The organism is Salinigranum salinum, assembly GCF_009176545.1.
Taxonomy (GTDB): domain Archaea; phylum Halobacteriota; class Halobacteria; order Halobacteriales; family Haloferacaceae; genus Salinigranum; species Salinigranum salinum.
Map to the genome: position 1 here is coordinate 1,018,202 of NZ_VTOJ01000001.1, position 57,045 is coordinate 1,075,246.

A 57,045-nucleotide genomic window follows, 5' to 3' on the forward strand; every position below is an offset into this window, starting at 1 on the left:
TCTGAACGTGAATCGATGCCTGACAATTTAGCCGAGTTACTCGACTCAGTCGACAGCACCGTCGAGATGCTCCGGAACACGGACCTCTCGTTCAACCAGTACGTCTTCCCGGCGGAGTACACCAACTGGATCGAAGAACAGCGGGCCGTCCGTGAGACGTGCGCCGTCGTCGACCAGTCGTTCCACATGGAGCCGTGTTTCGTCCGTGGTCCCGACGCGGTCGCGTTCCTCGAGCGGATCGCGGTCAACAGTTTCGAGAAAATCCGCACCGAGGAGCCACCACGGGCGATCAATCTCCTTTTGTGTAATCCGGACGGCTACATAATCGGTGACCAGATCCTGTTCCACCTGGGCGAGAACGACTTCTCCTCCGTCGGGTCGGTCTGGGCGAACAACTGGATCCGCTACACCGCCGAGACGATGGACTACGACGTCGAGACGGAGACGCCGTACGGGCCGTACATGGAGGGCGCCACACCACCCAGGTACCGCTTTCAGGTCCAGGGGCCGGACGCTCTCGACGTGATGGCCGAGGTGGTCGACGGCCCTCTCCCGGACATCCCGTTCTTCGGGATGGATGTCGTCGAGATCGACGGCCACGAGGCCTACGCACTGGCCCACGGCATGGCGGCGATGCCGGGGTTGGAGATCTTCGGCCCGTACGAGCACCACGACGCGGTGCTGGACGACATCCTCGCGGCTGGCGAGGTGTACGACATCCGACAACTGGGGTCGAAAGCGTACAAGACCGGCAAGATCGGCTCCGGATGGCTCGTCGGTCCCGTCCCGGCGATCTACCACAGCGAGGAGATGAGGGGGTACCGGGAGTGGCTGGACGCCGACGGCACCGAGGCGCGGTTCTCCATCGGCGGGAGTTTCGTCTCCGACGACATCCGCGACTACTACATGACGCCGATGGAGCGCGGCCAGGGTCACCTCGTGCGGTTCGATCACGAGTTCGTCGGCAGGGCGGCGCTCGAGGCAATGATGGACGACCCACACAGGGAGCGTGTCACCTTCGTCTGGAACGAGGCGGACGTGATCGACGTCTACGCCTCGCTCTTCCACGACGGCGAGACGAAGAAGCTCATCGACCTCCCCGACACGGCGAACACGTGGTCGAAAACCCACTACGACAGGGTGGAGAAGGACGGTGAGACCGTTGGGGTGTCGAAGTATCCCGGCTACCTCTACTATGAGCGCGAGATGCTATCGCTCGGGACCATCGACCCCGAGTACAGCGACCCGGGAACGGAGGTGACGTTCGTCTGGGGGGACGACTCGAACAAACGACGCGTCGAACGACACGAACCCACCGAGATCAGGGCGACGGTCGGGCCGGCTCCCTACGTCACAGGCGGTCGGGAGTCGATGTAGCGGAGTCCACGTCCCCGGCTCCGGACCGGGCCCCGGACGCCCGACTGCGGAGTCTCGACCCCCAGCACCAGACACACGAGAGCTGACTCTCGGTAGCGAGTGCCTCACTGACTCCCGGCCCGGCACAAACTGTTAACACGACCCCGTGACAACCGAGTTCCGTGACGTTCGCATCGGCCCCACACACTGACCGCTGTCCGCTGACCCGTACTGGCTCCGGCGCGGTGCGGCGCACGGAGGCCTAACCGTGCGTCTCTCCGACCTCGAACAACCGTTCATCGTCACCAGTCTCGCCGAGACGACCATCGAGGAGACGGTCGCGACGATCAAACAGGCGGAGTACGACGGCGCCCGGGCGTTCGAGGTACACCTGCCACTGGTCTCGTTTCCCGACCGCGAGGACGTCGAGCGGCTCACCACGTCGACGGCCGCTCCGATGTACGCGACGTGTCGCCGCGAGCACTTCTACGACCTGCTCGGTGCCGACGTGCCGGTCGAGTTGACCGACGACCAGCGCACCGAGGCGCTCGTCGACGCGGTCGAGGCCGGCTTCGACGGGGCCGACTTCGAGCTCGACACGTTCGACCCCACGGGCGGGCCCGAGGCGTTCACCGAGGCGGCCATCACCGCCCACGCCGCCGACCCCGACGCCGAACCCGCCCAGATCACGGACGACGCGGACGCGGTCGCCCGACAACGAGAGGTCGTCGACCGCGTCCACGACGCTGGCGGTGACGTGATGCTCTCGGCGCACACGTACACACACCTCACTCCCGAGGACGCGCTGGGCATCGCCGAACGGGCGACGGACCGCGGCGCCGACTTCGCGAAGATTGTGGGTGTCGACCGCGACATGGACGAGGCACTGGAGACGCTCCGGGCGCACCTCCGCCTGAACGAGGCCGACGTCGTCCCGTACGGCCTGATGGCCATCGGCGACCCCTCGCGCATCGTCCGGCCGATCGCTCCCATGTTCGGGTCGGCCTGGGTGTTCGCCCAGCCGGAGTTGACTCCCGGTGGGTTCCACTCGTGGCCGCTCGTGGAGAACGCCCGCGAGGTCCTCAGACGGGTCGACTGGCGGACCGCCTACACCCCCCACGAATCGGGGACCCGTCGCCCGTGACCGATCGCTCCCGGCAGTAGTCCGTCGCGTCGTCGTCCGTGGCACACCGTGGGTGCCGGCGGTTTCAGAGGCCCACAGACGCCCGGCCTCGTAGGGCGGGCCGAGGCGGACTCGTCTCGTTCGCCGGCCACGCGTATACGATCGTTCGCCGACCGGTCCGAGGACCACTGAGACCGACCTGTGCGTCTCAGAGACCGACCAGATCCCTGAACGCGTCCCCGGTGAGGTACCGCCGGTCGCGGTCCGAGAGAAACGGAACCTCGTCGAGCCACGACAGCGTCTCCTCGTAGGTCATCCCGCCGAACTCGGGGTGGCTGACGTTGGGGAAGTCGGACCCCCAGACGACGCGCTCGGCGCCGAACGTCTCGAGGAGCCACTGCAGGTGGTCGAACGTGTCCGCGTAGGGGTACTCCTCGTTGGAAGTGTGGGCCACCTCCGAGATCTTGACCGCGACGCGGTCGTGTTCGGCGAGCGGCTCGAACCCTGGGTAGCTGTCGGCGGGGTCGTCCGCGGCGTCGGCGTGGGCGTAGTGGTCGAACGCGTAGGCCAGGTCGGGGTACGCCTCGACGAGTTCCAGCGCCTGGTCGAGCTGGCTCGTGTGAGCCATGATCTGGACGAGGGCGTCGGTCTCGCGTGCGGCGTCCCAGAAATCGGTCTCGTCGATCGCGTCCCGCAGCCACGTCTGCTCGTAGTCGAACCGCTCCCACATCTCGTCGTAGGGACAGACCGCCCCCAGCCGGAAGCCCAGCATCCGGTCGTGGGACATGAGCTCGCGGAGCGTCTCGTCGGCGTCGTCGACGAACTGGTCGAGCATCGAGACGGCGTAGAGCCGCTCGTTCTCCTCGGCCGCCTTCACCGTGTACCAGTTGTCCGTCCAGTCGGTGATGGGGTAGCCGACGACGACACCTTCGTCGATGCCCGCCTCGTCCATGTCGGCCAGCAGTTTGTCGGCCGTGTAGACGATGTCAGTCGAAAAGTGACTGGCGAAGTTCTCGACGAGGGGGCCGTTCGTCCACGGGTGGTCGGGCGTCGGCGGTCCCCAGGCGTGGGTGTGCGTATCGAGTACCATCGGTGACACTCTCGACTGGCTGGCTCTTCAATCTTTGTTCGGTGACGGCGTTCGGCTGTCGGACAGCTACGACGAGACGCGCGTGCCCGCGGACGGAGACTGGGACGGGTCGTCGCGAGCGCACATCGGGATGTACCCCGGCGAGTACCACGACCCCCTGTTCACTGCGCACGTCTAGGCCCTGGCGGACGGCACCGGCCGCTCCACTCGTCAGTCCACGACGCGGGTACCATTTATGCACTCGGTGGTCGAACCACTACCACCGCTCTGTCACGGCATCGTGACGGGCAGGGAATCTGGAGCACATCATGAAAATCGAAGAAGTAGAGATCCACGAGTTCACGTACGAGATCGAAGACGTCAGCCCGCGACCCGACGGAGAGATCGTCTACGTCCCGGGTGGGCGAATCGAGCCGCCGGGCTACGTGTTGACCGTCCGGTCTGACACCGGCCTCGAGGGCCACTACCGCGCACACATGTGGACCGCTGTCGGCGTCGCGCAGATCAAAGCGGTCGCCGCACACTTCCTCGTCGGCCGCGACCCACTCCAGCGGCAGGCAATCTGGAACGACCTCCGCCGGCAGTTGCGTCACACCGACCACAACGCGCTCGGCGCGATCGACAACGCGTTGTGGGACCTGGCCGGCAAGCACTACGACGAAAGCGTCTCGACGCTCCTCGGCGGACGGGTCCGCGACCGCGTCCCTGCGTACGCGTCGACGCTCTCCGGCAACCCCGAGCGTGACACGCCCGCGCGATACGCCGACTTCGCCGAGGAGTGTCTCGACCGGGGGTATCCGGCATTCAAGATCCACCCCCATGGGGAGCCGGCGGCGGACATCGAGATCTGCCGGGCCGTTGCCGACCGCGTCGGCGACGAGATGGAGCTCATGCTCGACCCCTCGAGCTGTTACGGCAGTTTCCACGATGCCGTTCGCGTCGGGAAAGTCCTCGACGAACTGGGGTTCCTCTGGTACGAGGACCCGCTGCGGGACACCGGAGACAGCATCTACGCGATGCGCCGACTCGCTGACGAGATCGAGACGCCCATCCTCGGCATCGAGCAGTCACGCACAGAACCGTTCGGTGCGTTCAACCACCTCGTGAACGACGCGCTCGAGATGGTCCGCGTCGACGCCCACCTCGGCGGCGGCCTGACGAGCGCACAGAAGATCTGTCACACGGTCGAGACCGCGGGGATGGACGTCGAACCGCACGTCGGTGGACCGGAGCACCTCCAGTTGGCCTCGACACTGCGGAACGCCCACTACTTCGAGCACGGACTCCTCCATCCGGAGGTCGGCTTCGAGTGGTACAACGACCAGGGGTACGTCGGCTCGGTCGAATCCGTCGGCTCCGACGGCTGCGTTCCGGTGCCCGACGGCCCGGGGATGGGCGTGGAAATCGACTGGGACTTCGTCGAAGAACGCGGAACGGGCCACACGCTGATCGACGGGTCGAGCACGACCGACAGCTTCCCCTGAGCGGGAGACAGAGATAGCCGGTCTCTCCGGCCTCACCGTCCTCACGTCCTCTGTCGCCCTCCTCACGTCTTTGTTCTTCGGCCGTCACATCTTCGTGTAGCCCCCGTCGACGTTGATCGCCTCGCCGGTGATCCACTCGCCCTCGTCGGAGAGCAACAGCGTCGCGACGTGTCCGATCTCGCGTGGCTGGCCCATGCGGTCGAGCACGTGCAGGTCGAGCGCGTCTTCGAGGAGGTCCTCCTCTGCGACCCCGGCGCGTTCGGCGTTCTCCTCGAGCCACTGCTGGACCATCGGTGTGTCGACGGTGCCGGGGTTGATGCAGTTCGCTGTAATCCCGTGTTCGCCCAGTTCCTTCGCGAGCACGATGGTGAAGCCGACGACGCCGGCCTTCGTCGTCGCGTAGACCCCCTGTCCCGGGAACGGCCGTGTCGCCCCCGTGGAGGCGATGTTGACGATACTCCCCTCGATCCCCGCCTCGACCATGTGAGAGCCCACCTCACGACAGCAGAAGAACACGCCCTTTGCGTTGACCGCCATGTGGGCGTCCCACTCCTCCTCGGAGAGTTCGAGGATCGGGATCGACCGCTGGATCCCGGCGTTGTTGACGAGTCCGTGGATCGGCCCGAGCCCGTCGATCGCGCGCTCGACGCCCGCGGCGACATCGTCGCCGTCGCTCACGTCAACCTCGACTACCTGCGCGGTGCTGCCGTGGTCCTCGACGAGCGCGGCCGTCTCGGCTGCGGTCTCCGTGTCGACATCGAAGACTGTGACGTCGGCACCCGCCTCCGCGACTCGTGTTGCGATCCCGCGACCGATTCCCTGTGCTCCGCCGGTCACGACGACGTGCCGGTCCTGGAGTCTGTCGTCTCGCATGAGAGGTCGCTGAACCGTTCTGCAGCGACGTGCATAATTGTTGCTGTGGTTTCACTGAGCCTGGCCGGGGTGTCGACGGTTTCCATCGCGGACTCGGCTCTCGCCCCCGCCCTCGACGACAACCGTTCGGTCAGGCCTCGTCCAGCGGAACGACGGTGACGCGGTCCAGTTCGACGCCGAAGCCAGGGTCGTCGTTTAAGTGGATGACGCCGTCCTCGGGGAGGGGTTCACCGTCGATGACGGGGATGTTCGGTTCGACACCGGTGTGGTAGCCGCCCATGTACTCGCCGAACGGCGACTCCGCACAGGAGGCGATGAAGTGGCAGGTGTACGGCGTCGTGTAGTGCGGGATCACCGGCAGGCCGTTCGGTTTCGCCATCGCGGCGATCCGCTTCGTCTCCGTCAGCCCGCCGGTCCAGGAGACGTCCGGCTGGATGACGTCGCCGGCGTCGTTCTCGATGAGGTCGTGGAAGGCCTTGTGGCCCCATTCAAGGTTGCCGACGGCGAGCTGGATCGGCTTAATCGACCGACGGATGTCGCGGTACTGGTCGGTCGTGTGTCCGGGCAGGAGCGGGTCCTCGATCCACTTCACGCCGTACCCCGCCAGGCGATCGGCCACGCGAACGGTGAACTCGCGATCCCAGGCCATGTACGCCTCGATCATCACCTCCGCCTCCTCGCCGAAGACCTCTCGGGCGTCGCGGACCATCTCTTCGACGGCGTCGATCCCGGCGCGGCCGTCCGACGGTCCGTGATGGACGGGCAGTTTCACGCCGAGGAAGCCCTCGTCACCGAAGTGCTCCATCACCTCTGGGTACGCCGTGACGTAGCACTCGATCTCGTCGCGGACCTGCCCTCCGAGCAGGTTGTACACCGGCTGGCCAGTGATGTTTCCGAGCAGGTCCCACATCGCGAGTTCCACGCCGGCCATCGCGTTGTGAGTGAGAAACCCCTGCCCCGTCGGCAACTGGGCGCGGTACATCTGCTCCCAGACCCTGTTGATCTCCCACGGGTCGGCACCCTCGACGAACCGCCGGTAGTGGCGGTCGACGAGCCGTGCTGCGTGTTCGCCGCCGCTCTCGTTGACCGCGAACCCGGTCGCGCCGTCCGCGGTCTCGAGCTCGACGACGAACCGCTCGTAGCCGCCGCCACCGCTCATCCAGTCCCCGTCGCGGTACTCGGGGAACATCGTCATCTGGTCCTGCTGTGGCGGGTATTTCGAGGACGACCGGGAGACGTTCGACGACTCGATCTGGCCCTCGTCGGAGTCCTGCAAGTACAGACGGACCTCGCTGATTGTCATGCGCTAGTCATTTATCGGTTCGGCGCATCAACGCGCGCGAACCGGAGAATGTTGCCCTGATCCGTCGGGACAGCGAGTCCCCGACCGTCGCGTCCGGCTGGACGCCGCCGAGCGGTCAGATCATCCGGTAGACCTCGTCCATCCAGATGTCGTCGGCGTCCTCGAGAATCGGAGCCATCACCTCGGCCCATTCGGCCTGTGCCTCGCTGTTTGCCATCACGTGCTCGATGACGGCAGGGTCCTCGACCTCCATGTAGCCGAAGACGTGGCCGTCCTTCTCGAAGACGCTGTAGGTCTCGAGGCCGGCCTCGGAGTCGAGGTACGCCGACTCCAGCGCCTCGGGGACGGTCTCGTGTTTCTCGCGGTACTCCTCGCGCTTGCCCTCCCTAATCCGGAGGTGGAATGCAATTCGTTCCATGGGTTTGGTGTCGTGGTCTGTGGGTCGGTCGTGTGTGGATTGGTCGGCCGTCGGGCGGTCACCGGAACTCGCTCATCACCTCGTCGGCGAACAGCTCCATCATTTCCAGCTCCGGGAAGTCGAGGAACCAGAACTGGAACTTCGTGACGCCCGTCTCGATACGCGCTTCGATCGCCGCGGCACACTCCGCTGGTTCGCCCATGATGAAGTAGTCATCGGCGTTCTCGCGGGTGATGTCCGGCTGGTCCGTGTACTCCTCCTCGAACTGGATGGGCGTCATCAGGTCGACGAGTCGCTCGTACTCCGCCTCGTCGCGCGTACAGATGACGTGGCCGTCCCAGGAGTACTCGATCTCCTCGGGGTCGCGTCCGACCGTCTCGCAGTGGTCCTCGATGACGCCGATCAGGTGCCGCAGCGTCTCCACGTCGCCGTTGAACACGTCGGTGTTCCAGCAGTCGGCGAGCTTCGCGACGAGTTTCAGCGTCACTTGCTCGCCCGTCCCGCCGACGAGGATCGGCGGGTGGGGGTCCTGGATGGGTTTCGGCGCGCAGTACGCGTCCGTGACCGTGTAGTGGTCGCCGTCGAAGCTCGGCGCCTCTTCGGTCCACATCTGCTTGATGATGCGGATGCCCTCGTCGAGACGCATCAACCGCTCGAAGCCGTCGCGGAACTCCCAGCCGTACGCCTCGTACTCCGGCTCGTGCCAGCCCGCACCCATCCCGAGTTCGAGTCGACCACCCGAGAGCACGTCGAGCGTCGCCCCCATCTGAGCGACCAGCGCCGGGTTGCGGTAGTCGTTACACAGGACGAGCGAGCCGATGTTGACGTCCTCGGTGATGCCGGCGATGTAGCTCAACAGCGTCCACGCCTCGTACTCGGCGTGGTCGCGGCCCAGCAGGTGGTGGTCGGGCGCCCAGACGGCGTCGAACCCCAGCTCTTCGGCTTTCGCGACGCCGCGTCTGGTCTGCTCCCACTCGAGCGCGTCGTAGCTCGGCGTGTCCCTGTGGACCGGCTCGCTACTGCCCTCGTCGGGCGCTCCGGCGAACACCGGGACGTTGTACTCGAAGCTGATCTCACGGCTCATCGTCCTTCACCTCCACTCACGGCCTCGTACTCGAAGTAGGCGGGCATCTCCTCGTTTCGCTCCGTGCCCGCACCTAGACGATCTGCGAGCGGGAACTCGACGAACTCCCCCCACGACTCCGTACTCACGCTCGTGACGGCGATGTCGGTGACCTCCATAGTGACCTCTCGATGACCTCGTACGGACCTATCCCCGATTGTATCATAAATCTTTGCAGCAGTCGAACACCTTCACCGTCGTCGGGAACCACCCAAGGGCCCGGTTCCCCACCCTACCTGGTGCACTGCCTGGGTCTCCTCCATCGCGTCGTGTCGCACTCCCTGAGCCTCCTGCGCGCGTGTAGCGCGGGAACCTGCGGCCCCGTACGTCGTCGACCCAATAGTTAACATACCGTGCGTCGACTGTCGCCCATGTCATCCATCACTGGCGTCTACCCCGTTGTGGCGACGCCGTTCACCGCCGCCGGCGCCGTCGACTACGACGCGATTCGCGCCATCGTCGAGACGCAGGTCGAGCGGGGTATCGACGGCGTCATCTGCTTCGGCATCGCCGCGGAGTTCTACAAACTCACGGACGACGAACGGCGGCGGGTCGTCGAGGTGGCCGCCGACGCCACGGCGGGGACAGCCACGGACCTGTTCGTCTCGGTCACGGACCACGCGACGCGGCTCGCGGTCGAGTTCGCGGAGTTCGCCGAGGCGAGTGGTGCCGACGGACTCATGCTCCTGCCACCGTTCTTCCTCGGGCCATCGGAGTCGGCCGTCCTCGCACATACCCGTCGCGTCGGTGAGGCCGTCGACATCCCGGTCATGCTCCAGTACGCACCCGTCCAGACGGGCGTGTCCATCTCGCCGGCGACGCTTTCGGATCTCGCCGCGTCGGTCGAGACGATCCGGGCGTTCAAGATCGAGAGCCGACCGCCAGGACCGTACATCTCCTCGTTGCTCGAGACTGCCGCCGACATCGACGTCGACATCGACGTCCACGTCGGTTACGCCGGCGTCGCGATGCTCGAGGCGTTCGACCGCGGCGCGGTCGGGGTCGTCCCCGGCGCCTCGATCTCGGATCTGTACCGTGACGTCGTCGACCACCTCCGGGCCGGCCGACGGTCGGAAGCCGTGGCGGTCCACACGGCGATGCTGCCCCTGCTCTCGTTCATGATCCAGGATATCGAGGGGTTCATTCACTACGAGAAGCGCCTCCTTGAGGCCGAGGGCCTCGTCGACGCCGTCCACGCCCGCGAGCCGGCGTTCCACCCCGATTCGCACACGGACGCGCGGTTCGAGGAGTGTCTGGCGGCTCTTGCGCCTCACCGCGTCTGACGGCTGGCCCGGCGAACAGGGGTACGTCGCCACTGTTTATACTTCCACCGCGAGAACGTGATCGTCATGACCGTCCTCGACTGTCACACCCATGCCTGGGCCCCGCCGAGTCCCGACCACCCCTGGGTGAACGAGTCGCTCATCCAGCTCGTCGACGGCTACGCCGTCGACCCGGTGTACACGACGGAGAAGCTGCTTGACGACATGGACGCCGTCGGCATCGACGAGGCAGTCCTCGTGCCGTTCCCGCTCGTCGACTGGCAGGACAACACGTACATCATCGAGTCGGTCGGTGCACACGACCGTTTCGCTGGCATCGTCATGCTCGACCCCTTTGCCGACGACGCGGCCGACCGGCTCCACGAACTGATGAGCGAACCGGACGTCATCGGGTTCAGGATCGGTTGCATCTACCCGCGGGATCACATGTGGATGGACCACTACTTCGACCCCGGGCAGGAGTGGCTGCTTGACGCGATCGACGAGACCGACTTCTGGGACGCCGCACGCGAGACGGACGCCCTCGTCCAGCTGTTCGCCCACCGCGAGCAGCTCCCACAGGTGACGCGGCTCGTCGACGCACATCCCGACCTGACCTACGCCGTCGACCACCTCGCCCACGTCGACACGAGCGTCCCGCCCGACGAGGGCGCGTTCGCCGAGTTCGCCCGACTCGCCGAGTACGAGACCGTCGTGGCCAAGCTGTCGGAGGTGCCGCACCTCTCGACGGAGTCGTTCCCCTACGCTGACGTCCACGATCACGTGCGGTGGCTGCTCGACCGCTTCGGTCGGGAACGGCTGGCCTGGGGGTCGGACTACCCCAACATCAGCGCCGTCACCGATTACGAGCGTGGGCTCCGCTGGCTCGACCACGTCGAGGGGCTCTCCGACGCCGACCGCGAGTGGCTGACTGGGCGGTCGTTCCGGCGACACGTCAGCCTGTAACGCGGCAGACACCGTCGCGTATCCGAGCCGATTTCACCGCCCCGGTCGTCCGGTCTCCGCGGTCGATGGCCGTCGTCGACTGCCGCCCGTCGTCCACCGTCGTCACGTCCGCAGCTCGGAGATGTCGAAGCGGATCTTGCACGCCGCCGCGTCGTACGCCGCCTCGAACGCCTCGACACCGTCGCGGAGGGAGTACCCCGTCTCGACGAGTACCTCGCTCTCGACGGCACCCGACTCGAGCACGTACAGCGCTCGCTCGAAGTCCTCCCAGTCGGAGGCGTAAGAGCACTGGACGTCGAGTTCGGCGCGGAGGAGCGCGGCGTAGTCGAGTTCGGCCAGCCCGCCGAGTCCGACCACGACGATCTGTCCACCCTTCCGCGTGACGTCGGCGGCGGTCTCCAGTCCCGAGGGGTGTCCCGTCGAGTCGAGGACGACGTCGAACCCGAGCCCGTCCGTCCGTTCGTCGGCGACTGTCCCGATGTCGGTCTCGCTGACGTCGACCGCCTCGAAGCCGAGCTCGCGCGCGATGGGCAGTCGGACCGCGGCGTCCTTGCCGACCCCCGAGACGATGACCTCGCCGCCCTGTGCCCGGGCGATCTGGGCGGTCAGGAGACCGATGGGACCGGGTCCCTCGACCAAGACGCGGTCACCCGCGCCGACCCGCGAGCGGCGTTTGACCGCCCGGATGGCCACACTCGTCGGCTCGACGATCGACGCGGTCGCCAACGAGAGGTCGTCGGGTACGTGGTGCAGATGCGCCTCGGGAACGGCGACGTACTCGGTGAACGCGCCGTCGTGGTGGATGCCGGTGATGTGGGCATCGATGCAGAGGTTCGGCGCCCCCGACAAGCAGTGATAGCAGTCCCCGCACGACCGGATCGGCATCTCGACCACGCGGTCGCCGACGTCGAAGCGGGTGACACGCTCGCCCGTCTCGACGACGGTCCCGGCGTACTCGTGGCCCACGATCCGGGGGAACTCCATGAAGCTGAACGCGTCCTTGAACGTGTAGATGCCGAGGTCGCTTCCACAGAGCCCGGCGTACGCCACCTCGACGAGTGCCTCGTCCGGTCCCGGAGCGGGCTTCGGCCGCTCGAGCAACTCGATGTTCCCGTGACTCCCCGCAGTTTTGGCTAGCCCGTCCATACGGTCGGATTCGTGGCTGTCAGTATTGAACCTACTGTCGGTCGGGTTCGTGGGCGTGGGTGGTTCTCCGCGCTACGTCTCGGTGAGGAAGGGGTTCGTCACTGCGCCGTGCTCGGCGGAGCCGAACAGCGCGCCGTACTTCGCCAGCACGGCGCCGGAAGGGGTAGGCGTCGACGGTTCGTACCGCTCGAGCCGCGCCTCGAGTTCGGCGTTGCTCACGTCGAGGGTGATCGTCCGCGCCGGCAGGTCGATCTCGACGACGTCGCCCTCCTCGACGACGCCGATCGGGCCACCCAGCGCCGCCTCCGGTGCGACGTGGCCGAACATGGGGCCCCGCGATCCCCCCGAGAAACGACCGTCCGTGACGAGCGCCACGTCGTCCTCGTGGCCCTGGCCGACGACGGCGGCGGTGACTCCGAGGCTCTCGCGCATCCCCGGTCCGCCACGCGGTCCCTCGTTACGGATGACGAGCACGTCGCCGGACTCGAGTTCGCCCGCCTGGACGTAGTCCATCGCGTCCTCCTCGCGCTCGAAGACGCGGGCCGGCCCCCGGTGGTGGAACGCGTCGCTCCCGGTGATCTTGTGGACGGCGCCGCCGGGCGCGAGGTTGCCCGAGAGGATAGCCAGCGCCCCCTGCTCGTGGATGGGATCGTCGAGCGGCCGGACGACCGCCGGGTCGACCGCATCGTCCGGTGGCAGGTCGAGGGCCGCGAGGTTCTCCGCCATCGTCTTCCCGGTGACGGTCATCGCGTCGGCGTGGATGAGGTCCGCCTCGAGTAGCCGCCGGAGGACGACCGGGACGCCCCCGTTGTCGTCGAGGTCTTTCATCAGGTAGGTGCCGCCTGGACTGAGATTGCAGATGTGGGGCGTCCGTCGCGAGATCTCGTCGAAGTCGTGGACGTCGAGTTCCACACCGGCCTCGGCGGCGATGGCGAGCAGGTGGAGGACGGCGTTGGTCGACCCGCCGAGCGCGACGAGCAGGGTGATGGCGTTCTCGAACGCGTGTCTGGAGAGGACATCGCTCGGGCGCAGGTCCGCCTCGACGCAGCGCATGACGGCCTCCCCTGCCTGCCGGGCGATGTCCTGTCGCGCATCCGAGACCGCCGGCGCGGCGGCCGTCCCGGGCGGAGCCATCCCGAGCGCCTCGGCAATCGAGGCCATCGTGTTGGCGGTGTACATCCCGGCACAGGAGCCCTCGCCGGGGCAGGCGACGCACTCGAGTTCGTACAGGTCCTCGTCCGTCATCTCGCCGACCGCGTGAGTCCCCACCGCCTCGAAGACGTCGAGCAGGGTGACGTCCTCGCCCCGGTACTGACCAGGGAGGATAGCGCCGCCGTAGAGGAACACCGAGGGGAGGTCGGTCCGGGCCGCCGCCATCAGCATCCCGGGGAGGTTCTTGTCGCAACCGGCGACCGTCACGAGCGCGTCGAGTTTCTCCCCGATTGCGACGAGTTCGACGCTGTCGGCGATGAGTTCCCGCGAGATGAGCGACGTCTTCATCCCCTCGTGTCCCTGCGTGATGCCGTCGCTGATCGTGACGGTACCGAACTCCATGGCCATCCCGCCGGTTGCGTCGACGCCCTCGCCGGCCGCCTCGGCTACCCGATCGAGGTGGACGTTACACGGCGTCAGGTCGGCTGCGGGGTTCGCTACCCCCACCATCGGCGAGGCGAGGTCCTCGTCGTCGAACCCCATCGCGCGGAACATCGCCCGGTGCGGCGCGTGCTCCGGCCCGTCGGTGATCTCGTGGCTCGGCAGACGCTCGGACTTGGAGACGCTTGGCTTCCCGTCGTGCATGATCTGTGACGCCGCGCTGCGAGCCTAAGTGTTTCGTCGGTCGCGACAATCCGGCGTGCCTGGACCCGGCTCTCGCTCCGTCGACCCTCGCTGTCCCGGTTCGATCGTCCACGACTTCCTGTCACTCTTCCAGCAGCCCGCGTTTCGCTGCCTCTTCGCGGAGGATCGGGACGCCCGCCAGCATCGTGTCGTACCCCTGTAAACTCGCCAGCTCCAGGACACAGACCAGCTCCGCCTGCGTCGCGCCGTGACCGATGGCGTTCTCGACGTGTGCCTCCAGTCCCGGACCGTACAGGTGGGTCGTCGAGGCGTCGATAGCGACGTAGACGAGTTCGCGGAGCTTCGGGTCGAGGGTGCCTCGTTCCCACGGTGACGCCGACAGGTCGGTGTACTTCTCGAGGAACGCGTGGTCGCTCTCCAGCACTGACTCCCAGAACGCCGACCAGTAGCCACGGCGCTCCTCGAACGCCTCGCGGACGCGCGTGCGGTCGGCCGCGTCCCCGGCCGGTGGGCCGTCGAACGCGTCGGCGACGAGCGGCAGCCCCTCGATGAGCGAGTGCATGCCCACCCCACAGGTCAGCTCGAACACCTCCCTGATCTCCGCCGGTGTCGCGCCTGCGTCGAGCGCGTGGCCGACGCTGGCGCGCAGTCCGTCGGCGTAGAGGTGCGTCACGGTGGCGTCGAGCGCAACGGCGATGAGCGCCGTTTCGCGTTCGTCGAGAGCGTCCTGCGTCCACACGTGTGCGGCCAGCCGCTCGTACCGACGGAAGGACTCCTCGTCCAGCCGCAGCCACTCCCCATGTGCCGCCCGCCACAGCCCCACCGCCTCGAGGAATGACGTCTTCAGGGCTCGCTGTGTGTCGGAGAGTTCGTGATCGGTCATCGACCCGCCAGACGGCCGATCGGGACAAAGGTGTTGTGTCGGCACGTCGGGTGGCTGCCGAGCGAGCTGGTTCGACCCTCCGAGACGCCGGACTGCTCCGTGTGTGGCCGTCCCACAAAGGCTTAATAGTCGCCTCTCGAACGACTCGTTCAACGGAGACGACTACCTCCGTAGCGAGCCATCTATGAAAGCGATAGTCCAGACTGGACCCGAGACAGTCGAACTCCAGGAGCACGAGGAGCCGTCGCCGGGCGACGGGGAGGTACTCGTTCGCGTCCACACGGCCGGCATCTGTGGCAGCGACGCCCACGCGTACCGGTACGAGGGCGGCTACGAGTGGATCAAACTCCCCCGGATCATGGGCCACGAGTACTCGGGGACGGTCGCCGCCGTCGGTGACGACGTCGACACCCTCGACGTGGGCGACCGCGTCATCGAGGAACCGATCCACGACTGTGGCCACTGCTTCCAGTGCAAGAACGGCCAGTCGAACGTGTGTCAGAACTTCTCGATCACCGGCCTCCACCGCGACGGGGCCTACGCCGAGTACACGGTCGTCGAGCCCCGACATCTCCACGCCATCCCCGACGGCGTCCCGCTCGGGCACGCGGCCATCACGGAACCCACGAGCATCGCCACCCGTGCCGTCTTCGACCAGTCTCGGACGACGCCCGGCGACGACGTCCTCGTCGAGGGGCCTGGTCCCATCGGGGTGCTCGTCGCCACGGTTGCCGACTCGATCGGTGCGAACGTCCTCGTCTCCGGCCTCTCGCAGGACGAGACGGCGCGGCTTCCCATCGTCGAGGAACTCGGTATCCAGACGCTCAACTCCGACACCGACGATATCGAAGCCCATCGTGAGACGTTCACCGACGGCCGCGGGTTCGACATCGTCTTCGACACGACCGGTCACAGGAGCGGTGTCGAGATGGCGACCGACCAGGTCCGGAAGGGGGGACAGATCGTCGTCGTCGGGCTCCCGGGCGAACCCAGCGAACTGTTCATGACGCCGCTCGTCCGCGGCGAGGTCGACCTCAACACCTCCTACGGCTCGATGTGGTCCAACTTCGAGCAGGCGCTCCGGCTGATGGAGAACGGGACCATCGACACCGAGACGATCGTCGACGACTCCTACACCGTCTCCGATCCGACCAGCGCCTTCGAGTCGTTCCTCAACGCCGAGGCGGTCAAGCCGGTGTTCCGGTTCGAGGAGGGGACCTGAGCGGACACCCCTCGGACGGTCGACTCTCCTCTGTCGCGTCGCTCCGCCCGCTCTCGAGATTCGTGCCACCGCAGACCACGATCCGGACAATCGAAGCGTGGTCCGTCCGGCTCCCCCCGCGACGACTGGCCTATCTCTCGACCTCGCTCCTACACCTCGACCTCGCCCGTGACCTCGCTTTCGGCCCGCTCGGTCATCAGACGACCCTTGAGGAGCCGTTCCGTGGTCGCCTCGAACGCGTAGATGTGTTCGGGAGCGATGGTCAGCGTCACCTCGTCGCCCTTCCCGAGGTCGTGGAACTGGCTGACCAGCGCCGTGATGTCGGTTTCACTAGTGTCAGCGTAGAGCACTGCCTCCGTGCCCAGCGGTTCGACGACCCGGACGGTCGCCTCGATCTCGGGGCCGTCGGTTCGACGCATCGACCGCTGGTAGAGGTCCTGCGGTCGGAATCCGATGCGGGCGTCGACCTGCTCGGCGTCGGTGTCGACGAGTGCCGCGGGCAGGTCGAACGAAAGCGTCCCGGTGTCGACCCGGTAGCTGTCACCCTGTCGGATCAGCGTCGCGTCGAAGAGGTTCATGTCCGGGCTGCCGACGAACTGCGCGACGAACAGGTTCGTCGGTTCGTTGAACACCTCGCTCGGTGTCCCGAGCTGCTGGAGCTCGCCCCCGTTCATGACGGCGATCTTGTCGGCGATCGACATCGCCTCCTCCTGGTTGTGGGTGACGTAGACCGAGGTGATGCCCACCTTCGACTGGAGTTCGTCGATCTCGGTCCGCATCGTCTTCCGGAGTTTCGCGTCGAGATTCGCCAGCGGCTCGTCGAAGAGGAACAGCCGGGGTTCGCGGATGATGGCACGGCCCAGCGCGACGCGTTGTTTCTGCCCGCCGGACAACGCGGACGGCTTGTTGTTGAGGAGGGCTTCGATCTCCAGCATCTCGGCGACAGCCTCGATCTCGCTGTTGATCTCCTCGTCGGAGAGGTTCTTCTTCTCCCGCCGGAGTCCAAACCCGAGGTTCCGGCGGACGTCCATGTGGGGGTAGAGTGCGAAGTCCTGAAACACCATCGCGACGTCGCGGTTGCGGGCCTTCACGTCGTTGACGACGACTCCGTCGAAGGAGATCGTCCCAGACGTCGGCATCTCGAGGCCGCCGATCATCCGGAGCGTCGTCGTCTTGCCGCAGCCGCTCGGGCCGAGAAGCACCAGGAACTCCCCGTCGTCGACGGTGAGTGAGACGTCGTCGACGGCAACGACCCCCTCGCCGTCGGGGTCGCCGAAGACTTTCGTGACACTGTCGAGTTCCAACTCGGTCATGGCTGAGAGCATGCAATCGGCCTTATTAAAAGTACTGTCGATGAACGACCAGGGACGGTCGTCCGTCGGACGGAGGCGGACTACGAGGTGTCTGTCTCACGTCGGATCGGTAGCAGCGACCGCGACCGAGTGCAGGAGGGAAACTGGAGCCGCCGGTCGTCAGCCTTTGATGGCGCCGCCGGTCAGCCCCTGGACGAAGTACCGCTGGATGTAGGCCAGCCCGACCAACACCGGGAGCGACACCAGGATGGACGCGGCCGCGACGACGTTCCACTGCGTGTTGAACCCCTGGACGAAGGTGAGAAGTCCCGGTGGGACAGTGAACTTCTCCTGGTTGAGGAGCGTCAGCGCGAACACCAGCTCGTTCCAGGCCAGGAGGAACGCGAAGATGAACGACGCGATGAGCGAGTTCCGCGCCATCGGGACGAGCACGTGCCAGAACGTCTCGAAGGGCGTACACTGATCCATCCGCGCGGCATCGAGGATGGAGTCCGGGAAGTCGTCGAAGAAGCCTTTCATCAGCCAGACGACGAACGGTGCGGTCATCGCCCCGTAGATGAGCACCAGTGCGAGGTGGCTGTTGAACAGGTTGAGCGTCGAGATGAGTTCCCACTCGGGGACCATGATTGCCGTCCCCGGGAACATCAGCGATGCCAAGAGGAGGCTCATGATGGCGTTCTTTCCGAAGAACTCCTGCCGAGAGAGCACGTAGGACGCCACGGTCCCGAAGACGACGGCGATGAGACCAGCGCCGATGGAGACCTTCAGGCTGTTGGCAATGAGCAACAGGACGTCGATATCGATAGCGGAGGAGATCTCCCATCCGAACGTGTTCCGGAGGAACGCTGTGTGGCCGCCCGCCTGCAACGACGACTCGACGACGAGGCGGAACCCCTCGAGCGACGGCGTGGCGGGGAACACGGTCGGCGGGATCTGCTGGATTTCGGCAGTCGTCTTGAACGCCGTCACCACCATCCAGTACAACGGGAAGAGGACGAAGAGTGCGAGCAGTGCCGTCGTGAGGCCGATCACCACCTTCCGGAGATACGTGCCCGCGGTCGAGTCGTACAGCCACGACTGGTTGGTACGGAACTCTTCGACCGTCTCGGGGCGCTTGATCGCCATCTCAGAACCCTCCCTGGACCTTGTCGTAGGCCTTGATGTAGTAGTACGAGAACACCAACAGGATGCCGAACAACAGCATCGAGAGCGCCGATGCGAAGCCCACCTGGAAGTCGACGAACGCGGCCCGGTAGATCATCACCGGGAGCGTGCTGCTGGAGACACCGGGACCGCCTTTCGTCATCACCCACACCATCGAGAAGTTCCTGATATTGTATATGAGCATCAGGAGGAAGCCGATGGCGAGGTTGTACCGCATCATGGGAAGCGTGATGTGCCTGAACTGTTCCCACGGCGTCGCACCGTCCATCCGTGCGGCCTCGTAGAGGTGCTCGTCGATCCCCTGCAATGAGGTAAGCGTCAGCAGCGCGAACAGCGGTGCGAGCCGCCAGACCATCCCGACGATGGGTGGCCACAGTGCCAGGTCGGTCGACCCGAGCATGACGATGTACTCGTCGATGAGGCCAATCTGGACGAGGAGTTCGTTGATGATGCCCTGCGAACCGCCGAACATGAACTGCCAGATCGACGCCCCGACTACGCGCGGGAGTACCCACGGGATGAGGACGATCGCGCTCGCGACACTCGTGTACGGCAGCTTCTCTTGCAGGAGCCACCCCAGCACGAATCCGATGACGATCGCCGCGAGCGTTCCGACCGTGACCCAGACGAACGTGTTCCAGAGGACCTGGTGTATCTCCGAATTCGTCCAGATCTCCGCGTAGTTCTCGAGGCCGACGAACTCCGCCTCCTCCGGGTTGAGGAGGCGCTTGTCGGTGAAGCTACTCCTGATAGCCTGTGCGATGGGGTAGAGGATGAACACCCCCACCAGCACCATGACCGGGAGGATGGGAAGATACACCCTGAATCCCTCCGGCACCCGACCGAGTGCCCTCTCGTACGACGCCTGCGCTTGGTCTCCGTAACTCATGTTAAGTCGGTGTTCAACGGATTTATCCGACGACCGCAAAAGTATTTCCCCACCCGTGTGAGCCGCTGTGGCGGTGATGGGAGAGGGTGATCCCAGTGGTCGATGGAACCGGGGTCGTGGCCGTCGACGATGCGGGTGCAGCCGGAACCACCGAAGCAGGAGCAGCGACGGAGTCGGGCGTGGCGATGGTGAGCGATACGACGGGCCGGCCAACGACTCGACGACAGCGCCTCAGAGGTTGTCGTCGAGGATCTCCTGGATGTCCGAGTTGACGTCGCTGCAGGCCTGTTCGGCGGTTTTCTCGCCCAACATGACTGGCTGGAGTACCTTGGTGTTGATCTCGCTTTGGACCGACGCGATGCCCGAGAACGAGGGGAAGCTGGAGGTCTGGTTGAACAGGTTGCCGTCCTGATACAGCGTCACCAGATCGCCGAACTGGCTCATGAACAGGTCTGACGGGTCCTCGAACGCGCTCTTGAGGGTCGGAACCCGTCCCCTGATCCCGACGTCGGCCTCCTCCGTGTAGGTCCAAGGGGCGAGCTGCTCGGGCTGGCTCCACCACTCGATGAAGTCGAACGCGGCCTGCCGCTCGGCATCGTTGGCGCTACCGGACGCAAGCATATGTCCCTGGGCGTTCTGCAGGAGCAGGTTCTTCGGCTCGAACTGACCCGTGACGCTATCGGGCAGTGGTGCGCGGGTGACCACGTGGCCCTCGCCGTCGAGGAACGGCTGGGGGGCACCGAGCGTCTGGTACACTGCGTTCGCGTGTGAGTATGTGATGAAGATGCCCGACTCACCCTCGCGGAGGAGTCGTCCGGCATCGATGTGGTTGTTCTCGACGACCGAGTCGGGGAACAGCCCTGCCTCGGCGATGTCCTGGTACAGTTTGACGCCATCGACGAAGCCAGGCTGGTCGACCGTCGCTGTCCCCGTCTCGGGGTCGAAGTACCGGCCGCCGTTCGCGTAAACGAAGCCGATGAAGTAGCCGGTCGTTAGCCCGAAGTCGGTCCCAGAAGCGGTGATGGCCGCCGACACCTCGTCGAGTTCCTGCATCTCCTGACCGACCTGGATGAGTTCTTCCCAGGTCCGGGGCGGCGCGTCGAAGCTCGTCTGCTCGAGGTAGTCGGTCCGGATGTCGATGAACGGTCCGAGGTCGGCGTAGCCGCCGGGAAGCCCCCAGAGGTGTTCACCCTCCGTGTCACCGAGGTCCGCGTAGGTGTTGACCTGGTGGTTGGCGTCGACGAACGGTTCCATAATATCCTCGAGCCGGTCTTGGAATGGTTCCTGGTCGAGTGGCTCGAGCGCTCCTGCCGCCACGTAGTCGGGGACTTGCTGGAGCTGGCCCGCCATCACATGTGGGAGGTTATTATTGGCCGCCGCGGAGGCGATAATCTGGTACTTCTGTCCCCACTCCTGGTGCTGGTAGTTGACGTTGTGTGTCTGGAAGTTCTCGTAGTGGGTGCTGACATACTCCCGTTCCGCGGGGATCCCACCGAACACCCAGAAGTCAAGGTTCTGTGCGCTGCTTCCGCCGCCACCACCACCGTCGCCGCCACCGCCGTCACCACTCCCGCCGCTTCCACCATTGCCGTTACCGCCGTTGCCACCGTTACCGCCACCGCCACTGCAACCCGCGAGTGCTGCGGCCATGCCGGTTCCGACTCCTGCCATGTACCTGCGCCTGCTGAGACGGGTCTTTTGCTTACCCATGTGTACGTTTATCATATCTGTCGTCATCATTAAATAAGTGTGTCGGTGAGTGCTAGAGTGGGTGTCACCGCCGGCGCACCCACGCCTGGCGGGTTTCACCTTCACCCTGTCTCAACGCTCGTCACGCCGGACGTCCGGTGATGGCGAACGACCTGACTCACGTATCATGTCATTCGACGGATTGATCCTGTGAGTGATACCATGTCACAATCTCTCACGATCTGGAGCCGTCGGCCGTTTTGCACCGGTCAGGCGGGCGAAAGTGAGAGGCGTTCGACGGGGTGGATCAGTAGCGATGTGCCGTTCGGCCATGCCGTCTGACCGTTTGGTTGTCAGCCATCGTTCGACCCGTGAATCTACCGGATAAAGTCCACAGACAACGGTTCTAAGGGGACCAACGCGAATAGACGATTGTTTGGTATGACCAAACATTTATGCCTCTCGCTCTAAATGATCGATCATGAACCATCTGGAACAGACGGACGGCATCCGGGTCGGGGCGACGAAGACGACGTTCGAGATCATACATGCACTCAAAAACCTCGATGGAGCCGGCGTCTCGGAGGTCGCACGGCACCTCGACAAACCCAAGACGACGGTATTCGACCATCTTAAAACGCTCGAGGAGCTCAACTACGTCACCGCCGACGAGGACGAGTACCGCATCGGTGCCCGGTTCCTTGATCTCGGGGGATACGCCCGCGACCGCATGAAGATCTTCCAGGTCGCTCAGCCACAGGTGGACGAACTCGCCGCGAAAACCGACGAACACGCCAACCTGATGATCGAAGAACACGGACTCGGTATCTTCCTCTACACCGCTGAAGGTGAGAACACGGTCAAACTCGACACCTACTCCGGCCGTCACGTCCACCTCCAGACGACAGCGCTCGGAAAGGCTATCCTCGCACACACTCCGCGCGAACGCGTTGAGGAAATCCTCGACAAACACGGGATGCCGCAGATCACCGAGTGGACCATCACCGATCGAGATTCGCTGTTCCAGGAACTCGCCGAGATCCGTGAGCAGGGCTACGCGACCGACACGGAAGAGCGCGTCAAAGGGATGTGGTGCGTCGCCGCACCGATCACGGATTCGGAAGGCGCGCCGGTCGGCGCCGTGAGTGTCTCGGCGCCGAAGAACCAGGTCCAGGGCGAGCGCTTCCGGGACGAACTCCCGAGTGTCGTTCAGGGAACGGCCAACATCATCGAAGTCAACTTCACCTACATCTAGGCCTGATCCGATGGGCCGGATTCACGTTCGGCAGATCTCTTCTCTCGACCATATCTTACATCTATAGTACTGTAATTGAGTGTCTCCTTAGTTGATCGGTCCTCCGCTCTGTGTGGACGATCCGTTGAACTGCCGGGACGGTTCTGGAACCCGCTTCCATCTCCACTCGGGCGGAGCCCATCGGTGTTTGGTCATACCAAACGACCGTTTCCGGTGGCTACGTTTCTCGTGTGCCGTGTAAATTCCGGTCAGGGTCCATCGAACGACATCGTGGTCCCGAAGTGATCTCGGTAACGGCCGTTCACGATTTGGCGACCGGTCTCGGCACCGACTACTCTCGGTACCGACTGCACAGCCACATCGAGGGGACGCAACAAGATTCATACCCCTTCCACAAGGTCGTCCCCCATGGAGCAGCCCACGGAGACGAACTCGCTTGAGGTGCGCTGGTTCGACTCGGGGTCACCACCGCAGGAGCTGGTCGAGTGGATCACCGACCTGGGACCAGTCGACACCACGACGCGGATGGACCTGTACTGTGCGCCGGTCGATCCCGCCTCGAACCTCAAACTGCGGGGCGGGGACGGCGAGTACGTCGAGTTGAAGCGCCGCCTGGGCGGCCCCGACCGATACGAGTTCGGCCCCGATGTCACAGGCAGCGTCGAGCAGTGGTACAAGTGGAGTTTCCCCCTCGATCACACGCCGAGCCTCTGGACGGACGATCCGACCGGGCTGTGGCTCCCCGTGGAGAAGACGCGCACGCTCGCCGTCCTCGACAGCACCGACCACCCGTCGGTCGACGACGGCGTCTCGGACCTTTCGGTGACGACCCACGTCGAGGTGACAGAAGTGAGGGCGCTGTCGGAGACGGCCTGGACCTGCGGTCTCGAGGCAGCCGGACCCCCCGAACACCTCGAAGACGCGCTCAGTGCTGTCGGGTCGGCAGTGTTCGGTGATGCGTTCCCGATCGGACTCTCGGCGAAGCAGTCGGTCGGATACGCCGGGTGGATCCAGGGACTCACGGCGGACAGCGGTCCGTCCGAGGCGGTCCTCGTGCCATCGAACCGGTGAGTGCTGGCGCTCCGGGAACGTGGCTCGTATATCAAATTCGAATATATCCGAGAAATATGTCACTTGTGGCGTCGATCGTCACTCGAGTGTCGAGAGACGACGTCCCCACGGCTCTGCGCGCCGTGGCTTCTCCCTGCCGCGCTCGCTTCGGCGAGATCGTCGGTCGACTCCAGCGACAACGGCCGAGACAGCACGACGGACCAGAGTCGCCCCGGTCGCGCATCCACGACGTCTTTCAGAGCGGTCCTGATACGGTTCACGCGGTCGACCGGGCCGAAAGAGAGCTCACGAATTGCGGTTCACCAGGGTCGTCCGAGGGAGATTCACTTCCCATCGACGTCGAGAGTTCGTCGGCAGGGATATGTCGCTCTCCCGGCCGATTCGCGATCGAAGATCGGTCATGTCTATAGCCGGACTTAAACGAACAAATATCAAGTATCAGTAAAGAAAAATGATAGAGTACACTACTACTCCGGGCTCGCCGAGTGGCTCGACACTCCCGGTGGCCTGTGTCTTTTATACTGGTGGGAGTCGTACGCTCCTTCCACTGGTCCGGTCGCGCCAGCGAGAGGTGCCATCCACCGTGAAACTCTCAGTGAAAGCCAACGATCTGCTCGGATCGGACGTCGAAGACACCGACATGGTCCGTCGCGCCGCGGACGCGGGAGCCGACGCGATCGGGTACTGGCCCTGGTCCGCCGAACGTCCGGGTGACGTGGTCGACACCGCCGCGAGCGAGGGGGGTCGACGTCGCGTCCCTCTCGGGCGGGAGTCCACGACTCACGGGGCCGGAGTTCCCCCTGACCGACCCCACGGCTCGTGACGACACGGTTACGGAACTCGCTCGTGCGATCGACGGATCGGCCGGCGGACGGTCGGGCAACGCGGCTGGCGTGTCTCTCCGACACTCGACCGCTGGCTCGGGTTCGTGAATCCCTCTGCTCTCGTTCAGCCCAGGTCCCTGTCCACCCCGGCCAGCCTGTCTCCGAGGACCGCACGGACCGACGAGACGTCCCCGCCGATTCGGACGATCTGATAGCCTGCGTCGACGGCCGCGCGTGCCTCCTCGACGCTGTTCCGGATGCGTCCGATGGGAACCCCCGCGTCGAGACAGGCCTCGAGCGTGCGGTCGACCGCGGTTTGGACGCGTTCGGGATGTTTCGCGAGCGGGTCGCCTCCCGACATCGACATCGCCAGATCTGCGGGGCCGACGAAGGCGAAGCCCAGCTGTGGGACGGCGAGGATCTCCTCGATGTTCTCCACGGCGCGTTCGTTCTCGATCATCGTCCCGACGAGGATCTCCTCGTCCTCGCCGCCGATGAAGCTGTCCACGTAGCCGGCCCACCGCCCCGACCGGCCGACGCCGACTCCTCGATCCCCGACGTCGTCGTCGTAGGCGAAGTACGCGGCCTCGACCGCCGGACGCAGTTCGTCGGCGGTCTCGATTCGCGGCAGGAGGATCGTCCGGACGCCGGCGTCGAGCACCTTTCGGATCAGCGGCGGATCGGGCGCAGGAAGTCGAATCAGCAGGTCGATGTCGGCCGCCTCGGCGGCCCGGGTCAGCTCTTCGAGGGCGGTGCTGTCGTACGGGCTCGGTCCCCCGTGTTCGAGGTCCAGCCAGACGTAGTCCAGTCCGAGCTCTCCCATGACCTCAATCACGGTCGGCGAGAACGTCGCACAGCTGGCACCGAACACCGTCTCACCGCGCTCGAGCGCCCGACGGAGGCCGTTCTCGGTCCTCATTCCGCTCCCTCCTCGTCTTCGTTCTCGAGGGCGTCGCGGTTCACCGTCGACTTCGGAAGCCCTCCTTCGTAGACGGTTCGGACGTTCGCGGCCGCCCGCTGGCTCATCCGGGCGAGCGCCTCGCCGGTCACGCCGGCGACGTGGGGCGTCAGGAGGACGTCGTCGCGGTCGTAGAGCGGATTGTCCACCCCCGGCGGCTCCGTCTCGAACGTGTCGAGACCGGCGCCACCCAGCGCACCACGTTCGAGCGCCGCGAGGAGCGCCGCCTCGTCCACGACGGGTCCCCGCGAGGTGTTGACGAGGACGCCGTGTTCGCCGAGCGCCGCCAGTTCGTCGGTCGAGACCGCGTGTCGCGTCTCTGGCGTGAGCGGCGCGTGAACACTCACGGCGTCCGACCGTGCGAAGAGGGCCGGCAGCTCCCGCACCCGCTCGACACGCGCAGGAACGTCGTCGTCGGGGACGTACGGATCGTACGTGAGGACCGTCTGTCCCATGCCGTGTGCGAGGTCCGACACCTCGCGTGCGATGGCACCGAACCCGAACAGCCCGAGCGTATCCCCCGTGAGTTCGCGGCCGACGAACGCCGACCGGTTCCACTCCCCCGCCCGCACGTGTCGGTCGGCCGTGCGGAGGTTCCGACGGACAGCGAACAGTAGCGCGATCGCGTGCTCCGCGACGGATCGTGCGTTGGCCCCGGGCGTGTTGCAGACGACGATTCCCCGGCGGGACGCCGCGTCGACGTCGACGTTGTCGAGGCCGGCGCCGTGTTTGGCGATCACCTTCAGCTTCGACGCCCGCGCGATGACGTCCGCGTCGAGTTCGGCGACTCTGACGACGACGGCGTCGTAGCGGCCGACGTCTTCGAGTGCGTCCTCGACGCTGTCGTACTCGTCCATGCCGGTGCACCGGGCGATGTCCGCGAGCGACTCCGGGCCGGATGGGTCGATCTGCGGCGGGAGCAGCACGTTCCAACTGTCGGTCATACAGTGCCCCTTCAGTGGTGAGAGACAAAAGTGTGTAGCCCGGGGACGGGACCGGACGGACCCAGGGTAACCACTTATGACGCTGCCAGTTCCATCACGCCTCTATGGAACGATACGATCGGCTGTACGAACTGTACACCAACCACGATACGGAGACCTTGCGGGCGCTCCAGAACCTCGCCGACCTGTTCCCGCTGGTGGAGTCGTCTGTCGCCCTCGACCGCTGGAAAGAGATCAACGAGGAACTCGCGGCGGGCAAACGAGAGATCCAGCACGCCTTCGTCGATGGCGGAGCGGTGCTCGCCGATCTCGCGACCCGGGCACGACAGGAACAGGCGTTCGCCGGCCTCGACCTGTACAACAAGTACGGTCGCGCGGTGAACGTGTTCGTCCTCGACGTCGACGAGACGTTGCGCTCGACGGGGAGCACCGACAACGAGATCCCGAACGACACGCTCAACCTGCTTACCAAGTTCCACGACGAGGGGATCCCCATCGTCATCTGTACGGGACAGACCCTCGAGAACGTCAAGGGGTTCGCGATCCAGGGGCTGGGCAGTGAGATCGTCCACTCGGGAAACTTCGGCATCGTCTACGAGACCGGGACCGGGGTCTTCGCCCCGGGTCACGGGGCTCGGACGAAGCAACTGCTCTACGAGGACCTCGACGACGAGATCAGGGCTGTCTTCGACGACGTCCGGACGCGGGTGCTCTCGGCGGCACCGGAGAAGCTCCGCACGGGCTGTCACCTCCAGGGAAACGAGTTCAACATCACGATGAAGCCCAACTTCGACACGGGGTCCGACGCAGCCGTCGAGATCATCGACGAGGCGCTGGTCTACGAGATCGAACTTCTGGCCGATGCCGTCTCCTCGCTCGACCGGATCGACGAACGCCACGGGGCGTCCGTCTCGGCGTGGACGCGCGCGTACTACGCCGAGCAGGACCCCGAGATCCACGCGGTGCTCGAAGAGGAGGGGGCACTCCCGGACGTCCCCGTCGACGACGTTCCCGAGAACCTGGCGAACGTGCTCGAACGGATCGACATCGGCTACTACGAGGGTGACGCCGCCGAAGTCGGCAGTCTCGAACTGACGAAGGTGGTCGGGGTCGAGGCGGCGTTCGACGTGCTCGACATCGAGAACCCCTTCGCGGTCGTCATGGGCGACTCCAAGAGCGACCTCCGCGTCATGCGTTGGGTCCAGGAGCACGACGCCGGGATCGGCGCCGCTCCGGAGCACGCCTCGCAGGCAGTCCTCGACCACGTCGAGTCGACCGACGACCTCGTCTTCGACGAGGGGCGCGCTGGCGACGTCCTCCGGACGGTGTACGCGCTGAATCGGTTCGCCGAAGAGAGGTAGGCGAGCGACGGACCGCACCCGGCGGGTCAGCGGCCGGTGTCATCGCCACCGCCGTAGGGGGCGAGGGTGCCGAGGTCGGCACCACGGACGGCGTACGCCACCCAAACCGTCATGTACCGTGGTCGAGAAGTTTTCTCAGTGACCTGACAATGCACCACGCACACACCGACGCACAGAGCCTCTCGGCGTACGAAGCGCATCTCACTGCCGACCAGCGTCGAGCGATCGAAGAGACGGCGGCGGATCTCACGGGCCTCCACGTGGCACACGTCAACACGACCGCGGGCGGTGGCGGCGTCGCCGAGATGCTCCATGGAGTGGTCCCGATCGCCAACGATCTGGGCGTAGACACCGACTGGCTGGTCATGGAGGCACCCGACGAGTTCTTCGACGTGACGAAGGCGATCCACAACGGTCTCCAGGGCGGCGACCGCGAGTTCACGACGGAGATGCGTGAGCTGTACCGCTCGGTTACCCGCCGGAACGCCGACGCTCTCGACGGGGCGTACGACGTTCTCGTCCTGCACGACCCACAGACGCTGGGAATGATCCCGACGATCACCGAGCGGTTCCCGGAGACGGCGCTGGTCTGGCGCTGTCACATCGACCTTACGGACGCCACACCGGCGTACCTCGACTTCGCGCAGTCGTACGTGGAGCCGGTCGACACCGCGGTGTTCACGCTCCCGGCGTACGGGGAGGCGATCTCGGGCGTCGAGAAGGTGATAATCCACCCCGCGATCGACCCGTTGACCGAGAAGAACCGTCCACTGGACGAACTCTCGGGAGAGGCGGCCGAGGCTGCGGCGCTCGAGAACTACCCGTTCGATCCGTCCCGACCGCTGCTGGTGCAGATCTCGCGGTTCGACCCCTGGAAGGATCCGCAGGGCGTGATCGAGACCTACCGGACGGTGACTGCGTCGGTCCCCGACGCACAGCTCGCGCTCGTCGGCGCGATGCCGGAAGACGATCCCGAGGGGATCGAGGTGTTCCGCGAACTGGAGGCGATCGCCGAGGACGACGGCGACGTCCACCTCCTGACGAACCTGCCCGACGCCGGAATCAACGCCGTGCAGCGACACGCCGACGTCGTGCTCCAGAAGTCGTTGCGCGAGGGGTTCGCGCTGACCGTCTCGGAAGCACTCTGGAAGGGGACGCCGGTCGTCGGAGCGAACGTAGGCGGCATCCCGCTCCAGATCGACGACGGGGAGAACGGCTTCCTGATCGACCCACGGAACATCGAGCAGACGGCCGACCGCGTCACCCGGTTGCTCGAGGACGATCAGCTGCGACGGCGGCTCGGCGAGCGCGGACGCGAGACCGTGCGCGAAGCGTTCCTGACGCCGCGTCTCGTCGGCGACTTCCTGACGTTGCTCGCCGACGTCACCCCCACCAACTGACAGGGGGCGCCGACGGCCAGTTCACTCCTCGCCCATCCGGACCATCTTGATGAGCGAGTACACCGGGACGCCCTCGATCTCGCTCTGCCCGAGTTTGTCCGTCAGCACGACGCAGGCCCGTGGGGTGCCGCCGCTCTCGCGGAGTCGCTCGATGGTCTCGGTCATCGTCTGTCCGGTGTCGATGTTGTCGTCGACGATGTAGCAGTCGCGGTCCCGGATCGTCGCGAAGTTCTGGGAGAACGATCCCGTTTCGACCTCACGCTCGTCCTCGTTCCACTGGTACTTGCTGGGCATGTAGACGCTGAGGTCGGTGTCGAGCTCCTGGCTGATCACCGTCGCCAGCGGCGCGCCGGATTTGCCGATCCCGACCGTGAGGTCGACGTCCTCCCCCTCGTGGGCGAGCAGATCCGCCATGATCGCGCCGAGGAGACTCAGTCGGTGACCGTCGCGGCCGATCGCGCTCCAGTCGACGTGGACGTCGCTCGGACTGGCCGTGGCCGGTTCCGGGGTGGCCCCCGGATCGCTCTGGTTGACGAGCCAGCTCGCCGTCTCCCGCGAGACGTTCAGTTCGTCGGCGATCTCCCCCTGTGAGAGCCCGTGTCGCGTGAGTTCACCCGCCCGTTCGATGAGTTTGTCGATCGATTTCATTCGGCATCCGATTGCACACCCCCGGGGATAACTATCGTTTATGAATGCTGAGGGGTAGCTGCTGCAAATAATCGGCCGCGTCACGCGTCGCTGCTCTACCGTGAGTCGAGGACCCGGTCCGGATCGTCGTCGGGCAAGACGTCGTCGATCCCCTCGACGAGTGAACTGTCGACGTCGGCGTCGCGGTCGTCGCGGACCGCCGCGAATTTCGATCCCGATCTGGCTGTCGGACAGCCCCGCACCGCCGACGTCCGCTGGCTCCTCCTCGATGCGGTCGAAGCTCCTCGTGGAACCGAGCGCGACGAGGTGGTCACTCCGTGCCACGGTCTCGTGACGAAACGTCACGAATCTCTGGACTCACTCGGTCCCGTCACGCTTCCGGGTCTCTCCCCGTGAGGCGGCCGGTCCGACTGTCAGGGGACGCCAGAATTTTCAGTATCATTGTTGTAAATACTCTTCGTGCAGACCTCAACGATCATACGGGTGATAGGTATACGATTACAATCGTAGGTCCGTAACGCGACGGTACCGTAGCAACTACGTACTAACTGCCGGATGACACGTTTCCGTACACGTGTGAACCGGCCCGTCTTCGCCGCGGTGTCCATGCATTCTATACAATTTCAAGTTGTCATGACAAAATATACTCATACGTGTATAAGTAACGATGCCGTATCCTTCATGATCTATCGTCAGAAAATTTATTCCGTCTCGACGTCCCCGCCGCAACCTCCCATTTGATACCAGCCGCTCGGCATCGTCGTCGCCCGTTCGTCGCGCCTCTCCTGGATCAGTTCGTTGTCCTGTTCTCACTGGCTGTCGATCAACGACCGCGATCCGGTGTCGGATGTGGTCGTCAGCGGGTCCGCCTCGATGCCGAACTCGTCGTCGAGCACTGTCGCTATCGACGCGATGGAGTTCGTCGTCCGGGAGGTGTTCGAGACGATGTCCTCGCCGTCGTATTCGTGGTGGTCGACACCGTAGTCGAACTGTGGAACCGCCCGTCCCCCGTCGGGGACGCGGAGATTAACACCTCGTCGGCATCGGTCTCCGGATACTGGCTCGTGTCCTCGGGCGTCCGAAAGCTGCCCGGACAGTCGAAGCCCACGTCGACGTCCAGCTCGTCCCGTGAGAGCCGGGACGGCGACCGCTCGTCGCACACGGGAGACGTGTTCCCGCCGGGGATCGGACGGCCTGTGGCAACACCGGTCTGGACGCGCTCACGGCCGGCCGTGACGTCTCGTCGTCCCCACGGATCCACTCTTACGAGCACGGCTCTCCCCACCGGACTCCAGACGCTGCCTCGTTGTGACCTGGTTCACTCCGCGACGACGACGTCCTCGTCGGTCGGTCCCTGTCCGTCGAACTCGGCCACGAGTGCGTCCAGTTCATCGGGGTCGTCGACCGCCGGCATCCGTCGTTCGGCGGTCACGCAGTCGGTGTCGACGCCCAGGTCGTCGCAGACGAGGTCGGCCACCGCCTCGGCCATCTGTCGGTAGGTGGTCAGTTTGCCGCCGACGATGCTCGCCATATTGTCGATTCCGTCGTCGGCGTGGTCGAGCAGGAAGAACCCGCGCGAGATCCCCCGTCCGCCGCGCGCGTCCTCGTCGGGGGCGTACAGCGGCCGGACGCCCCACCACGTCCGGACCGCCGATGCGTCCGCGATGGGTGGGAGCATCTCCGCACACTCGTCGATGCTCTTCTCGACTTCCCACTCCTCGGTCTCGTACTCGTCCGGGTCGCGGACGGGGACGCTCGTCGTCCCGACGACCGCCTCGTCCTCGTGTGGCACGACGATGTCCCCGTCGTCGGGGTCCCGGCAGCGGTTGAGCACCGGGCCGAGTTCGTCGTAGTCCATCGAGACCATCACGCCCCGTGTCGGCTTCATCTGGACGTCGAGGCCGGCCATCGCGGCGACCTTGCCCGCCCAGGCGCCCGTCGCGTTGACGAGGTAGTCGGCGTCGATCCGCTCGTCGACCGCCCCGCCGAGCCGCACGCCCGTCACCTGCCTGTCCTCGACGACGATGTCCTCGACGGGCGCGTGGGGGTGTACCGTCGCGCCTTGGTCGCGAGCGGCGGCGGCGTTCGCGGCGACGAGCCGCGACGGGTAGATGACCGCGTCCGGGACCTCCATCACCCGCTCGGTCTCCGGTGCGAGCCCCGGGACCACCTCGCGTGCCTCGTCGGGGGCGAGCGTCTCGGTCGGAATCCCGATCTCCGCGCACGCGTCCCGTTTGGCCTCGAAGTAGTCCGGGTCGTCCTCGGCGAGCTGGACGAACAGACCGCCCGTGTCGCGGATGCAGGCGCCTGCGATGTCTCGGAGAATCTCGTTCTCCGCGAGACACTCCTCGGCGCCACGCTCGTCGGCCTCGGCGTAGCGGGCGCCACTGTGGAGCAACCCGTGAGACCGACCCGTGGTGCCGCTGGCCAGTCCGCCGCGTTCGACCAGGACCACGTCGACGCCACGCAGCGCGAGGTCACGAGCGATGCCAGCCCCGGTCGCACCGCCACCGGCGACGAGTACGTCTGTTTCGACGGACATACACCTCCGTTTGGACGGCTGACGTAATACTCTACTGGCGGGCGAGGGGCCGCTGCGTGAGCCGTCCGGTGTCGACTGTCTTACTCGCCGCCGTGTCTCCGCTCATGGGTCACGTCGTCGTAGACGATGCCGCGGTCGGCGTCGAGCGTCACGACGTCGCCGTCGACCGTCTCGTCCGACAGCTTCGCGCCAGCGATCATCGGGATGCGGAGTTCGCGTGCGACCATCGTGGCGTACCCCGTCAGACCCTGGTGACTGTCGATGATCCCGGCGAGTTTCTCGACGTCCCCGGCGAACTCCCCGTCGAACCCGGCCGGCACGCCGAGAATCGCCCCCTCTGGCACGCTCGACAGGTCGCCGTCTTCGGTCCAGTGGAACTCGCCCGAGACGAGCCCGCTCACGACCGACCGACCCGATCCGATCGTCTCCGAGGCGACGTGAATCTTGAGCACGTTGGAGGTGTTCGCGCCCTCGAGTTCGGTCATCATCCCCGACAGCACGACGACCGTGTCACCGCTCTCGGCCACACCCGTATCCAGCGCCGACTGGACGGCGTTGTCGATCACTGCGTCGGCACCCTCGGTCGTGTAGGGTGCGAGCTCCGACACCGTCCCCCACGAGAGCGCCAGCCGACGGCGGACGTCGTCGTTCGGCGTCGAGGCGACGACCGGGATCGGGGGTCGGAACTTCGCGGCCTTCAGCGCCGTGTAGCCGGATTCGCTCGCCGCGACGACGGCCGTGGCGTCGATGTCTCGCGCGAGGTATCTGGCCGCGCGTGCCAGCGCGTCGGCCTCCGTCTCGTCGGCGTCCGGCACGCGCTGTTCGCGGTGCTCGTCGTACTCGGCCGAGCGCTCCACCTGGCGGACGATGCGGTCCATCGTCTCGACGACCCGCACCGGGTGGTCGCCCATGGCCGTCTCCCCCGAGAGCATCACGGCGTCCGTCCCGTCGAGGACCGCGTTGGCCACGTCCGAGGCTTCCGCGCGCGTCGGCCGGCGGGCGGCGACCATCGAATCGAGCATCTCGGTCGCCGTGATGACCGGCACTCCCGCGTGGTGGCACTTGCGGATGATCCGTTTCTGGATCATCGGCACGTCCTCGAGGGGCATCTCGACGCCGAGATCGCCGCGGGCGACCATCACGCCGTAGGCGGCGTCGATGATGCTGTCGATGTGCTCGACCGCGACGTCGCGTTCGATCTTCGCGACGACCGGGATGTCGGCACCCAGTTCCGCCAGCGCCCGGCTGATCTCGTGGACGAACTCGCCGTCCCGGACGAAGCTCGCGGCGACGAGGTCGACGCCCTCCTCGGCGGCGACTTCGAGTTCGCGCCGGTCCTTCTCCGTGACCGTGGGCAGTCCGAGTTCGACGCCGGGGACGTTCACGCCCTTCCGCCCCCCGAGCGTCCCGCCGTTTTCGACCGTGGCCGTGACTACGCTTCCCTCGATCGATTCGACCGTCGTCTCGATGCGGCCGTCGTCGAGCAGGACCCTGTCGCCGTGTTCGACCGCAGCGATGCCGTGCGAGACGCCGATCTCCTCGGGGGTGGCCTCCACCCCCTCGACGAACCGGACCGTCGATCCGGGTTCGAGCACGATGGGTTCGTCCAGCGGGGCCGTCCGCACTTCCGGCCCGGGCAGGTCGTGCATGACTGCGACGGCGTGATCGCTCGCCGCGTCCACCTCGCGGACCCTGTCGATCACGGTCCGACGGTGTTCGGGCGACCCGTGGCTCGCGTTCATCCGTGCGACCGACATCCCTGCATCCGCGAGTGCCTGCAGTTTCTCCGTCGAGTCGGACGCCGGGCCGACCGTGCAGACGATCTTGGCGTTTCTCATCTCACTCCACACCCCTGCCCGCTCCGTCGCTCCGGCACCGTTTGGTAGTCATACACTGACACGTTTCTCGAGGTCGGGCATAAACCGCCCGGCTGCTCGGTCCGCTCGGACGGCGAGACCCCGGGCAGGAGCCGCGACGCCCGAGGCACCGGCGCTGGCGACGGACGCCGAACGGCTTCCGCCGATCCGTCCGCGTCTGCGCGAGAACGGACGTCGCCGAGTGGCCCTAGAAGAGACTGTCCGTCGTCACCGCCCCGACGACGCTGAAGAGGGCAGCGACGCTGATCGCCTGCGCCGTGACGGACAGGCGAGCACGGGGAGCGAGGTCGGCGAGGAACAGGTCGGGCGCAGTGATCGAGAACGCGAGGATCGTGACGGATCCGAACGCGACGATCAACACCGAGATGAACCGCACCGGAACGCCGAACACGGCCGCCTCTCGACGGGGGTCGCGGTCGTTGTCGGCGCCGTACAGTCCACCGTACCCGATCGTCGTGACGATCCCGACGAGGAACAGGCTGTGGAAGACGGTCATGTTGCGTGCCAGCAGCCACACCTCCTCGGTGACGACGAACGGCCCGGAGAGCAGGAACCCGCCGACGATCTGCTGGGCGGTGTCCGCGAGTTTGTGCTTCTGACGTTCTCTCATACGTCGGTACTGTCGACCCACGCCCATCCCTGTTCGGGTCGATCGCCCCGTGAGTCTCGCCGTCGACAGACGAGCCGATCTCCGGCCTCTTCGGCTGCCGGTCGTGCCGATAGAACAGCTTGAAGTAACTCGTCGATGCTCGTCGTCCGGTTCGTCGGTAGAACCCGCCAGAACGGCCGACAGATACGTCTGCACCTCTATCTCGACTCGAACCTCGTAACCGACGTAATACTCTAACTCTGTGTGGGACACTCGGAGAAGTAACTACAGTTGCCATGACGAGCGAGATACTCTTCTCGGTCTGGGCCGTTTTTGAACGTCACGTCGACCGTACGCACGAGTCCAACGATTTAGATTCGAGCCGTGCAACTCGTCGTGATCGACCGGCTGCCACGTATCAGTCCTCCCGTCCGGCGCGAGGAGCCCGACCCCGGTCGAACGACTGCTCAGTCCCAGAGGTCGTACATGGCCTCACGGACGGTATCCGTGTACCGGGTGCCGTCGTAGACGACTCCCTGTTCGTCCGCCGTCGCCGCCTCTTCGACCGTCGCGACGACCGTCGCGTCCACGCCTTCGGCCGCGAGTTCGGCGAGTACCCCGTCGACCCGTTCCGGGGGAACTGCCGCGAGCAAGCCGCCGGAGCCGAGCACCCGGAGCGGGTCGAGGCCCATCGCGTCACAGAGCGTCCGCGTCTCGGGACGGACGGGGACGTCCTCGGCCCGCAGTTCGACGCGAACCCCCGAGGCGCAGGCGAGTTCGACCACTCCGTTGAGCACGCCTCCCTCCGTGGGGTCGTGCATCGCGGTCGCGACCGGCGCGAGGACCGTCGACTCCAGGAGGACGCTGATCCGGTCGAAGTAGTCCACGGCACGGTCGATGGTCGCGTCGTCGACGGCCGCCGCCTCCAGGTCCCCACGGAAGTCGGTGGCGAGAACGGCCGTCGCCTCGATCCCGGCCCCTTTCGTCAGGATCACCGCGTCTCCGGCTCTCGCCCCACCAGTCGGCACGTACCGGTTGGCCCACCCCATGCACGTCAGCGAGAGGAGCGGCCGGGAGAGTCCGGTGACCGTCTCCGTGTGACCGCCGACGATGGTGATCCCCAGCCGTCGTGCCTCGGCGTCGAGCTGGGCGGTGATCTCGTCGAGGAGCGACACGTCGGGGCTGGTGAGGAAGATCGTACTCACGAGCCACTCGGGAACACCACCGCAGGCCGCGACGTCGTTGCTCGCGATCGCGACGCCGAGCGTGCCGATCCGGTCGGCGGCCAGCGAGATGGGGTCCGCACTGACGACCATCGTCCCGTCGCCGGTCGCCACGGCGGCGGCGTCCTCGCCGTAGCCGGCACCGACGAGCAGGTCGTCGTTGGGCGCACCCGTTCGCGAAAAGACGTACCGGTCGAGGTCCGCGGGTGAGAGCTTTCCCATACCCTTCCCCTTGTCGTGGGCCACTCTTCTCTCTTCTCTCTTCTCTCTTCTCTCTTCTCTCTTCTCTCTTCTCTCTTCTCTCTTCTCTCTTCGTGTCGAGCCGCCCCCGTGTCCGCGCGACGGATCCGCACACCTAAGCCACGTCCGTCGAATCGTTCGCCATGCAGATGACACCCGGCCCGACGGCGGTTCCACCACGGGTCCGCGAGCGGCTGAGCGACCCGATGCCCAACCCCGACGTGGAACCGGTCTTCTTCGAACTCTACGACGACGTCTGTGGGAAGCTCCAGCGCGTCTACGACACCGACGACGACGTCGTCGTCATGGGCGGCGAGGGGATCCTCGGTCTGGAGGCGGCCATCGCCTCCACGGTCGCGCCCGGTGACGAGGTGCTGTGCGTCTCGAACGGACTCTACGGGGACGGATTCGCCGACTTCGTCGAGAGCTACGGTGGGCGACCGACGCTCGTCACGGCCGACTACGACGGCCCGCTCGATCTGGCAGCCGTCGAGACGACGCTCGAGGAGTCCACGTTCGAGGTCGCGACCATGGTCCACTGTGAAACTCCGACGGGAGCGCTCAACGACGTCGAGCCGGTCCTCGAACTGCTCGACGACCACGACGTCCTGACGATCGTCGACGCCGTCTCCTCGCTCGGGGGGACGCCGGTTCCGAGCGACCACGTCGACATCACCCTCGGGGCGTCCCAGAAGGCGTTCAGCTCCCCACCCGGACTGACGACTGTCGCCGTCAGCGACCGCGCGTGGGACGTCGTCGAGCGACGCGATCCACCGTCGCTCTACACGAACCTCCTCCCGTGGCGCGAGACCGACGAGGGGTTCCCCTACACGCACCTCGTCGCCAACGTCGCCGCGCTGGACGAGTCGCTCTCGATGCTGTTCGAGGAGGGACTCGACGCCGTCTACGAACGCCACGAGACGGCCGCCGCGCACTGTCGCGACCGTGGTGCCGACCTCGACCTCGACGTCTACACCGAGGCCGAACTGAGCGCGCCGACGGTGACGGCCTTCCACCTGCCGGGCGAGGCCGAGCGTCTCCAGCGTGAACTCGCCGCGGAACACGACGTCGTCCTCGCAACGGGACTCGGCGACCTCGCGGGCGACGTCCTCCGGGTGGGTCACATGGGATACAACGCGGAGGTCGAGAAGGTCGACCGCGTCATGGATGCACTGCGAGCGGTACGTCGGTAGTACGCCGTCGACACCGCCCGAGAGGACTTCGAGCCGTGCGACGGGGCGGCGCTAGGCGTCCGGACCGACGCGGATCTCCCGTAGACACGGGGCTCGAGCCAGACGAACGCCAGTCCGTCATTGGTGATGCACGGCCGGCTCCGTGCTCACCGGGCACTTCGCGCTTCGCTGCCGGCGGCACGATGCCCTATCAATCGAGTCGAAATGTACACATTACGTTAGATTTATCAACCAGTGTGTAGTTGTCGGTCACCGTCGGCCACAAAGCGGTCCCTAGCGGGTCGTGAGTGTCTCTGAAGCCTTTTAGTATCTTAGTTGGGACACGCTTCGAATAGCAAACTATAGCCCACGCTCCTGTAAGAACGGTAGAGTGGGGTCTCGTTACAGGTTTTGATTGGCGAGTGGGACGAGAGAACCACTTCTTCGCTCGTGCTCCCGCACAGCGGTACAAGTACTATTATCTACCGACGTCGGAGACCGACGCCCTCGACGGGTTCACGCGTTCGGATTCCAGCGTTCCTCGTCGTCCGGTCCGAGATAGCCCCACGCCTGAAGCCGGTCACCGTCTCCGCCGATCCAGCGTTCACCGATGTCGTCGCGGTAGTAGAGGTTCGGGATGACGATATCGTCCACGCGCTCGTAGGCCCGTTCGCGGGCGTTCTGCATCGTCTCTCCTTTGCCAGTCACAACGAGCGGCATGCCACTTTCGCCAGCGACCCGCCACTGTCCATCGATCTTCTTCGTGTCCTCTAGATGAATTCCGTCACGGCTCTCGGTCTGGAAGACGATCGCGGCGTTTCGAGAGTTCTCGTCGTACGTCTTCTCGTCGTCGAACGGGAACGGTGGCAGCACGACGCGAACCGCGATCTGGTAGCCGTTGTGGACCTCTAATTCGGGATCATTCCCGTGTGCGAGATCGTAAAAGAACTGTCCGGTTGCGGATTCGAACGACTCCTCTTGCAGTGCGATGGTCGGGTAGCCGAAGCGCGGGGTGAACTCCAGCGGGTAGATGCCGGTGTCGTTGACGATACAGTTGATGTCGATACTCCCGACGTAGCCTTCCGCAGCGAGCCACCCCTCGAGCTTGCCGAGCGTCTCCTCGAACAGTTTGTTCCGCCCACCCCAGAACATCGACGTCCCCATCTCGCCCGTCGACGGCCCAATGTTTCCTGGGAACAGTTTCTTGTGCTCGAAATTGAAATTGACCTGGTCGATGAACTCCTTCCCGTTGAAGAACCCACAAATAGCGATCTCCACGCCCTCGACCTTCCGCTGGAGCTGGAAGCCCTTCATGCGGTGCCCCCACGCTTTCTTGTAGGCACGAAGGACGTCGACGACGTCGCTGCCGTCGTCCTCGTTCCCGACGTAGAGGAGTCGCTTGACGTTCTGGACCTCCCCGAGTGGTTTGATCACGTACGGTGCGGGGTTCTCTCGGACGTACTCGATGCCGGCGTCGAAGTCCTCGAAGACGTGATGCTCGATAGTGTCGACACCGTGTGCTTCGAGAATCTCCATCGCGTAGCCACGGTCCTCCTCGAGTCGATCGGCGTTCGGGGTGCCACCGACAACGGCCTTTCCTTCCTCGCGGAGTTCCTGGGCGAGCGCGCCAGTGCCGACGTCTGAGCCGACCCAGATGTCGTCGAAAACGACGACATCGGACCACTCGACTTCGGCGCGCCAGTCGTCGGCCTTCGGGACGAACCCATTGCCGATCTCTTTGTCGGATTCGGCTTCGATGTAATACTTCACGTCGTGGCCCTCGCTGTGAATCTGCCACGCGAGGTCGGTGATCAGTGCGGCGTCGGCCGAGACGAACAGGAACTGTCTGGTCTCCATTGGTGTGACCTCCGTCGCGGGGACTTCGATCTGTGACGTGGAACAGCGGAACGAGTGATAAAGCTGACCCCAGAAACAGTGCTCGATGTCGACGTTGCTCCGCTCGGCGAACCGGGTCCCGTCGGCGCTGCCGTGCGGTGTCTCCGATCAGCGCCGCGTCGGGTGAGGGGTACGGGACGTCCTCGGGATCTACGCCACACACGCCCTCGCCGACGATACAGACGCTACCACCGAGGCACGATCACGACCTCCGTGCCGGCACCGCCGGCCCGTCCCGAACGACGTCTCCGCGACGGGGTCCGGTTGTCACTGACGCAACATATTGTCACTGACGCAACATACATACACGGCTCACCCCTGTGTATGCGCATGAGTCGCGTCCTGTGGCTCGTCCGGCACGGGGAGCGCCGAGACGAGGTCGAGCCTGGGTGGACCGAGCAGGCCGACCGGCCGCACGATCCGCCGCTGACGGAGACCGGACGCCGGCAGGCCGCTCGCGTCGGGGAACGCCTCCGCGGCTGCGACGTCGAGACCATCTACACCTCACCGTTCCTCCGGGCGGCCGAGACCGCCCACATCGTCGCCGAACACCTCGACCGAACGGTGTTCGTCGATCACGGGCTCTCCGAACACCTCAACGCGGCGTGGTTCGACGTCGCCCCGTCCGTGCTGACGCCACGGGCGCTCGCCGAGCGGTTCGATACCGTCGACCCGCTGCACACGTCGACGCGTCGCCCGCACTACCCCGAATCCGCCGAGGAGGCCGCCGAACGGACGGTCCGAGCGGTCCGTCGCCTGGCGAAAGACGACCCCTCCCCGACACTCTTCGTCGGCCACGGGCTCACGGTCGGGAGCGTCGTCGCCGGGTTCACGGGCCGAACCGACGTTGAGACGCCCGTCTGCGGGCTCACCAAACTCACCGAGTACCCGTGGGGGTGGGAGGCCGACCTCCTCGCGGACACCTCCCACCTCGGGGAGCTGGACGTGGCGGTCGACGAGGCCGACGAAGGCGGCGAGACAGACGAATGCGGTGAGACCGACGAGGCAGACGGTGCGGACACGGAGCAGTAGTCGTCGACCCGTCCCATCGTTGTCCACCCGCTCGTCCCGGAGTCGGTCCCGTCGCCTGTCCCGTTCACGCCCCGATCCCGCCCCTGCTGGCCGTCCTGTACGCACCCCGGACGACGACACCCGACGGGGGGCCTGTCCCCGACACCATTATGTACGTCAAGCGTCCCTTCTCAGGTCGTCCGAAACCGACGTACCGTCGCGCGGACGGACTCCCTCCACACGCATGACCGCGATCGACGTCTCCGGATTGACCAAGGCGTACGACGGGTTCGTCGCCAACGACGACCTCACGTTCAGCGTCGAGACGGGAGAGGTGTTCGGCTACCTCGGGCCGAACGGGGCCGGCAAGACGACGACGATCCGGACGCTTCTGGGGTTCCAGTCGCCCACTGCGGGTTCCGCGACGCTCCTCGGTCACGACGTCTGCGACCCGCGAGCGCTCCGCGAGGCGAAGGCGCGCATCGGCTACCTCCCGGGCGAACTCGCGTTCGACTCTACGGCGACGGGCGAGGAGTTCCTCGACTACCAGGCCGCGCTGAAGGGCGACAGCCGGCGCGAGGAACTCCTCGAGCTGTTCACGCCCCCGCTGGAGAAACGGATCCGGGAGTACTCGACCGGGAACAAGCAGATGCTCGGCATCGTCCAGGCGTTCATGCACGACCCCGATCTCCTCATCATGGACGAGCCGACCTCGGGGCTGGACCCGCTCAAGCAGGCGGCGTTCAACAGCTTCCTCCGCGAGGAACGAGACGCAGGTAAGACCGTCTTCTTCTCGTCGCACATCCTCGGCGAGGTCCGGCGGATCTGCGACCGCGTCGGGGTCATCCGCGAAGGTCGGCTCGTCACCGTCGAGGACGTCGACACACTCCTCGAACGCGGCGGGAAGCGCGTCCACCTGCACACCGCGGAACCGCTCGACGAGGCGGATCTGGCACTCGACGGCGTCGTCGCGTTCGAGCGGGTCGGCCGCGAGGCGCAGTTCACCTTCGCTGGCGACTACACCGAGCTGGTGACCGCGCTGAGCGAGCACACCATCGTCGACATCGACGTCGAGGAGCCCCCCATCGAGGAGGTGTTCATGCACTTCTACGGTGAAACCGAGACCGAGACTGAGACCGAGACCGACGCCGCGACGGAACCGACCGTCGACGACCGGCTAGCCAGCGACGACGAGCGGGTCAGCAACGACGACCAGCAGGCCGACGACGGCGAGGAGCACGCCGATGTTTGAGACGACGCGGTACGAGTCGCGTCGGCGCGTCAAGGGGACGCTCGCGCTCACCGTCCTGCTGTCGGCGTTCGTCGGACTCGTCATCTCCATCTACCCCTCGTTCGCCGAGTCGACCGCCGAAATCGACGCACTCGTCGAGAGCCTCCCGCAGGCGTTCCGCGAGGGGTTCGGTGCCGAATCGTACGCGAGCATCGAGGGGTTCCTCTCGGCGGAAGTGTACCAGTTCCTCTGGGTGTTGCTCCTCGGCCTGTACTTCACCTACGCGGCCGGCGGACTCATCGCGAACGACGTCGAGAGCGGTCGCCTCTACCTGGTACTGGCGACGCCCATCTCGCGGACGCGGCTGGTCGTCGAGAAGTTCCTGTCGCTCGTCGTCCCCCTCGTCACGCTGAACACGGTGCTGCCCGTGTTCGTCTTCGGGGCGTCGATGGCCATCGACTACGTGATCGACCCGTGGTACCTCCTCTTGGTCCACCTGCTGTCGATTCCGTACCTGCTGGCCTGTGCGGGCATCGGTCTCGTGCTGTCGGCCGTCGTCGACCGCGGCGAGGTCGCCCAGCGGAGCGGCATCGCGATCGTGTTCTTGCTGTTCATGCTCGACTCGGTCACGGTCGGGACCGACTTCGAGTGGCTGGGTTCCGTCAGCCCGACGCGGTACTTCGACCCGACCGAGATACTCCTCGACCAGACGCTCGACCTCGTCGGCGCGGTCGGCCTCCTGTTCGTCGCGAGCGTCCTCGTCGTCGTCGCGCTGGCACTCTTCCAGCGGAGGGACGTCTGATGGCGTTCGTCGACGCCACCCCTCCGCTGCCCGATCGCCGTCGCACAGTCCACGTCTACCGCAACACCACCACCCACCCCTCTCACACCACACCCAGCCAATGAACGGAGAGCACCCCGTCGTCGCACTCGTCGCACTCGTCGTCGTCGCGAGTCTCGTCGCGCCCGTCGTCGCACCAGTTGTCGCCGCCCAGACCACCGGGTCGGGACAGGTCCTCGGCTGGCCCGGACTGTCGGTCACGACGTCGACACCGGAACTCACGGCCGGCGGCGACCAGTCGCTCGCGCTCGAGATCCTGAACGATCCCGACCTCCGCAAGACGGGGCCCGAACGGTACGAGAACCGGGTCACGACCGCACGCGCCGTGACGATCACGATCGACGACGGCGACCTCCCGTTCGACGTCCGATCGGAGACGGTCGCGGTCGGGGAGGTCCCGCCCGGGAAGACGTCCGTTCCAGCGGTGACTGTCACGGTCCCCGAGTCGGTGCCGCCGGGCCGGTACGAGATCCCCGTCGCGGTGACGTACTCGTACACGCGGCTGGTCTCGTACGACGGCGACGACGTCTCCTACGCCAACGGTCGACGGACGATCACCGACGAGGTGACCGTCCGCGTCGACGCCCGACCCCGCTTCGCGGTCACGGGGACGCGGTCGACGCTGCAGGTCGGCGACACGGGGACCGTGACCGTCACCCTCGAGAACGTGGGGGCGGAGCCTGCCGGCGACGCCCGGATCACCCTCGTCTCGTCGTCCGCGAACGCGCGGATCACCGGTGCCGACGGACTCGGTGGCAACGGACCCGGCGGCGACCGACCGTCCGGCGTCGGCGAGTCGGCCATCGGGAGCCGGACGGCCGTCTACGTCGGGGAGTGGCGTCCCGGCGAGGAACGCTCGGCCACCTACACGGTCGCCGTCGACGAGGACATCGACGCCGAGTCGCTCGCGTTCCGGGCGGCCGTCGAGTACGAGGACACCGACGGGGTCACGCGCACGTCGCGACCGCTCGCGCTCGGTGTGCGACCCGTGCCGGAGCAGTCGTTCGCGCTCGACGACGTCCGGGCCGACCTCCGCGTCGGACGCACCGGGACGATTTCCGGGACCCTCGTCAACACGGGCGAGACGCCCGTCAGGAACGCGGTCGTGGTGCTGTCGACGGAGTCGTCCGAACTCGTCCCACGGCCGACGCGCATCGCGCTCTCCGACCTCGAACCCGGCGGCGAGGCGTCGTTCTCATTCGACGTCCACGTCTCCGACGCCGCCGCGGCGACGACCCACCAGGCCGACCTGACCGTCGAGTACCGCAACCAGCGGGGACAGCTCCGACGGAGCGACCCGCTCGAACGGTCGGTCGCGGTTGCCCCCGAGCGGGACCGGTTCGCGTTGACGCCGGTGAACGCCACGTTCGAAGTCGACTCGGACAACCCCCTCCGGGTCCGGATCACGAACCGCGAGTCGGTCACCTTCCGCGAGGTCCGGGTGGGGATCAACGCGACCGCCCCGTTCACCAGCGAATCCTCGACGGCGTACGTCGAGGCGCTGGACCCCGGCGAATCCGCACTCGTCGTCTTCGAGGTGACGGTCTCCGAGGACGCCGTGGCGACCACGACGGCGGTCGACGTAACCGTGACCGCACGCGAACCCGACGGTGACCGGATCCGCGACGGGCCGTACGTGATCCCGGTGACCGTCACCGAGGCGAGCGGGCCGGGGGATACGGTACTGCTTGGGGTGGGCGTCGTCGCGATCCTCGTCGTGCTCGGTGGAGGGTGGTGGTGGCTCCGGCGGTGACCGGTCGACGCGTCCTCGGTCACGAGGTGCGAACACGTGGAGGACGCTGTCCCGAACCGTCACGTCGTCGTGTTCGGCGTTCCACGCGGTCGTGACCCGATTCCGACCACCAACGGTCCGACCGAGCGCGACCGTTCGGACACCCGCGCAGTGTCGCACTTTCACTTTCACCGTGCTAGGCTGAGCTACAAGCCACGTCGTCGCCTCTCTGTATCCATGCTCGCACCGACATCCACCAGTGAGCCCCGAACGCGCAGACGGATCGACGTCACCGATCTCTCGGCCGACACGGTCGACGCCTACGTCCGCGCACAGGCGATCGACGCCGTCGAACTGTCCTTCGAGCGGCGCGGTGCACGCACGTTCCTCGTCGTCGAGTCGTAGACGCCCGAGGAGATCTCGAGGACCTCCGACGACTCGACGGCCTCCGGAAATCGAAACCCATTACTTACCCCACGGCCGACTGAGGAGTGAGCCGAGGTAGCCTAGCCTGGCCAAGGCGGTAGATTCGAAATCTACTGTCCATTCGGACACGTGAGTTCAAATCTCACCCTCGGCGCTTCTCTCCGTCCCACCCGGCGAGCGCGTGCTGGCGTGCTCGCCCTCCGAGGCACTGTCCGGCAGTCCAGTTCGACCCCGTCAGTCGTGTGCAGCGGCCGCCGAACACGACCGGCTCCGGACCGACTCTCGTCCCGGTCGGTCTATGACGCCCGGCTTCCGGTGTTCCGGTCGAACCCGTCCACTCTCTCCACCTGCTCTCGGCGTTCCGAACCGACGATCGATCCCGACCTGTCGCCTGTCCCACCGGTCGCGCGGAGTCGGACAAGGCTTTCACCGCGGCGCGGGTATCTCCGACTATGAGCATCGACCGCGGCGTCGTCACGCAACCCGAGGTCAGCTTCGAACAGTACCTCCGGACTGCACGATCGGCCGATCTCGACTTCGTCGAGATACTGCTGGACGGGCCGACCGATCGAGACTGGCTGGAACGAGTCGTCCGCGGCGAGGTCTCCGTCGACGTGGACGGGCTCTCGCTCGTCGTCCACCTCCCGTTCGAGGGACTCGACCTCAGTGCGCCGTCCGAGGAGGTGCGGTCGGCGGTCGTCTCGGAACTCCACAGGTGTCACGCCGTCGCCGACGCTGCCGGCGCAGAGACGGTCGTCGTCCACCCGACCTCGCTCGCGTGGCGGAAAGCGCACGACACCGCGTTCCTGCGAGAACGCGTCGTTACCTCACTGACCGACCTCGCGGGGGCCGCCACCGACGCCGGGCTAGACGCGGCGCTCACGGTCGAGAACGTCCCGGGCGGCGTCGTCCCCACGAGCGACTTTCCGGACCTGCTCGCGGAGACGGCGCTGTCGATGACGTTCGACACCGGTCACGCCCGGATCGACGGGTTCGACGATCGGGAGCTGAGCGAGTTCTGCGCCACGCACGCCGACCGAATCGCTCACGTTCACCTGAACGACACCAGACGACCGGCGGACGAACATCTGCCGGTCGGCTCCGGCACGATCGACTTCGTCGGTCTGTTCGACGCGTTGCCTGCGGGGTGGGACGGGACGGCGTCGCTCGAGGTCAACACCCCGAACATGGCGTACATCGAGCACAGTGCGTCGTATCTCGATCGGGTGCTCGCCGAAACCGGGTACCGGTAAGCGATCCGATTCGCCGATGCCCCCTCATCCGGCGCTCAGAGCAGCAGTCGCACGACCGCGACCATGGCGAACCCGACCAGCAGCAGTCCGATCCCGAGGAGCGCCAGCCGCGTCGACTTCTCTCGGGCGTCCTCGATCGGGAGCATGATGGTGAATCCACCGAAGGCGGTGAACAGTCCCCCGGTCAGCACGACGATGAGCGACGCCGCCTCGACGAGCGTGAACTGGACCGCGATGGTAATCGTCGCGATGACGACCGCCAGCAGCGTGCTGAAGAAGCCGAGGAACTGGAGCGTCTGCGCCTGCAGCCGTTCCAGCCGCTCCTTCGACTCGTCGCGGACCCCCTGTATCTCCTCGATCGCCTCGGCGAGTTCCGCCTCGAACGCTTCCTGCTGGTTCTCGATCTCCCGCTGTCCGGCCTCGACTTGTTCCCTGTACTTGCCGAGCCGTACCCGGGACTCGTACATCCGGTAGTTGATAACGCGGAGGGCGTAGTCGTCCTTCGCGTCGTCTTCGCCGTCGATGGCCTCGTGGATCCGTTCGAGCGCCCGGTCGTAGTCGCCCTGGAGCGCGAGGATGCGTCCGAGCGTCATCTTGAACTTCGGGTAGTCCGACTGATCTATAGCGCTTTTGACGTACCGTTCGGCCTCCGCCAGCAGCGCCTCTGGATCGTAGCCCAGCCGTTCCGCCTTCTCGTCTTCCAGCGCGCGGGCGATCCCTCCGGCGAGACTGTGAGCGACGCCGGCGTGATCTTCTCCGATCCGCTCGACTGCTTCACGTCCGTGTTCGATCGCCGCCTCGTAGCTCTGGAGCGTCTTCCCTTTCTTCGCGTGGAGGGCTTGGAGGTGCGGGTACATCCCGCGTTCGCTGAACTCCTCGTGATCGCGCAGGAGCGAACCGAACGTGGTGACGTTGCCCTGTCGACGATGGTAGGTACAGCGAGCAAAAAAGGCCGAGAACCTGACGAACTCCGCGTCCTCACAGTCGATGTCGCGCTCGTCCATCTTCACGATCGTCCCGAGGTCGTCCCTCCGGCCAGGCGCCTGTTCGATGAGGCGCGTCAGTGCGAGTTCCCAGTTACGGTCGGCCTCCGGGGGAAGACCGCACAGGAACCCGATCAGGTCGTCGGTGCCGTCTCCGTCTTTCAACGCCTCGATTCGGGCGACGGTCTCCTCGCTGAGCCCCATCGGGAGTCACCTCGTGAAGTCGACCGTCGCCACCCCGACGTCGTCCGACGGCTTCAACCGAGGATACCGTTCGCACTCCGGGTCGGCCTCCTCGAACGCCCGCAACACCCGGATCGCGCGCTCGATCCCGTTCGACCGCACGTACGAGACGAGGTCGGTCCACTCCGCGAAGACGTCGTACGGGTCGTAAATCGGCTCGAAGCCGTCCGTGAACGAGAGCACGAACTCGAGTTCGTCGCGTGGGACATATCCCGTCTCGGCGTGATCGACGGCCTCGGGGTCGAATCCGAACGTCCAGTAGCCGCCGGGTTCGTTCATCTGTTTCCTGTGCTCCACTAGGAGCGATTTCACGTGCTCGCGGAGGTCACTGTACGACACGTATCCGTCGGCGCGCTCGCGGATCGCGACCATCTCGTCGACCACGCGCGCGTCGAGTTCACGTGGCCCCTCACCGAGCACGGGGTCGACCCCATCGTCGCGGTCGACGACGACGCTACAGTCGCCGAGTACGAGGTACTCGAGCGACCCGTCGTCCCACCGACAGACGGCTCCTGCTCCCGACGGGACCTCGTGTTTCTCGGCGGCTGCGGGTCCCGACAGCTCGGCGTACTCGTCCGCGACGCGTTCGACAGCGCTCGCAGCCACTGCCGACAGCTCCTCGTCGCTCTCGATCCGGTCGCGGAGCGCCTCGCACAACGCGTTCACGTACCACTGCGCGTCGGATTCGGCGTCGCTGACCTGCCGGTCGCCGAGTCCAGTCGCGCCGTCGAGCACGATCGCCGCGTTGTCCCCGGTCCACACCAGATCCTCGTTCGTCGAGACTCCCGCACGAACCGTGGACTGAACGTCGACCATACAGAGGTAACACGGACAGCCGGGTAAATAGCTTCCAGTTGTCGCCGTCCTACCGTCCCCTGGTCGTGATCGGTCCGAATCCGACTCGTCCGTCCCGTCGTCGAGATTCGGCGCTCCCGGGGATCGCCGAGTCGGAGCCGCTCGCTGCGAGCGGCGCGTAGGGTACGACCGGTCGGCGAGCCGCGCGGCTGCCCCCGGCGCGGCGGTCGCGACGAGGTGGGCGAGCTGGACGCGGAGGTGGTCGGCACAGAAGATCGGCGTCTCGTCGTCGACGGTGTACCTCTCGGTCACGTACTCGTTGTCGGTCTCGATGGAGCTCTCGAGTTCGTGCTCGGGGAGGGCGAACGCACCCGCCTTCGTACGCTCGACGCAGCCGTCGGGGTGGCCGAACGGTCGTGTCGATCTCCACACGTTGACTCTCGAGCGGAGATCGACCCGACACGGTTCCGTGCTCCGCTGTCCGTTTTCGTCGTCCGGTGAGGACGCCTCACGGCTGACGTTCCCGCGGCGTCACTCCGAGGCGAGCCAGTCGGTGATGCGCTCGCCGCCGTAGCGCGGTTCCGTCCCGCGACGGGACTCGTGCGTGGTCGTTCCGGTCCACCCGAAGTCGGCGAGCCACGCCTGCTCTCCCGGCGATTCGTCGGGCGTCCGGGCGGTCACTCGGTGGAGCCATCCGACGAGGTACGCGTCGACGTTCGATCCGTCGTCGGGGTTCGCGGCCCGGATCCAGACGTTGCCCTCGCCCGGGTCGTCGGCGAGGTCGTCGGCCCACGACTCCGCCTCGTCGCGGCCGTCGAAGCGGTGGCGGACGCCTCGCTGGCAGACGACGCTGCCGACGGCCGCGTTCGACCGCCGGGCCGAACGCTTCACCTCCACGAGGTAGTCTGACACGGGTGAAGGTACGCGTGCCCCCGACTTTTACTCGTCGTTTCCGCGGCTCGTGCGCGGTGTCTCCCCGTCGATCTCCACGAGACGCCGGTTCGTGTCTCTCCGAGATGCGAGACGCGGATCGGCCAGGATTCGCGACCGTTCGGTCGATGGTTCGAACGTCGAAGTCGAGACACGACGCCGGTCGCTCGCGACTGCGACCCGCTCAGTCGTCGGCCGGGACGTGCTTCGAGTCGGCGGCGAGCAAGCGGTCGAGCGCGTCGATCATCGCCTCGACGCTCGCCCGCGTGATGTCGGCGTCCGACGCCGCCACCGTCACGGAACGGTCACCGCGGGACATCTCGACCTCGACGGTCACCACCGCGTCCGTCCCGCCGGTGATCGCGTCGACGTGGTACGACTCGAGTTCGGCGTCGGCGCTGGCGGTGAGCGCGGCGCGGACGGCCTCGACCGCGGCGTCGACTGGACCCGACCCGGTGCCCGAGGCGATCCGCTCCTCGCCGTCGACGAGCAGGCGGACGCTCGCGGTCGGGGTCCTCCCACCGGAAGCGGCGGTGAGGTCGACCAGTTCGACCCGGCGCTCCCGTTCGCGCCCCTGGACGTCCTCGGCGATGGTGAGGAGGTCGGCGTCGGTGACCCGCTTGCCGCGGTCGCCGAGCTCTTTCACCCGCTGGACGATCCGCTTGAGCTCCTCGCGGGAGACGTCGACGCCGTGTTCGTCGAGCGCCGCTTTCACGCCCGCACGCCCGGCGTGCTTGCCCAGTACGAGCCGCCGTTCTCGTCCCACAGTTTCGGGCGCGTACGGCTCGTACATGGCGTCGTCTTTGAGGGTGCCGTCGGTGTGAATGCCGCTCTCGTGTGTGAACGCGTTCTGTCCGACCACGGCCTTGTTCGGCGGGAGCTCGATCCCCGTCTTCCGCGAGACGATCCCTGCCAGGTCGTACAGCTCGTCGAGCTTGACCGTGTCGACGCCGTACACGTGGTGTAACGCGATGGCGACCTCCTCCAAGGCGACGTTGCCCGCGCGCTCGCCGATGCCGTTGACGGTACAGTGGACGAGGTCTGCCCCCGCCTTCAGCGAGGCGTAGACGTTCGTCATCCCCAGCCCGAGGTCGTCGTGGGTGTGGGTGCTCGTCGGCCCCAGTTCGGAGAGCCGCGACACGGCCTCGTAGGTGTGTTCGGGCCCCGCGTGGCCGACCGTGTCCGCGAAACAGATCCGGTCGGCACCTGCGTCGAGCGCGCTCCCGAGCAGTTCCTCGAGGTAGTCGAGGTCCGCACGCGAGCCGTCCTCGCCGATGACTTCGACCCAGAGCCCGTGGTCTTTCGCGTAGGCGACCAGCTCCTCCGTCGAGGCGACGTTCTCCTCGTACGTGGTGCCGACCTTCTGCTCGATGTGCCGGTCGCTCGCGGGGACGACGAGGTTGATCCCGTCGACGTCGCAGTCGAGCGCCCAGTCGACGTCTCTCGTCAGCCCCCGGCAGAACGACGTCACGGTCGCGTCGAGGTCGAGTGAGGTGACTCGGCTGATGGTCTCGCGCTCGCCCGCGCCGGTGCAGGCGCTGCCCGCCTCCACGTACTGCACCTCCGCGCGGTCGAGCGCGCGGGCGATGGCGGCCTTCTCGTCGGGCGTCAGCGAGATCCCGGGCGCCTGCTCGCCGTCGCGCAGGGTGGTGTCGAGCAACTGTACCGTCGTGCCGGAGACGAGGGAGCCGTCGCTACCCTCGAAGAGGTTGGTGTCTGTCAAAATGGGGTCCTGTCGGTCAGTCTCGTCGGGGAATTTCACGGCCAGCCGCCTCGCGGCGACTTCCTCTATCCTCCGTCGGTGGGTGTTCCGACATTGTACCGATACGGTGTGTCTCCCTGGTTATAAATTGGCCGGTTTCCGGACCGGGTCGCCCGATCGGCCGTCGGCTGTGCGGTTCACTCCTCGACGAGCCGGAGCCGATCGCCCACACGCACATCGTCCGCCGCACCCGCCGGCAGTTCGATCACGCAGTCGGCCCGTCCCCAGCCCAGCCCGATCCACGCCCGCAGTCGCTTGACCTTCGTCACTTCCTCCTCCCGAAGCCAGACGGCGTCGATCGGAAACGGGACACAGACCATGTGGAGGCTCCGGAACCCCTCTCCACCGAAGGGAAAGACGAGCGCGTAGTCGTCGGGGATCGAACGACGGAACATCAGCCCCCGGGCCTGCGCCAGCGTCGACTCCGCGACCGTCACCCGGGTGGCGAGCGTCTCCGTTCTCTCACCGCGGTCGTGGAGGAGTCGCACGTTTCCGTCCTCGACGGCGGGGGAGAAAAACACTCGTGTCCGGTTCTCCGCCGTGAGACCCCCGAATCGGCCGGGGTTTTCGGTTCGCTGGAATCGCCTGGGAAGGTTTAGTACCGTGGCAGTCGATAGCATACTGTGATGACCCACGACCCCTACACACCCCCGGAGACCCGCACGTTCGAGTGTCTCGACTGCGGCCGCCGCACCGACGCCCAGCATCAGCCGGTGACGTGTTCGGTCTGCGGTGGCGACCTGCGCGACATCAGCGTTCCCAGCGAGCAGTGAGACGTCCCCGGTGGACGGTGATCTCGCCACCGTACGACTACGGCACACGGTCCGACAGCTCCCCTGTCGCACGGAGCGGTCGGTAACCCACGTTCGGACCTCTCTCCGACCGCCTCTCCCGTGTCTCTCACTTCGCCCTCGCCGTCCTCACTGACTCGCGTCCTGCTCGCGTCGTCGACTACGCCGCTCGGAGCCAGTTCCTCACCGAACCCGCGGGCGGCTCCGCCCGCCCGCGTTCTCCGACGCACCGCCCGGCACCCCCACAGTTTCAACTACGATCGCGCCCTTCTTCGGGGCATGGAGCGCACGCCCGAGGGCACGTCCGTCGGCGTCGACGACCCCTACGAGTTCGCCGGCCCGTGCGACCACTTGACGAACGACGGCCGGTGCCGGTTCGCCTTCGACCGTGCGGGTCACGACCCCGAGTTCGCCGCCGAACGCCGCCGTGACGACTACGCGTGTCTCGCGGCGGACGACGAACACGCGTGGCGCGACTGCCCGCACTACCGCTCGACCACCACGGGCAGGACGTGTCGCCGCTGCGGTCTCGAGGAGGTCCGCATCGCCACCGAGACCGCCCGGCCGCTCCTCGAAGAACACCACCTCTCGTACCACGACCGGGGGACGAGCCACGAGATCACCGTGACGCTCTGCCGGTGGTGTCACGCGAAGGTACACAACTCCTTCGCCCGGATCGACGACGACGCCTCGCCCGCCCCCGAAGCCGTCGCCGCGCGCGAGGAACGACGCAGTCGAGAACAGGCCGAGTTCGGCTTCACCTCGGCCCGGGAGCGGTACGGATCGGACGCGTCCGCTCGCGAGTCGCCCGACGAGTGACCGCCGCGGCCGAACCCCCACAGTCACGGCCCACTGCCGTCGTCCGGTGCTCGTCCTCCGCCCGCCCGCGGGTCGGGCGGCTTTTGTGACTCCTCCGTGAGTCGGGGGTATGGACGCCGACGATCGCCGGCCGTGGGCGCTCGTCACCTTTGCGTTCGCGGCGCTCGTCGGACTCCTCCTGCAGACCCGTGGCGCGCTGCTCCCCAGCTTCCAGGCCAGCTTCGGCGTCACGGAGGCCGAACTGGGGCTGCTCGCGCCGCTCGCCTCGGCGGCGTCGTTCCTCGTCGTGCTCGTCGTCGGGCTCCGGGCCGGCGATCTCCCGCCCGAACGGAGCCTCGCGCTGTCGTTCGCCGGCGTCGCCGTTTCGCTCGTCGTCGTCTGGTGGGTGCCGACGTTCGGCCTCCTCGTGGTCGCGCTCGTCGGTGCCACCGCCGCAGCCGGCGTCGGGCGCGCGCTCGACCGTCCAGTGCTGAGCCACCTCTACCCGGCGGAGCGTCCCCGACTGTTCAGCCTCTACGAGATGTCGTGGGCCGTCGGCGCGACCGCCGGACCGCTGCTCGCCACCGCGGCGCTCTCGCTGGGTGAGTGGCGACTCACCTACCTCGTCGCCGCCGCGGGTTTCGGCCTGCTCGCCGTCGGCGTCTCCCGGCTGGAACTTCCCGCGGGCGTCGATCGGGAACGCTCGCTCGCGCTCTCGGCGCTCCCACGGCTGATCGGCCGCCCGACCGTCCGCACGATGTCGCTCGCGCTCGTCCTCTCCGTGGCCGTCGAGGCTGGCGTCTTCACCTGGCTTCCGTTCTACGCGACGGGGTTTCTCGACCGCGCGACCGCGACGCTCCTCCTCTCCGTCTACCTCGTCGCGTACGTCCCCGGTCGGTTCTTCGCCAGCCGCGTCGTGAGCCGAGTGGGACCCGAGCGGGTCGTCCTCGCCAGCGCGAGCGGCGGGGGCGTGGCACTCGTCGTGCTCCTCTCCGTTCGCAGCGTGCTCCCGGCCGCCGCCGCGAGCTTCGCGCTCGGCTTCCTCATCTCGGCGGTGTACCCGACGGTGCAGGCGTGGGCGACCGGAGCGCTCCCGGAGTTCAGCGGGCCGATCAACGCGGTCGCGAACGCCTCGGCGACCCTCGGCGCGGTCGTCTCGCCCGCGCTCGTCGGCTTCGCCGCCGACGCGACCGACATCGCGCTCGCCATGTGGCTCCTCCCGGTGTTCATGACCGGTCTGTTGCTCTTGGCGCTCGTCGTCGTCGCGCGGTCCAGCCGGCCGAGGCCCCAGTGAGGTGCCCGGGTGGTCGACCGTTCACGCGGTCGATCGGTCGTCGACACACCGGACGCGGAACTCGAACCGCGCCCCACCGCTCGCGCTCTCCGTGACGCGGATCGCCCACCCGTGTGCCTCCGCGACCTGCCGGACGATGGCGAGGCCGAATCCGGTCCCCGTCTGTGCCGTCGTGACGCCCGCGTCGAGGACGCGGTCGCGGAGATCGCGGGGGACGCCGGTCCCGTCGTCCTCGACGAAGAACCCACAGTCGTCGCCGTCCAGCGCCCCGACGCGGACGTTCAGGTCCGTGGTCGGCTCCGTGTCCGTCCCATGGGCTCCCTCGTCGTCCACGCCGTGCTCGACACTGTCGTCGGACGGCGTCCGACTGCCCGTGGAGCCGTGCTCCACACTGTCGTCGGCTCCCAGCCGATGGCTCGTGGAACCGTGTTCCACGCTGTTCCGAAAGAGGTTCTCGAGCAGTTGCCGGAGTCGCGTCGGGTCGGCGTCGACGGTGTCGTCGTCGACGACCGAGAGGGTCGCCCCGGTGGTGTCGACGGTGGCCCACGCCTCACGTGCGGCGTCGGCGATAGACACCGGCTCGACGCTGTCGGGGTCGATCGCTCGGCCCTCGCGCGCGAGCGCCAGCAGGTCGTCGACGAGTTCGTCCATCCGGTCGAGCGTCGTCTCTGCGCGGTCGAGTTCCCCGAGGTCGCCCGTGTTCCGGGCGAGGTCGACGCTCCCGCGCACCACTGCGAGCGGGCTCCGCAGGTCGTGGCTGACGACGGAGGCGAACTCCTCGAGCTGTTCGTTCTTCCGCGCCAGCGCGCGTTCGCGCTCGTGACGCTCGGTCACGTCCACCTGCGACCCGAGGAAGTGGACGAGGTCGCCCTCGTCGTCGAAGATGGGCGTGATCTCGACGTGGTTGACGAACGGCGTCCCGTCCTTCCGGTAGTTCGTGATCTCGACCGCACACGGCTCGGCGTTCTCGACGGCCTCGCGCATCCGCTCGTTCGGCTCCTCTTCGGTCTCCGGTCCCTGGAGATGTCGGGGGTTCTTGCCGAGCACCTCCTCGGCGTCGTAGCCGGTCATCTCCTGGTACCCCTCGTTGACGTACACCAGTGGGTTGTCCGGCTGGGTCGGATCGGTGAGCACGAGGCCGATGGCGGCGGCGTCCATCGCCCGCGTCTTCACCTGGAGGTCGTGCTGACGCTCCCGTTCCTCGGTCACGTCCCGCGTCATCGTCATCCCCGCGACGACCTCGCCGTTCTCGCGGATCGGGACGAGATCGGAGACGAACTGCCGGTCCCGGTACTCGAACTCGAACGTCGACCGCTCGCCGTCGAACACCGCGCGGTAATCGTCCTTGTACGCGTCGACGAACCGCTCGGAGTGGACCTCGTGGATCGTCTTCCCCACCACGGCCTCGGGGTCGAGGTCGATCTGGTCGAACACCTCGCCGCCGACCCACGTGTACCGCAGGTCGCGGTCGAACAGCGAGACACCTCCACTGGGGATGTTCTCGACCAGCGTCCGGTACGCCGCCTCGCGTTCGGCCAGTTCCTCGTGGTCGGCTGGATCGACGGCGGACCCAGACGCCCGAGCGTCCGCCCGTCGGCGTTCGCGGTCGGCCAGCACGGCGTCTCTCACTCGCTCCTGCAGCGTCGCGAGGTCGTCCGTGCGGTGGTGCTGCACTCGTTCGTTGTCGATCCGGTCCCCGTGGTCGTCGGTCAGGACCACCACCGGCACGGCGAGGTCGCCGTCGGTCGCGCCGAGCAGTTCCCGTCCGCGCGCCGTCGACGTCGCGACGACGCAGTCGCACGCTGGGAGTGCCTCGACTGCCTCGGCTGTATCACTCGTCGTCCGGACGTCGACGTCGTCGAGCGCTCGCTCGACGGCCGCGACGTCGCACCGCTCGTCGGAGAGCAGTACGACTGAGATCCCCCCGGTCATTCGTCGGAACGATTCTCGTCAGTCACGTATATTGGTATCGATGTGAGTTATCGCATTGCCCGAATGTTGGCCGTCGACCGACACATCGTGTGAGTGAAACGGGAGTTATCGATCGGTCACTGAGCATTTTACCGAGAACGAGTCACGTCGTGATGGGCCGACTCGTCGGCCTGTCGTGTCGGGTCGCCGCACGTACGCCCCGTCGACCGACGGCCCTCTCCGTCGTCTCCGGGACCGACTGCCGGCCGAACCTGGGTCCGATTCGCTTTTACCACTCTCCCGACTACCTTCCCGCAATGACCCGCATCGCCATCGTGGACAACCACGGGCAGTTCACCCACTTGGAGCAGCGCGCGCTCCGGGAGGTCGGGGTCGACGCCGACCTCGTCGACAACGACACCCCACCCGAGGAGGTCGTCGCCGACGTCGACGGCGTCGTGCTCTCGGGTGGCCCGTCGATGGATCGGATCGGCCGCGCCCGCGACTACCTCGCTCCCGACGTCGACGTGCCCGTCTTCGGCATCTGTCTCGGCATGCAACTCATCGCGGACGAACTCGGCGGCACGGTCGGAGGAGGCGACTACGGCGGCTACGCCGACGTCGACGTCGACATCGTCGACGCCGACGACCCGCTCGTCGGGTCGCTCGCGCCCACGACGCGCGTCTGGGCGAGCCACGCCGACGAGGTGAAGACGCTCCCGCCGGGCTTCTCGCTCACCGCGGAGAGCGACGTCTGCGCCGTCGAGGCGATGAGCGACGCCTCAGCGGAGCTCTACGGGGTGCAGTGGCACCCCGAGGTGGCCCACACCGAGCGCGGCGAGGAGGTCTTCGAGAACTTCGTCGCGCGCTGCCGGCGCTGATCGGGACCGTTCGTTACACGCGTCTGTCACGGAAAATCAGGTTTATGAGCGCGTCTGCCCTCCGTCTGACGGGAAAGGGGAGGACTTTACCATTTCGACGAGGTATCGTCGTGCAATGACGGCGACACAGAGCGACCTCGCCGGGCTGTCGCGGTTCATCTTCCGCGCGCCGAACTGGTACACCAGCCTCGGCTTCGCCCTGTTCCTCGCCGCGATGGCCGGGATCGCGGCGTTCGACTCCGGCACCGCGACCGAGTCGTGGCGCCGGGTGTTCATCCTCGGACAGGACGCGTGGGAGGGCATCTTCTACATCGGCATCCCCACCGTGGTCGCCTCCGTCGGGACCGCCGGCGTCGACCGCTTCCTCGGTGGGAAGCTCACGCCCAACCGCTCGTCGCTCCTGGCGCTCGTCTGTGAGGTCATCGTCGTGGTCGCCGTGACCGCCGCGGCGGTCGTCAGCGTCTTCACGACGCTCGGACAGACGTTCGTCTTCGACGTCTTCGTGGTCGCGCTCTCGTCGATCTTCGCCTTCCGCCTGCTCGTCGTGATGGCCGTCTCACGCTCGTCGCTCCTCGTCGCCGCGGTCCCCGCGAGCATCCAGACCGTCGCCTCGGCCGTGCTGTTGTTCGTCTACAGCGGCACGGTCCGCTTCCTCGAGGTCGGCGGACCGCTCCTCCAGGCGTACCTGATGCCGTATCTCGCCCGGGCGGACCGCGCCCCCTCCGAGCTGCTCGTCGTCGGCCCCAACCACTTCACGCTGCTCGTGCTCACGTCGATCGTCTACGCCACCGGCGTCTACGTGTTCATCCGCGTGATCGACCGCCCCTGGGAGCGCTCGCTCGGCGTGTCGATGCTCGACTTCCTCCGCGGCTTCATCGGCCACATCGCCGAGGGCTCCCGCGAACTGGAGGACTTCTTCGAACAGCTCGGCCAGGAGGCGATCGTTCCCGTCACCGTGCTGTCGTTCGAGCGGTTCGACGGCTCGGAGAAAGCCCGCTGGATCCTGCCGATGATTCACCCGGGACCGATGGGTGAGATCGGCGGCGGCAACTTCCCCGAGCG

General features: G+C 66.5%; 50 protein-coding genes and 1 tRNA gene (1 of these 51 running past the window's edge). 24 read left to right on the top strand and 27 right to left on the bottom strand.

What is annotated here, in order from left to right; genetic code table 11:
- The first annotated feature begins 15 nt into the window (after nucleotides 1-15).
- Both FZP69_RS04805 and FZP69_RS04810 read left to right on the top strand, forming a co-directional pair.
- On the top strand, nucleotides 16-1,377 hold the full coding sequence (locus tag FZP69_RS04805; protein WP_152040211.1) for an aminomethyl transferase family protein: 1,362 nt from the start codon (nucleotides 16-18) through the stop codon (nucleotides 1,375-1,377).
- Nucleotides 1,378-1,624: 247 nt separating this feature from the next.
- On the top strand, nucleotides 1,625-2,500 hold the full coding sequence (locus tag FZP69_RS04810; RefSeq protein WP_192918468.1) for a type I 3-dehydroquinate dehydratase: 876 nt from the start codon (nucleotides 1,625-1,627) through the stop codon (nucleotides 2,498-2,500).
- Nucleotides 2,501-2,687: 187 nt separating this feature from the next.
- On the opposite strand, the gene FZP69_RS04815 is transcribed toward FZP69_RS04810, so the two are convergent.
- Nucleotides 2,688-3,569, bottom strand: coding sequence for an amidohydrolase family protein (locus FZP69_RS04815; protein ID WP_152040213.1), 882 nt, complete (start codon nucleotides 3,567-3,569; stop codon nucleotides 2,688-2,690).
- Between the two features lie 308 nt (nucleotides 3,570-3,877).
- On the opposite strand from FZP69_RS04815, the gene FZP69_RS04820 reads away from it, so the two are divergent.
- Nucleotides 3,878-5,053 (top strand): enolase C-terminal domain-like protein, encoded by a 1,176-nt coding sequence (locus FZP69_RS04820; RefSeq protein WP_152040214.1) that lies wholly within the window; start codon nucleotides 3,878-3,880, stop codon nucleotides 5,051-5,053.
- Between the two features lie 84 nt (nucleotides 5,054-5,137).
- On the opposite strand, the gene FZP69_RS04825 is transcribed toward FZP69_RS04820, so the two are convergent.
- The 5 genes from FZP69_RS04825 to FZP69_RS22370 all read right to left on the bottom strand — a co-directional run bounded on the left by FZP69_RS04825 (nucleotide 5,138) and on the right by FZP69_RS22370 (nucleotide 8,889).
- Complete coding sequence (locus tag FZP69_RS04825) at nucleotides 5,138-5,926, bottom strand: SDR family NAD(P)-dependent oxidoreductase (RefSeq protein WP_152040215.1); 789 nt, start codon at nucleotides 5,924-5,926, stop codon at nucleotides 5,138-5,140.
- A 130-nt stretch (nucleotides 5,927-6,056) separates the two neighbouring features.
- A complete protein-coding gene (locus FZP69_RS04830; RefSeq protein WP_152040216.1) occupies nucleotides 6,057-7,229 on the bottom strand; it encodes an enolase C-terminal domain-like protein in 1,173 nt (390 codons plus the stop codon).
- A 115-nt stretch (nucleotides 7,230-7,344) separates the two neighbouring features.
- A complete protein-coding gene (locus tag FZP69_RS04835; protein ID WP_152040217.1) occupies nucleotides 7,345-7,647 on the bottom strand; it encodes an L-rhamnose mutarotase in 303 nt (100 codons plus the stop codon).
- A 58-nt stretch (nucleotides 7,648-7,705) separates the two neighbouring features.
- The gene (locus tag FZP69_RS04840; RefSeq protein WP_152040218.1) at nucleotides 7,706-8,731 is read right to left on the bottom strand and encodes a TIGR03560 family F420-dependent LLM class oxidoreductase; all 1,026 of its coding nucleotides are present in this window, start codon (nucleotides 8,729-8,731) and stop codon (nucleotides 7,706-7,708) included.
- Entirely contained in the window at nucleotides 8,728-8,889 is a 162-nt protein-coding gene (locus FZP69_RS22370; RefSeq protein ID WP_192918469.1) for a hypothetical protein, read from the bottom strand. The genes FZP69_RS04840 and FZP69_RS22370 overlap by 4 nt, the downstream gene beginning before the upstream one ends.
- 252 nt (nucleotides 8,890-9,141) lie before the next feature.
- Here FZP69_RS22370 and FZP69_RS04845 point away from each other — a divergent pair, with 252 nt between their 5' ends.
- Together FZP69_RS04845 and FZP69_RS04850 are read left to right on the top strand one after the other, a co-directional pair.
- Nucleotides 9,142-10,053 carry a dihydrodipicolinate synthase family protein gene (locus FZP69_RS04845; protein WP_152040219.1) on the top strand — a complete coding sequence of 304 codons (912 nt, stop codon included), beginning with the start codon at nucleotides 9,142-9,144 and terminating at the stop codon, nucleotides 10,051-10,053.
- Nucleotides 10,054-10,119: 66 nt separating this feature from the next.
- On the top strand, nucleotides 10,120-10,998 hold the full coding sequence (locus FZP69_RS04850) for an amidohydrolase family protein (protein ID WP_152040220.1): 879 nt from the start codon (nucleotides 10,120-10,122) through the stop codon (nucleotides 10,996-10,998).
- A gap of 102 nt (nucleotides 10,999-11,100) precedes the next feature.
- Here FZP69_RS04850 and FZP69_RS04855 read toward each other — a convergent pair whose 3' ends face one another.
- The 3 genes from FZP69_RS04855 to FZP69_RS04865 all read right to left on the bottom strand — a co-directional run bounded on the left by FZP69_RS04855 (nucleotide 11,101) and on the right by FZP69_RS04865 (nucleotide 14,824).
- A complete protein-coding gene (locus FZP69_RS04855; RefSeq protein ID WP_152040221.1) occupies nucleotides 11,101-12,144 on the bottom strand; it encodes a zinc-dependent alcohol dehydrogenase in 1,044 nt (347 codons plus the stop codon).
- A 72-nt stretch (nucleotides 12,145-12,216) separates the two neighbouring features.
- Nucleotides 12,217-13,941 (bottom strand): dihydroxy-acid dehydratase, encoded by a 1,725-nt coding sequence (ilvD, locus tag FZP69_RS04860; RefSeq protein WP_152040222.1) that lies wholly within the window; start codon nucleotides 13,939-13,941, stop codon nucleotides 12,217-12,219.
- A 121-nt stretch (nucleotides 13,942-14,062) separates the two neighbouring features.
- Entirely contained in the window at nucleotides 14,063-14,824 is a 762-nt protein-coding gene (locus FZP69_RS04865; RefSeq protein ID WP_152040223.1) for a carboxymuconolactone decarboxylase family protein, read from the bottom strand.
- Between the two features lie 184 nt (nucleotides 14,825-15,008).
- Here FZP69_RS04865 and FZP69_RS04870 point away from each other — a divergent pair, with 184 nt between their 5' ends.
- Entirely contained in the window at nucleotides 15,009-16,046 is a 1,038-nt protein-coding gene (locus tag FZP69_RS04870) for a zinc-dependent alcohol dehydrogenase (protein WP_152040224.1), read from the top strand.
- 149 nt (nucleotides 16,047-16,195) lie between these two features.
- On the opposite strand, the gene FZP69_RS04875 is transcribed toward FZP69_RS04870, so the two are convergent.
- From FZP69_RS04875 to FZP69_RS04890, 4 genes are all read right to left on the bottom strand, one after another.
- The gene (locus FZP69_RS04875) at nucleotides 16,196-17,359 is read right to left on the bottom strand and encodes an ABC transporter ATP-binding protein (protein WP_152040225.1); all 1,164 of its coding nucleotides are present in this window, start codon (nucleotides 17,357-17,359) and stop codon (nucleotides 16,196-16,198) included.
- A 159-nt stretch (nucleotides 17,360-17,518) separates the two neighbouring features.
- Nucleotides 17,519-18,484 carry a carbohydrate ABC transporter permease gene (locus FZP69_RS04880; protein ID WP_152040226.1) on the bottom strand — a complete coding sequence of 322 codons (966 nt, stop codon included), beginning with the start codon at nucleotides 18,482-18,484 and terminating at the stop codon, nucleotides 17,519-17,521.
- 1 nt (nucleotide 18,485) lies between these two features.
- The gene (locus tag FZP69_RS04885) at nucleotides 18,486-19,412 is read right to left on the bottom strand and encodes a carbohydrate ABC transporter permease (protein ID WP_152040227.1); all 927 of its coding nucleotides are present in this window, start codon (nucleotides 19,410-19,412) and stop codon (nucleotides 18,486-18,488) included.
- A 231-nt stretch (nucleotides 19,413-19,643) separates the two neighbouring features.
- Nucleotides 19,644-21,062 carry an ABC transporter substrate-binding protein gene (locus FZP69_RS04890; protein WP_152041519.1) on the bottom strand — a complete coding sequence of 473 codons (1,419 nt, stop codon included), beginning with the start codon at nucleotides 21,060-21,062 and terminating at the stop codon, nucleotides 19,644-19,646.
- A gap of 520 nt (nucleotides 21,063-21,582) precedes the next feature.
- Here FZP69_RS04890 and FZP69_RS04895 point away from each other — a divergent pair.
- Nucleotides 21,583-22,356, top strand: coding sequence for an IclR family transcriptional regulator (locus tag FZP69_RS04895; RefSeq protein WP_152040228.1), 774 nt, complete (start codon nucleotides 21,583-21,585; stop codon nucleotides 22,354-22,356).
- A 408-nt stretch (nucleotides 22,357-22,764) separates the two neighbouring features.
- Complete coding sequence (locus FZP69_RS04900; RefSeq protein ID WP_152040229.1) at nucleotides 22,765-23,427, top strand: hypothetical protein; 663 nt, start codon at nucleotides 22,765-22,767, stop codon at nucleotides 23,425-23,427.
- A 948-nt stretch (nucleotides 23,428-24,375) separates the two neighbouring features.
- Here FZP69_RS04900 and FZP69_RS04905 read toward each other — a convergent pair.
- On the bottom strand, nucleotides 24,376-25,170 hold the full coding sequence (locus FZP69_RS04905) for an HpcH/HpaI aldolase family protein (RefSeq protein ID WP_152040230.1): 795 nt from the start codon (nucleotides 25,168-25,170) through the stop codon (nucleotides 24,376-24,378).
- Nucleotides 25,167-26,153: a hydroxyacid dehydrogenase gene (locus tag FZP69_RS04910; protein ID WP_152040231.1), complete on the bottom strand. Its 987-nt coding sequence runs from the start codon at nucleotides 26,151-26,153 to the stop codon at nucleotides 25,167-25,169. Before FZP69_RS04910 ends, FZP69_RS04905 begins: the two co-directional genes overlap by 4 nt.
- A gap of 104 nt (nucleotides 26,154-26,257) precedes the next feature.
- On the opposite strand from FZP69_RS04910, the gene FZP69_RS04915 reads away from it, so the two are divergent.
- Together FZP69_RS04915 and FZP69_RS04920 are read left to right on the top strand one after the other, a co-directional pair.
- Nucleotides 26,258-27,514 (top strand): HAD family hydrolase, encoded by a 1,257-nt coding sequence (locus tag FZP69_RS04915; protein ID WP_152040232.1) that lies wholly within the window; start codon nucleotides 26,258-26,260, stop codon nucleotides 27,512-27,514.
- A gap of 149 nt (nucleotides 27,515-27,663) precedes the next feature.
- Nucleotides 27,664-28,914 carry a glycosyltransferase gene (locus tag FZP69_RS04920; RefSeq protein WP_152040233.1) on the top strand — a complete coding sequence of 417 codons (1,251 nt, stop codon included), beginning with the start codon at nucleotides 27,664-27,666 and terminating at the stop codon, nucleotides 28,912-28,914.
- A 21-nt stretch (nucleotides 28,915-28,935) separates the two neighbouring features.
- Here FZP69_RS04920 and gfcR read toward each other — a convergent pair whose 3' ends face one another.
- From gfcR to FZP69_RS04945, 5 genes are all read right to left on the bottom strand, one after another.
- Nucleotides 28,936-29,562 carry a transcriptional regulator GfcR gene (gene gfcR / locus FZP69_RS04925; protein ID WP_152040234.1) on the bottom strand — a complete coding sequence of 209 codons (627 nt, stop codon included), beginning with the start codon at nucleotides 29,560-29,562 and terminating at the stop codon, nucleotides 28,936-28,938.
- A 1,318-nt stretch (nucleotides 29,563-30,880) separates the two neighbouring features.
- A complete protein-coding gene (locus FZP69_RS04930; RefSeq protein WP_152040235.1) occupies nucleotides 30,881-32,104 on the bottom strand; it encodes an FAD-dependent oxidoreductase in 1,224 nt (407 codons plus the stop codon).
- A gap of 80 nt (nucleotides 32,105-32,184) precedes the next feature.
- Nucleotides 32,185-33,942 (bottom strand): pyruvate kinase, encoded by a 1,758-nt coding sequence (pyk, locus tag FZP69_RS04935; RefSeq protein WP_152040236.1) that lies wholly within the window; start codon nucleotides 33,940-33,942, stop codon nucleotides 32,185-32,187.
- Between the two features lie 226 nt (nucleotides 33,943-34,168).
- Entirely contained in the window at nucleotides 34,169-34,843 is a 675-nt protein-coding gene (locus tag FZP69_RS23365; protein WP_394350144.1) for a DUF2391 family protein, read from the bottom strand.
- Nucleotides 34,844-35,037: 194 nt separating this feature from the next.
- Nucleotides 35,038-36,015 (bottom strand): AIR synthase family protein, encoded by a 978-nt coding sequence (locus FZP69_RS04945; protein WP_152040238.1) that lies wholly within the window; start codon nucleotides 36,013-36,015, stop codon nucleotides 35,038-35,040.
- A gap of 161 nt (nucleotides 36,016-36,176) precedes the next feature.
- Between FZP69_RS04945 and FZP69_RS04950 the strand changes: the two genes are divergently transcribed.
- Nucleotides 36,177-37,226, top strand: a complete 1,050-nt coding sequence (locus tag FZP69_RS04950; protein WP_152040239.1) for a pyridoxal-phosphate-dependent aminotransferase family protein — start codon at nucleotides 36,177-36,179, stop codon at nucleotides 37,224-37,226.
- A 495-nt stretch (nucleotides 37,227-37,721) separates the two neighbouring features.
- Here FZP69_RS04950 and FZP69_RS04955 read toward each other — a convergent pair whose 3' ends face one another.
- Entirely contained in the window at nucleotides 37,722-39,062 is a 1,341-nt protein-coding gene (locus tag FZP69_RS04955; protein WP_152040240.1) for a phosphoribosylglycinamide synthetase C domain-containing protein, read from the bottom strand.
- Nucleotides 39,063-39,431: 369 nt separating this feature from the next.
- Here FZP69_RS04955 and FZP69_RS04960 point away from each other — a divergent pair, with 369 nt between their 5' ends.
- The 7 genes from FZP69_RS04960 to FZP69_RS04985 all read left to right on the top strand — a co-directional run bounded on the left by FZP69_RS04960 (nucleotide 39,432) and on the right by FZP69_RS04985 (nucleotide 45,595).
- Complete coding sequence (locus FZP69_RS04960) at nucleotides 39,432-40,133, top strand: histidine phosphatase family protein (RefSeq protein WP_192918470.1); 702 nt, start codon at nucleotides 39,432-39,434, stop codon at nucleotides 40,131-40,133.
- A 223-nt stretch (nucleotides 40,134-40,356) separates the two neighbouring features.
- On the top strand, nucleotides 40,357-41,364 hold the full coding sequence (locus FZP69_RS04965) for an ABC transporter ATP-binding protein (protein ID WP_152040242.1): 1,008 nt from the start codon (nucleotides 40,357-40,359) through the stop codon (nucleotides 41,362-41,364).
- Nucleotides 41,357-42,145: an ABC transporter permease gene (locus FZP69_RS04970; protein ID WP_152040243.1), complete on the top strand. Its 789-nt coding sequence runs from the start codon at nucleotides 41,357-41,359 to the stop codon at nucleotides 42,143-42,145. Before FZP69_RS04965 ends, FZP69_RS04970 begins: the two co-directional genes overlap by 8 nt.
- 100 nt (nucleotides 42,146-42,245) lie before the next feature.
- Complete coding sequence (locus tag FZP69_RS04975) at nucleotides 42,246-43,937, top strand: COG1361 S-layer family protein (RefSeq protein ID WP_152040244.1); 1,692 nt, start codon at nucleotides 42,246-42,248, stop codon at nucleotides 43,935-43,937.
- 216 nt (nucleotides 43,938-44,153) lie between these two features.
- On the top strand, nucleotides 44,154-44,321 hold the full coding sequence (locus FZP69_RS22375; protein ID WP_192918471.1) for a hypothetical protein: 168 nt from the start codon (nucleotides 44,154-44,156) through the stop codon (nucleotides 44,319-44,321).
- Nucleotides 44,322-44,411: 90 nt separating this feature from the next.
- A tRNA-Ser gene (locus FZP69_RS04980) sits at nucleotides 44,412-44,496 on the top strand.
- Nucleotides 44,497-44,794: 298 nt separating this feature from the next.
- The gene (locus tag FZP69_RS04985) at nucleotides 44,795-45,595 is read left to right on the top strand and encodes a sugar phosphate isomerase/epimerase family protein (RefSeq protein ID WP_152040245.1); all 801 of its coding nucleotides are present in this window, start codon (nucleotides 44,795-44,797) and stop codon (nucleotides 45,593-45,595) included.
- A 35-nt stretch (nucleotides 45,596-45,630) separates the two neighbouring features.
- Here the strand turns inward: FZP69_RS04985 and FZP69_RS04990 are convergent, their stop codons facing one another.
- Both FZP69_RS04990 and FZP69_RS04995 read right to left on the bottom strand, forming a co-directional pair.
- Nucleotides 45,631-46,782 carry a hypothetical protein gene (locus tag FZP69_RS04990; RefSeq protein ID WP_152040246.1) on the bottom strand — a complete coding sequence of 384 codons (1,152 nt, stop codon included), beginning with the start codon at nucleotides 46,780-46,782 and terminating at the stop codon, nucleotides 45,631-45,633.
- A 6-nt stretch (nucleotides 46,783-46,788) separates the two neighbouring features.
- On the bottom strand, nucleotides 46,789-47,637 hold the full coding sequence (locus FZP69_RS04995) for a protein phosphatase 2C domain-containing protein (protein WP_152040247.1): 849 nt from the start codon (nucleotides 47,635-47,637) through the stop codon (nucleotides 46,789-46,791).
- Nucleotides 47,638-47,853: 216 nt separating this feature from the next.
- Here FZP69_RS04995 and FZP69_RS05000 point away from each other — a divergent pair, with 216 nt between their 5' ends.
- Complete coding sequence (locus tag FZP69_RS05000; RefSeq protein ID WP_152040248.1) at nucleotides 47,854-48,117, top strand: hypothetical protein; 264 nt, start codon at nucleotides 47,854-47,856, stop codon at nucleotides 48,115-48,117.
- A 30-nt stretch (nucleotides 48,118-48,147) separates the two neighbouring features.
- Here the strand turns inward: FZP69_RS05000 and FZP69_RS05005 are convergent, their stop codons facing one another.
- The 3 genes from FZP69_RS05005 to FZP69_RS05015 form a co-directional block, all read right to left on the bottom strand.
- Complete coding sequence (locus FZP69_RS05005; protein WP_152040249.1) at nucleotides 48,148-48,528, bottom strand: hypothetical protein; 381 nt, start codon at nucleotides 48,526-48,528, stop codon at nucleotides 48,148-48,150.
- Between the two features lie 202 nt (nucleotides 48,529-48,730).
- Nucleotides 48,731-50,269, bottom strand: coding sequence for a (R)-citramalate synthase (locus FZP69_RS05010; protein WP_240137464.1), 1,539 nt, complete (start codon nucleotides 50,267-50,269; stop codon nucleotides 48,731-48,733).
- Nucleotides 50,270-50,445: 176 nt separating this feature from the next.
- Entirely contained in the window at nucleotides 50,446-50,796 is a 351-nt protein-coding gene (locus FZP69_RS05015) for a DUF192 domain-containing protein (RefSeq protein ID WP_152040251.1), read from the bottom strand.
- Nucleotides 50,797-50,934: 138 nt separating this feature from the next.
- Here FZP69_RS05015 and FZP69_RS05020 point away from each other — a divergent pair, with 138 nt between their 5' ends.
- The 3 genes from FZP69_RS05020 to FZP69_RS05030 all read left to right on the top strand — a co-directional run bounded on the left by FZP69_RS05020 (nucleotide 50,935) and on the right by FZP69_RS05030 (nucleotide 53,191).
- Nucleotides 50,935-51,081: a rubrerythrin-like domain-containing protein gene (locus FZP69_RS05020; protein ID WP_152040252.1), complete on the top strand. Its 147-nt coding sequence runs from the start codon at nucleotides 50,935-50,937 to the stop codon at nucleotides 51,079-51,081.
- 297 nt (nucleotides 51,082-51,378) lie between these two features.
- The gene (locus FZP69_RS05025) at nucleotides 51,379-51,918 is read left to right on the top strand and encodes a DUF7097 family protein (protein ID WP_152040253.1); all 540 of its coding nucleotides are present in this window, start codon (nucleotides 51,379-51,381) and stop codon (nucleotides 51,916-51,918) included.
- Between the two features lie 109 nt (nucleotides 51,919-52,027).
- Entirely contained in the window at nucleotides 52,028-53,191 is a 1,164-nt protein-coding gene (locus tag FZP69_RS05030; RefSeq protein WP_152040254.1) for an MFS transporter, read from the top strand.
- Nucleotides 53,192-53,212: 21 nt separating this feature from the next.
- Here the strand turns inward: FZP69_RS05030 and FZP69_RS05035 are convergent, their stop codons facing one another.
- Nucleotides 53,213-55,123 carry a hybrid sensor histidine kinase/response regulator gene (locus tag FZP69_RS05035; RefSeq protein ID WP_152040255.1) on the bottom strand — a complete coding sequence of 637 codons (1,911 nt, stop codon included), beginning with the start codon at nucleotides 55,121-55,123 and terminating at the stop codon, nucleotides 53,213-53,215.
- A 296-nt stretch (nucleotides 55,124-55,419) separates the two neighbouring features.
- On the opposite strand from FZP69_RS05035, the gene FZP69_RS05040 reads away from it, so the two are divergent.
- Entirely contained in the window at nucleotides 55,420-55,983 is a 564-nt protein-coding gene (locus tag FZP69_RS05040) for a GMP synthase subunit A (protein WP_152040256.1), read from the top strand.
- A gap of 115 nt (nucleotides 55,984-56,098) precedes the next feature.
- Nucleotides 56,099-57,045, top strand: partial view of a DUF2070 family protein gene (locus FZP69_RS05045; RefSeq protein WP_152040257.1) — the 5' portion only. It continues 955 nt past the right edge of the window; 947 of the gene's 1,902 nt are visible here — the first part of the coding sequence; its start codon is at nucleotides 56,099-56,101; its stop codon lies off the right edge, out of view.

Coding starts and splice junctions, on each gene's coding strand:
- FZP69_RS04805 (WP_152040211.1), top strand. CDS start 16: ATGCCTGACAATTTAGCCGAGTTACTCGACTCAGTCGACAGCACCGTC.
- FZP69_RS04815 (WP_152040213.1), bottom strand. CDS start 3,569: ATGGTACTCGATACGCACACCCACGCCTGGGGACCGCCGACGCCCGAC.
- FZP69_RS04820 (WP_152040214.1), top strand. CDS start 3,878: ATGAAAATCGAAGAAGTAGAGATCCACGAGTTCACGTACGAGATCGAA.
- FZP69_RS04825 (WP_152040215.1), bottom strand. CDS start 5,926: ATGCGAGACGACAGACTCCAGGACCGGCACGTCGTCGTGACCGGCGGA.
- FZP69_RS04830 (WP_152040216.1), bottom strand. CDS start 7,229: ATGACAATCAGCGAGGTCCGTCTGTACTTGCAGGACTCCGACGAGGGC.
- FZP69_RS04835 (WP_152040217.1), bottom strand. CDS start 7,647: ATGGAACGAATTGCATTCCACCTCCGGATTAGGGAGGGCAAGCGCGAG.
- FZP69_RS04840 (WP_152040218.1), bottom strand. CDS start 8,731: ATGAGCCGTGAGATCAGCTTCGAGTACAACGTCCCGGTGTTCGCCGGA.
- FZP69_RS22370 (WP_192918469.1), bottom strand. CDS start 8,889: ATGGAGGTCACCGACATCGCCGTCACGAGCGTGAGTACGGAGTCGTGG.
- FZP69_RS04845 (WP_152040219.1), top strand. CDS start 9,142: ATGTCATCCATCACTGGCGTCTACCCCGTTGTGGCGACGCCGTTCACC.
- FZP69_RS04850 (WP_152040220.1), top strand. CDS start 10,120: ATGACCGTCCTCGACTGTCACACCCATGCCTGGGCCCCGCCGAGTCCC.
- FZP69_RS04855 (WP_152040221.1), bottom strand. CDS start 12,144: ATGGACGGGCTAGCCAAAACTGCGGGGAGTCACGGGAACATCGAGTTG.
- ilvD (WP_152040222.1), bottom strand. CDS start 13,941: ATGCACGACGGGAAGCCAAGCGTCTCCAAGTCCGAGCGTCTGCCGAGC.
- FZP69_RS04865 (WP_152040223.1), bottom strand. CDS start 14,824: ATGACCGATCACGAACTCTCCGACACACAGCGAGCCCTGAAGACGTCA.
- FZP69_RS04870 (WP_152040224.1), top strand. CDS start 15,009: ATGAAAGCGATAGTCCAGACTGGACCCGAGACAGTCGAACTCCAGGAG.
- FZP69_RS04875 (WP_152040225.1), bottom strand. CDS start 17,359: ATGACCGAGTTGGAACTCGACAGTGTCACGAAAGTCTTCGGCGACCCC.
- FZP69_RS04880 (WP_152040226.1), bottom strand. CDS start 18,484: ATGGCGATCAAGCGCCCCGAGACGGTCGAAGAGTTCCGTACCAACCAG.
- FZP69_RS04885 (WP_152040227.1), bottom strand. CDS start 19,412: ATGAGTTACGGAGACCAAGCGCAGGCGTCGTACGAGAGGGCACTCGGT.
- FZP69_RS04890 (WP_152041519.1), bottom strand. CDS start 21,062: ATGGCCGCAGCACTCGCGGGTTGCAGTGGCGGTGGCGGTAACGGTGGC.
- FZP69_RS04895 (WP_152040228.1), top strand. CDS start 21,583: ATGAACCATCTGGAACAGACGGACGGCATCCGGGTCGGGGCGACGAAG.
- FZP69_RS04900 (WP_152040229.1), top strand. CDS start 22,765: ATGGAGCAGCCCACGGAGACGAACTCGCTTGAGGTGCGCTGGTTCGAC.
- FZP69_RS04905 (WP_152040230.1), bottom strand. CDS start 25,170: ATGAGGACCGAGAACGGCCTCCGTCGGGCGCTCGAGCGCGGTGAGACG.
- FZP69_RS04910 (WP_152040231.1), bottom strand. CDS start 26,153: ATGACCGACAGTTGGAACGTGCTGCTCCCGCCGCAGATCGACCCATCC.
- FZP69_RS04915 (WP_152040232.1), top strand. CDS start 26,258: ATGGAACGATACGATCGGCTGTACGAACTGTACACCAACCACGATACG.
- FZP69_RS04920 (WP_152040233.1), top strand. CDS start 27,664: ATGCACCACGCACACACCGACGCACAGAGCCTCTCGGCGTACGAAGCG.
- gfcR (WP_152040234.1), bottom strand. CDS start 29,562: ATGAAATCGATCGACAAACTCATCGAACGGGCGGGTGAACTCACGCGA.
- FZP69_RS04930 (WP_152040235.1), bottom strand. CDS start 32,104: ATGTCCGTCGAAACAGACGTACTCGTCGCCGGTGGCGGTGCGACCGGG.
- pyk (WP_152040236.1), bottom strand. CDS start 33,942: ATGAGAAACGCCAAGATCGTCTGCACGGTCGGCCCGGCGTCCGACTCG.
- FZP69_RS04945 (WP_152040238.1), bottom strand. CDS start 36,015: ATGGGAAAGCTCTCACCCGCGGACCTCGACCGGTACGTCTTTTCGCGA.
- FZP69_RS04950 (WP_152040239.1), top strand. CDS start 36,177: ATGCAGATGACACCCGGCCCGACGGCGGTTCCACCACGGGTCCGCGAG.
- FZP69_RS04955 (WP_152040240.1), bottom strand. CDS start 39,062: ATGGAGACCAGACAGTTCCTGTTCGTCTCGGCCGACGCCGCACTGATC.
- FZP69_RS04960 (WP_192918470.1), top strand. CDS start 39,432: ATGAGTCGCGTCCTGTGGCTCGTCCGGCACGGGGAGCGCCGAGACGAG.
- FZP69_RS04965 (WP_152040242.1), top strand. CDS start 40,357: ATGACCGCGATCGACGTCTCCGGATTGACCAAGGCGTACGACGGGTTC.
- FZP69_RS04970 (WP_152040243.1), top strand. CDS start 41,357: ATGTTTGAGACGACGCGGTACGAGTCGCGTCGGCGCGTCAAGGGGACG.
- FZP69_RS04975 (WP_152040244.1), top strand. CDS start 42,246: ATGAACGGAGAGCACCCCGTCGTCGCACTCGTCGCACTCGTCGTCGTC.
- FZP69_RS22375 (WP_192918471.1), top strand. CDS start 44,154: ATGCTCGCACCGACATCCACCAGTGAGCCCCGAACGCGCAGACGGATC.
- FZP69_RS04985 (WP_152040245.1), top strand. CDS start 44,795: ATGAGCATCGACCGCGGCGTCGTCACGCAACCCGAGGTCAGCTTCGAA.
- FZP69_RS04990 (WP_152040246.1), bottom strand. CDS start 46,782: ATGGGGCTCAGCGAGGAGACCGTCGCCCGAATCGAGGCGTTGAAAGAC.
- FZP69_RS04995 (WP_152040247.1), bottom strand. CDS start 47,637: ATGGTCGACGTTCAGTCCACGGTTCGTGCGGGAGTCTCGACGAACGAG.
- FZP69_RS05020 (WP_152040252.1), top strand. CDS start 50,935: ATGACCCACGACCCCTACACACCCCCGGAGACCCGCACGTTCGAGTGT.
- FZP69_RS05025 (WP_152040253.1), top strand. CDS start 51,379: ATGGAGCGCACGCCCGAGGGCACGTCCGTCGGCGTCGACGACCCCTAC.
- FZP69_RS05030 (WP_152040254.1), top strand. CDS start 52,028: ATGGACGCCGACGATCGCCGGCCGTGGGCGCTCGTCACCTTTGCGTTC.
- FZP69_RS05035 (WP_152040255.1), bottom strand. CDS start 55,123: ATGACCGGGGGGATCTCAGTCGTACTGCTCTCCGACGAGCGGTGCGAC.
- FZP69_RS05040 (WP_152040256.1), top strand. CDS start 55,420: ATGACCCGCATCGCCATCGTGGACAACCACGGGCAGTTCACCCACTTG.